Annotated in this window: 26 protein-coding genes and 2 pseudogenes; 18 read left to right on the top strand and 10 right to left on the bottom strand. The window is 36.0% G+C overall.

Annotation, left to right across the window (positions count from 1 at the left end):
* The 3 genes and pseudogenes from TY19_RS27355 to TY19_RS10335 form a co-directional block, all read right to left on the bottom strand.
* A pseudogene (locus TY19_RS27355) lies at positions 1–116 on the bottom strand (transposase); the annotation flags it as partial.
* Positions 117–853: 737 nt separating this feature from the next.
* On the bottom strand, positions 854–2,824 hold the full coding sequence (locus TY19_RS10340) for a hypothetical protein (protein WP_148300669.1): 1,971 nt from the start codon (positions 2,822–2,824) through the stop codon (positions 854–856).
* Between the two features lie 7 nt (positions 2,825–2,831).
* Positions 2,832–3,590 carry an amino acid kinase family protein gene (locus TY19_RS10335; protein ID WP_052354908.1) on the bottom strand — a complete coding sequence of 253 codons (759 nt, stop codon included), beginning with the start codon at positions 3,588–3,590 and terminating at the stop codon, positions 2,832–2,834.
* Positions 3,591–4,332: 742 nt separating this feature from the next.
* Between TY19_RS10335 and rpsA the strand changes: the two genes are divergently transcribed.
* The 8 genes from rpsA to TY19_RS10295 all read left to right on the top strand — a co-directional run bounded on the left by rpsA (position 4,333) and on the right by TY19_RS10295 (position 13,668).
* Entirely contained in the window at positions 4,333–6,096 is a 1,764-nt protein-coding gene (gene rpsA / locus TY19_RS10330) for a 30S ribosomal protein S1 (RefSeq protein ID WP_042282315.1), read from the top strand.
* Between the two features lie 363 nt (positions 6,097–6,459).
* Positions 6,460–7,734 carry a transcription termination factor NusA gene (nusA, locus tag TY19_RS10325; protein WP_011175312.1) on the top strand — a complete coding sequence of 425 codons (1,275 nt, stop codon included), beginning with the start codon at positions 6,460–6,462 and terminating at the stop codon, positions 7,732–7,734.
* 22 nt (positions 7,735–7,756) lie between these two features.
* On the top strand, positions 7,757–10,501 hold the full coding sequence (gene infB, locus TY19_RS10320; protein ID WP_226988512.1) for a translation initiation factor IF-2: 2,745 nt from the start codon (positions 7,757–7,759) through the stop codon (positions 10,499–10,501).
* A gap of 5 nt (positions 10,502–10,506) precedes the next feature.
* On the top strand, positions 10,507–10,902 hold the full coding sequence (gene rbfA / locus TY19_RS10315) for a 30S ribosome-binding factor RbfA (RefSeq protein WP_042282312.1): 396 nt from the start codon (positions 10,507–10,509) through the stop codon (positions 10,900–10,902).
* The gene (gene truB / locus TY19_RS10310; protein WP_102035415.1) at positions 10,802–11,590 is read left to right on the top strand and encodes a tRNA pseudouridine(55) synthase TruB; all 789 of its coding nucleotides are present in this window, start codon (positions 10,802–10,804) and stop codon (positions 11,588–11,590) included. The genes rbfA and truB overlap by 101 nt, the downstream gene beginning before the upstream one ends.
* 13 nt (positions 11,591–11,603) lie before the next feature.
* The gene (locus TY19_RS10305) at positions 11,604–12,545 is read left to right on the top strand and encodes a bifunctional riboflavin kinase/FAD synthetase (RefSeq protein ID WP_042282309.1); all 942 of its coding nucleotides are present in this window, start codon (positions 11,604–11,606) and stop codon (positions 12,543–12,545) included.
* Between the two features lie 419 nt (positions 12,546–12,964).
* Positions 12,965–13,348, top strand: coding sequence for a hypothetical protein (locus TY19_RS10300; RefSeq protein WP_042282308.1), 384 nt, complete (start codon positions 12,965–12,967; stop codon positions 13,346–13,348).
* Positions 13,312–13,668 carry a helix-turn-helix domain-containing protein gene (locus TY19_RS10295; protein ID WP_052354906.1) on the top strand — a complete coding sequence of 119 codons (357 nt, stop codon included), beginning with the start codon at positions 13,312–13,314 and terminating at the stop codon, positions 13,666–13,668. The genes TY19_RS10300 and TY19_RS10295 overlap by 37 nt, the downstream gene beginning before the upstream one ends.
* 114 nt (positions 13,669–13,782) lie before the next feature.
* Here the strand turns inward: TY19_RS10295 and TY19_RS27350 are convergent, their stop codons facing one another.
* From TY19_RS27350 to TY19_RS10275, 5 genes are all read right to left on the bottom strand, one after another.
* On the bottom strand, positions 13,783–13,896 hold the full coding sequence (locus TY19_RS27350; RefSeq protein ID WP_102035416.1) for an IS630 transposase-related protein: 114 nt from the start codon (positions 13,894–13,896) through the stop codon (positions 13,783–13,785).
* 261 nt (positions 13,897–14,157) lie between these two features.
* Entirely contained in the window at positions 14,158–15,663 is a 1,506-nt protein-coding gene (locus TY19_RS10290; protein WP_042282307.1) for a BTB/POZ domain-containing protein, read from the bottom strand.
* A 95-nt stretch (positions 15,664–15,758) separates the two neighbouring features.
* Positions 15,759–16,901, bottom strand: coding sequence for a THUMP domain-containing class I SAM-dependent RNA methyltransferase (locus TY19_RS10285; RefSeq protein ID WP_042282306.1), 1,143 nt, complete (start codon positions 16,899–16,901; stop codon positions 15,759–15,761).
* A 27-nt stretch (positions 16,902–16,928) separates the two neighbouring features.
* A complete protein-coding gene (ychF, locus tag TY19_RS10280) occupies positions 16,929–18,026 on the bottom strand; it encodes a redox-regulated ATPase YchF (protein WP_042282305.1) in 1,098 nt (365 codons plus the stop codon).
* A 37-nt stretch (positions 18,027–18,063) separates the two neighbouring features.
* Entirely contained in the window at positions 18,064–19,878 is a 1,815-nt protein-coding gene (locus TY19_RS10275) for a hypothetical protein (protein ID WP_042282304.1), read from the bottom strand.
* Positions 19,879–21,230: 1,352 nt separating this feature from the next.
* On the opposite strand from TY19_RS10275, the gene sctU reads away from it, so the two are divergent.
* The 6 genes from sctU to TY19_RS10245 all read left to right on the top strand — a co-directional run bounded on the left by sctU (position 21,231) and on the right by TY19_RS10245 (position 28,188).
* Positions 21,231–22,304, top strand: a complete 1,074-nt coding sequence (gene sctU / locus TY19_RS10270; RefSeq protein ID WP_042282303.1) for a type III secretion system export apparatus subunit SctU — start codon at positions 21,231–21,233, stop codon at positions 22,302–22,304.
* Between the two features lie 40 nt (positions 22,305–22,344).
* Positions 22,345–24,516 (top strand): type III secretion system export apparatus subunit SctV, encoded by a 2,172-nt coding sequence (gene sctV / locus TY19_RS10265; RefSeq protein WP_039357725.1) that lies wholly within the window; start codon positions 22,345–22,347, stop codon positions 24,514–24,516.
* 32 nt (positions 24,517–24,548) lie between these two features.
* Positions 24,549–25,634: a hypothetical protein gene (locus TY19_RS10260; RefSeq protein WP_042282302.1), complete on the top strand. Its 1,086-nt coding sequence runs from the start codon at positions 24,549–24,551 to the stop codon at positions 25,632–25,634.
* 150 nt (positions 25,635–25,784) lie between these two features.
* Positions 25,785–26,135, top strand: coding sequence for a hypothetical protein (locus TY19_RS10255; RefSeq protein WP_011175297.1), 351 nt, complete (start codon positions 25,785–25,787; stop codon positions 26,133–26,135).
* Between the two features lie 14 nt (positions 26,136–26,149).
* Entirely contained in the window at positions 26,150–26,608 is a 459-nt protein-coding gene (locus TY19_RS10250) for a CesT family type III secretion system chaperone (RefSeq protein WP_042282301.1), read from the top strand.
* Positions 26,605–28,188 carry a 4-alpha-glucanotransferase gene (locus tag TY19_RS10245; protein ID WP_042282299.1) on the top strand — a complete coding sequence of 528 codons (1,584 nt, stop codon included), beginning with the start codon at positions 26,605–26,607 and terminating at the stop codon, positions 28,186–28,188. The genes TY19_RS10250 and TY19_RS10245 overlap by 4 nt, the downstream gene beginning before the upstream one ends.
* A gap of 1,102 nt (positions 28,189–29,290) precedes the next feature.
* Here TY19_RS10245 and TY19_RS10240 read toward each other — a convergent pair.
* On the bottom strand, positions 29,291–31,438 hold the full coding sequence (locus TY19_RS10240) for a BTB/POZ domain-containing protein (RefSeq protein WP_042282297.1): 2,148 nt from the start codon (positions 31,436–31,438) through the stop codon (positions 29,291–29,293).
* A 705-nt stretch (positions 31,439–32,143) separates the two neighbouring features.
* Between TY19_RS10240 and TY19_RS19690 the strand changes: the two are divergent.
* The 3 genes and pseudogenes from TY19_RS19690 to TY19_RS10230 all read left to right on the top strand — a co-directional run.
* Positions 32,144–32,279 (top strand): annotated as a pseudogene (locus TY19_RS19690) (IS1 family transposase); the annotation flags it as partial.
* 176 nt (positions 32,280–32,455) lie between these two features.
* Entirely contained in the window at positions 32,456–33,991 is a 1,536-nt protein-coding gene (locus TY19_RS10235) for a transglutaminase family protein (protein ID WP_079979303.1), read from the top strand.
* A gap of 41 nt (positions 33,992–34,032) precedes the next feature.
* Entirely contained in the window at positions 34,033–34,617 is a 585-nt protein-coding gene (locus TY19_RS10230) for a cob(I)yrinic acid a,c-diamide adenosyltransferase (protein ID WP_042282295.1), read from the top strand.
* Positions 34,618–34,632: 15 nt separating this feature from the next.
* On the opposite strand, the gene ispG is transcribed toward TY19_RS10230, so the two are convergent.
* Positions 34,633–36,597, bottom strand: a complete 1,965-nt coding sequence (gene ispG, locus TY19_RS10225; RefSeq protein WP_042282293.1) for a (E)-4-hydroxy-3-methylbut-2-enyl-diphosphate synthase — start codon at positions 36,595–36,597, stop codon at positions 34,633–34,635.
* A 366-nt stretch (positions 36,598–36,963) separates the two neighbouring features.
* Between ispG and TY19_RS10220 the strand changes: the two genes are divergently transcribed.
* Positions 36,964–42,251: RHS repeat-associated core domain-containing protein (locus TY19_RS10220; protein ID WP_042282288.1), on the top strand; the 5,288-nt coding region annotated here is incomplete at its 3' end.

The following is a 42,251-nucleotide window of genomic DNA, read 5'->3' as shown; positions in this document are numbered from 1 at the left end:
GCTTTTCCTTTCATCCCTTCTACCATTTCTGGAACGGGTTTGCGATCATCAAGTTTGCCAGTTGTCAACTTAAATGCTACAATTTCTGCGTGGTGATTAATCACAAGATGGAGCTTAAACCCAAAGAACTAGCCAACGGTTGTTTTTCCCCCTTTAACGTGGCTCTTTAAAGACACGATGGGAAGAGGCATGCTTGACGTAGGCAAATTGTTAATACTGTAGAGTCTCCCTTCACAGATCCCTTGATGTTCTTGAATCAAGCAAAACATAGGAAAAAATGCTTCAGAGTTGAGTTGAACAAATCTTGAGTACCCAACAAGATGAGAGAATAAATATTTTAAAGTTGTTTTTACATGGTTTAAGTAAAAGTGCTTAAATGTTCTGTCATTGGAGCGATGAAAGAGAAGCAAAATCGTTAGCACTTCACTTAAAGGCCTTCTAAAAGTTTTTTTGCGGATTTTTCTTTTCGTCTATTCTATTGATTGTTGGAAACACATTTGGTGAAATTGATTAGAAAAATCATCCACAAGACAAAACAGTTTGATCATCTCTATCTCGTTCATTTTGGCCTTTTCCTTAATTTTTGTTCTGGAAAACAAAATCTTCTAACAGAAAAGAGGCCTTTTTTCAACGAAGATCCTTTAGAAGATAGCCAGAAGATAACTTATGTTAAACTGGCGTTAAATTAAGTTAATCTATAGAGGGTTTAAATGTGTCAACCATCCATTTTTAGAAGATATGTAATCGGGTAAATTAATTAGCCGATATTAAAAAAAACTATTGCGGAACAACCGCCTCTATTTAAAGGATAGGAATTTAACATTATTGCTTACTAATAAGAAAGAATCATAAGCTAATGCATAAGAAATTTCGGTTGGTTCGTTTCCCAGTGTTGTAATTCCTGTTTAATTGCCTGAAAAAAACATTCTCTTACGTTAGAATCTTGCGAACAACAAATATACCCAATACAATTATTTCCGCTTGTTTTTGTATAAGCGTATGCAAGCTCTGTATGAGGAACATGTAGATCGTGAACAGCTCTATAAATCCTTTCTTTTACGAGGGGGTCTTCTAAAATAATCATTGCAAAAGCATTAGAAGGTTCATGGTAAAATTTCAGATAATAGCTTTCATGTTTATAGCTTTTTAAACCTTCTAGTAACATCAAAAACAAAATTTTGAAAGCTTTCGGATCGATTAAAGTACGAATAATATCGGGGGCTAATGAATAGAAAAAGTTTTCTAATAATAACTCGTCATAATCTTTTGTATCTTTAAGTAATTTATGAATCAATACAAGTTGCTCATGTTGCTTGGAAATCATCCCTCCATTATAGTCTCTAACTTCTCCAACAACCTTTGATAGCTCTCCTACAACAGCCTGCCTCGCTTTGTACAAATCGATTGAGTGATCAGCCCGCAAAAATGCATCTTTCAAAATTTTTAAACGAAATACTGACGCTTCTTTGGGATGTTTTTTACGTATGTGCCCTGTAATTTTTGTTCTATCAGGGATGTATTCAACTGATATTTCATAAGATTGAAATAACTTTGTCAAACTTTCTGAATCTGGTTTTAATACGCGTGCTAAAATGACAGTAAAATAAAGGTGCGAATAAGCTTGTTCATCAAACGTAATAAACACTTGAGGAATGTCTCGTAAATATTTGATTTGATTTGTCAAAATCAACATATTCCGAATTACTTCTTCTTCATTTCGTGGCATAAAAATCGGATGTTGTTTATGTTCAATGCGATTTTTTAAATTATGCGGAAGCTCTTTTCGCAGTTTACGAATTTCTAAAATTGTAAAATCACTGCCGTCTTTTTTTTCTATTTCTAAATAGGAAATTCCAATATTTTCTGATCCAAGTTTATTGATAAAAAATGATTGCTCAACTGATTGAGAAGATGGTAAATAATGCTGAATAGCTTTTAGTAAATGTTTTTCACCAAATGTTTCTTGTTCTCTCAAAAAATTAATGCCAACAAGTAATCCTAACACCCTTTTACGACCTTTCGGCGTTACGAGAAAAGTGCGAAATATTTTTAAACTTAAATGACGGCGATGAGATCTTTTCTTAATTGCTTCCCTTAAAGATTTTCTAAACAAATATTGAATACTTATGATCCGACTTAAATGACGAGGTTGCCTGATTGCTTTAAAATCATCTCGACATGTAACTAATAAATGTTGCATTTCTGTAAACACATCCGCCCCATAAATGTGAGGAAAACGTTTAACTAAATGAGCAATCATACGACGAATTGAGGTTGTTTTATCGTCAGCCGATAATCCTTTAATTTCTAATATTTTTTGCGCATAAAATTCTGATTGCATTCCCAAGGCTATTTCTGTGCTGATGATGGGAAAATGTTTGCATATCTCTTCAAATTCAGATACCGATTTTACACTGACTACAATTTCGCAAATCGTGTAAATTTCGCCACTTAACTCTGCTAATTGAAAATCTGAGGCATGAACTAATACGACATTAAGACTTTCATCTGGAAGTAACCAATGACTAATCATTTTGAAAAAGAACTTAAAGGAATTAGAACGGAATTTTGATAGAGCAAAAAAAGATAAGGAGCCCGGAATTTTTTTATTATCAGAGCAGGTTACCAAAGGATTTAATTGGCGAAAAAAATTCTTTTGATACTCTCTTGTTTCTTCCTCCGTTTCTTTGTATTCAAAAAAATCTTCGGGCAGCACTTTTGTTAATCCATGTAAAATAATTTCCCGATAATTATTTTTCATCATTTCATCATTTTCGGAAAATTCAAAAAGAGGAGTAATAGTAAGTTTAGAGCGTTTTTTCATGTTATTGTTAAGAGATTTCATAAACTGGATTTATCGATTTTTTACAATCAACACTCGTAATCCAAGTTCCTTGATCATGCCTCGAAATAAATGAACGTACATGCAAAGGCATGCCATTTTTCTCTGCAAGTTTAATAGCTCTCGCATGTAAAACTTTGGCCCCTTGGTTGACAATTGTCAAAGCTTCTTGATAATTAAGAGTTGGATAGCAGATGGCATCGCTATACATTTTAGGATCTTTGTTATATATTCCTAACACATCTTTATAAAACTCTATTTTTTCAGCTTTCAAAGCCACTCCAATTGCTACTGCTGATGTATCAGACCCCCCTCTTCCAAGAGTTGTTACCTCTTTATCTTGACTAACCCCTTGAAAGCCTGCCACTATAACAATTTTGCCTTGTTCTAAAGTCTGAATCAGCCTTTGAGGACGTACATCAATAATATGAGCACTAGTATGTTGAGAACAAGTTAAAATTCCTGATTGACTTCCAGTAAAACTTACTGCGTCTTTACCTTTACGGCAAAGGATCATAGCAAGTAGAGTCATACTAATTCGCTCTCCCGCACTAATTAACATATCATATTCACGCTGAGGAGGATTTGGGTGCACCTGATGAGCTAATTTAATCAATTCGTTCGTCGTTTGTCCCATAGCACTGACAACAATCACTAAACGTGAGAAAACACATTGACGTTCAATAATTAGATCAGCAATGCGAGCAAAATGCTCCGGAGAAGCTACAGAGGCCCCACCAAATTTCATAACTAATGTTTTCATAAATTTTGGGTGATATGAATCGAACAATGAGGAATCTTACGCGTATTCTATTTTTTGATAAAAAACACTTGAACCTAATTTCTGATCTTTAATTAGTTTAGCTTATCAGAGTCAAAAAGCAAATTCCGATGATTAATTATAAACAATTTGAATTTATTTTTCTATTAAAGAAAATAAAATAAAGTTGATAGAAATTTCTTTAACTAGCCATCAACGAAACTTCACTGAGTTGATATTAACTAATATTAACCGGTCTACATTCATCCTTTTTTTAAGAAACAGTTTAATTATCATTAATTTTTTTATCTTTCCAAATTAATAATATGATTTAACATTCCAAAAAAAGCAAAAAATTGGTTGAATTTAGATCTCAAAATAAATTGTTTTTATTAAAAATAGTTTTAACTTCTCCATTCCATTGAAAATTTGTCTATTTTTGATTTAATTGAACCTGTTGAGTAAAGATCTTTTGATTTTCAATTTTTGAGTATGTTCTTTGACTATTGAAAATAATTTTAAAATTTGTTAATTATTTTATTACTTTCGTTATTTCATTCAAAACGAAAAATTATTCATGGATTAGTTCGACTTCTTCTATTTGATATTTTTTGATTTTCCCATCTTTTACATTATTTTTGCTCTCTAAAAAATTATTCCCTTTTCGTTGCTTTTTTTCTTTATCGCTGGTAATCTATCTCTTTTATATGAAAATAGGAGAAACCTTTAAATGTTTAAACACCCTCAACATACTTGGAATGAAAGCAACATCGTTGATGATGTCCAGTTTCAAGAAACAGATGCAGAATTATTTAAAAACCTTTTAACTCAAAAAGAAGCACTTCCAGCTGACGAAAACTCTTTAATGAGCCCTGGTAGCATACTGAAAGGTCGCATTGTAGAGATTACGAAAGATCATGTTGTTGTCGATGTTGGGTTAAAATCTGAAGGGCTTGTACCTATTGAAGAATTTTCCGATCCCTCTCAAGTTTATTTGGATGCCGAAGTAGAAGTTTTACTTGATCAAGCAGAAGATGATAACGGACAGATTGTTTTATCAAGAGAAAAAGCTGAGCGCCTCCGTCAATGGGAATACATTCTAGAGCATTGTGAAGAAGGGTCAATTGTTAAAGGTCGTGTTATCCGAAAAGTTAAAGGCGGCTTAATGGTTGATATTGGAATGGAAGCATTCCTCCCAGGGTCGCAAATAGACAATAAACGCATTAAAAATCTTGATGATTACCTCGGCAAAACATATGAATTCAAGATTTTAAAAATCAATATTGAGCGTAAAAACGTTGTTGTTTCACGCCGTGAATTATTAGAAGCTGAACGCATTTCTAAGAAAGCAGAAGTATTAGAACACATTCAACCTAGTGATATCCGTGAAGGCGTTGTTAAAAATATTACAGATTTCGGTGTTTTCTTAGATTTAGATGGTATTGACGGTCTTCTTCATATCACAGATATGACATGGAAGCGTATTAAACACCCATCTGAAATGGTTCAATTAGGTCAAAAACTTGAAGTCATGATCTTAAGTGTAGACAAAGACAAAGGTCGTGTTGCTTTAGGTCTCAAACAAAAAGGACCGAATCCATGGGATCAGATCGAGCAAAAATACCCACCAGGAACACGCGTTCATGGTAAGATTGTTAATCTTCTTCCTTACGGTGCTTTTATTGAAATCGAGCCAGGGATCGAAGGACTCATTCACGTTTCTGAAATGTCATGGGTAAAAAATATTACAGATCCAAGTGAAGTTGTCAAAAAAGGTGATGACGTTGAAGCGATTGTTTTATCGGTTCAAAAAGAAGAAGGAAAAATTTCTCTTGGAATTAAACAAACAGAGCATAATCCTTGGGATGATGTTGAGAAAAAATACCCTGTTTCAAACGTTGTTAAGGCAGAAATTCGCACTCTAACAAATTATGGTGCTTTTGTTGAATTAGAACCTGGTGTCGAGGGTCTCATTCATATTTCTGATCTAAGCTGGATCAAAAAAGTTTCTCATCCATCAGAAGTATTACGTAAAGGCGATGTTGTTGACGCTATTATTTTATCAGTAGATAAAGAAAGCAAAAAAATTACGCTTGGCGTGAAACAACTTAGTACAAATCCATGGGAATCTATTGAAAAAACAATGCCTGTTGGAAGTTTAGTTAAAGGAAAAGTAACTAAAATCACAGCATTTGGTGCTTTCGTTGAGTTAGATAGTGGAATTGAAGGTTTAATTCATGTTACAGAACTGTCTGATCAAGCATTTGGAAAAGTAGAAGATGTCGTAGCTAAAGGTGACGAAGTCACTGCTAAAGTGATTAAGTTAGATCCTGAACACAAAAAAATTGCTTTATCGATTAAAGAATATTTAATTGATCAAAATCAATATAATCGCGACGATATTGTTGTGACTCCTGCTAAGCGCAAGAAAAAAGATGAACAGAAAAATAATGAAGACGACGAGTCTGACTCAGAACAAGAGTCTGAAAAGTAATTCTTCCGTTTCCTAAACTAGTTTGATCTGGTTTAGGAACAAACTGTTATTTGATAAGACCTCCCTAACTGGAGGTCTTATCTCATTAAGAAAAGTTAAATTAAATGATTCTTTACTCGTTGTTAAAGTTTTAACAACAAGCAGAGAACCCTTTAAGAAAAGAATAAATTCGAAAGGTTTGCTGAAGAGTTACTCCTCTCATTGAGTCGATTACTTTTAGAATGAATGATTTATGATAGACTAAGTAATGACTGAGGTTGTTTCTAAATTCGAGATTTTAGCAAATGAATGAAATTTCGAAGTCTAATAATAAGAATTTAGATACAAAGTATTTTATCTATTTACAGAATTGAGGCATTAAGTATGAACAAAGATCTGATTGCAATCTTTGAATATTTAGAACGAGAAAAAGGCATTAAGCGAGAGCTTGTTATCAGTGCGATTGAAGAATCTTTACAAGCAGCAGCTCGTAAAAGCGTGAGCGGAGCCTCCAATGTAACAGTCACTATCCATCCAAAAACTGGGAATATTGATGTTTATTGTGAAAAGGAAATTGTGGATGATGTAGAAGTCCCCTCTCAAGAAATTTCTTTACTAGCGGCGCGTGAAATTGACCCAGATGCTGAAATTGGACAGTTTATTGACATCGTTGTGACTCCCAAAGATTTTGGTCGAATTGCTGCGCAAAAAGCCCGCCAAATTATTACACAAAAACTTCGCGGGGCTGAAAGAGATGTAATTTATGAAGAATATCGCCACCGAATTAACGAACTGATTTCAGGAACAATTAAGCGATTTGTTAGAGGTTCTAATTTAATTATTGATCTTGGAAAAGTTGAAGCGATTTTACCAACCCGGGAATATCCTAAAACTGAAAAATATCAAGTGGGTGAAAAAGTTCTAGCTCTTGTTCTCGAAGTTAAAGATACTGAAAATGGTGGCGCTGAAGTGATTTTATCACGTAGCCACCCAGAGTTTGTAAAACAACTTTTAGTACAAGAAGTTCCCGAGGTAAGTGATGGAACAATTATTATTGACAAGATTGTTCGTGATGCAGGTTATCGCACGAAACTCACCGTTCGCTCGACTGATTTGAAAGTTGATCCTGTCGGAGCTTGCGTTGGAATGAGAGGCAATCGCGTAAAGAACATTGTACGTGAACTTCATAACGAAAAAATTGATATTATTCCTTTTTCAAATGATCCTATTGAACTTTTGCAAAATGCCCTATCTCCCATAGAAATTCGAAAGATCAATTTAAATGAAGAAGATGGTATCATTTCTATTGTTGTAGAAGACGATGATTTTGCAGCAGTCATTGGTAAAAAAGGAATGAATGCACGCCTTAATAGTCGACTTATTGGATATGACTTAGAGGTACAGCGTATGACAGATTATAATCGTGCCATGGCAATTGAAAGAAACGAATTGGCTGCAACAGATGACCCAACTCTTGATCAACCCTTGGTAGGTATTGAAGGAATCAACAGTTTAATCTTTGACCATCTGGTTGATGCTGGTTATCATACATTAAAATCTCTGCTAACGGCAACTCCTAAAGAATTAGCCGCAATACCAGGCATTAGCCTTGAAATGGCAGATAAAATTTTAGAACAAATAAGAAAACAAAGGACATAGAGCGTTGGCCAAGAATCTAAAATTGAATATTAAAAACGCCCAAATTGCAGAAGCGATTAATTTAAGCGGTTTAAAAAGCAAGTTGGCGAAGAAAAAGGAAGAGGAGTCTACCCAGAAATCCTCTGCCGCTAAATCTACGTCCAAAACAACAAAAACAGAAGTGGAAGAATTACCAAAAGAAGAAGCTCCAAGAATTCGAGCTCGTTCTAAATCCGCTTTTGCAGAAGCACCTGCAGACCAATCATCTAAGGAAATAACAGAAGAGATTAAAACCTCCCAAGATGAGGAATCTATTTCTAGAGAAGCTGCAAAAGTCATTGAAGAAAAATCTCGCATGAAAACAAGTGCAGAAATTCGTCAAGAAATTTTTGGGGAAGAGCTTTCTCAAGCGCCTTCAAAAGACAGTTCGCAAGAATTAGAATTTGCAGAAAAAATTAAAACTAACGAAACCAAGCCTACAACTTTTATCGAACCGACTATTGCAACCCCTGCTCCAGCCGAGCCTAAATCACTTGTCGAGGACAAAACTTCTATTACACACGTTTATCAAAACCAGAAAAGAGATATTCCTATTCGAGAAACATTACCACCTCAAGAGAAACTTGGTCCGACTGGAAAGCACATGAGAGATTTCATAAAACCTAAACCTCAGCCAGAGCGTGTTTCTCGCCCATTGGAAGCCAATAGCTCAAATCAAAAAGAAGTTTCTGAAGCAAACAAAGAAAAACTTGATAAAAATAAAATCAAACCGAAAATTAAAGGTTTTGAAGAGCCTAAAGTACTTACTGCAGATGATGATGCTCGTAAAGGGCTTAAATCTCCTAAATTTAAAGAATTTAAAGATATTAAACCTGCACGTAAGCCAGAAACTCGTCAATTTGATGCACGCGATAGACAAGGGCTTCGAACTTCGGACGAAGATCAACATTGGCGTAAAAAGAAAAATAAACAACGCCAAAATATACAAGAAGATACAACAATACGTCCTACTTCTTTAAAGGTACGTCTTCCTATTTCTATTAAAGACTTAGCTTCTGAAATGAAATTAAAAGCATCACAATTGGTAGGGAAATTATTTCTACAAGGTGTTGTTGTTACACTAAATGACTTGTTAGAAGATGAAACAACAGCACAATTGCTTGGGCAAGAATTCGGATGTGAAATTACAATTGACACAGCAGAAGAAAAGCGTATTCAGATTACTGATAAGAGTATTCGAGAAGAGCTACAACAATCTCCAAGTGATCAACTACAGTTACGACCTCCTGTCGTTGCCTTCATGGGTCATGTTGACCATGGAAAAACGAGCTTAATCGATGCGATTCGAAAAAGTAATCGTGCGGCTGGTGAAGCTGGTGCTATTACTCAGCATATTGGTGCATTCCGTTGTCATACGCCTGTAGGTGATATCGCTATCCTTGACACCCCTGGTCACGAAGCTTTTTCGGCTATGCGTGCTCGAGGTGCAGACGTTACAGATATTGTTGTCCTCGTTGTTGCTGGTGATGAAGGCCTTAGACAACAATCTATTGAAGCCATTCAACACGCAAGAGCTGCTAATGTTATCATCGTTGTGGCTATTAATAAATGTGACAAGCCAAACTTTAATCCCGATAACGTTTACAGGCAATTAGCTGAACAGAATCTTCTTCCAGAACCTTGGGGTGGACAAACGATTACAGTCAATTGCTCGGCAGTTACAGGAGAAGGAATTCCAGAATTATTAGAAATGCTTGCTTTACAAGCAGAAGTTTTGGAATTGAGAGCTAACCCAAGCATGCGTGCTCGCGGAACAGTTCTTGAATCTGAAATGCATAAAGGTCTAGGATCTGTAGCTACAATTTTAGTTCAGAATGGAACACTAAAGCGTGGAGATGCTTTAGTATTTGGATTGCTATGGGGTCGTGTAAAAACCATGCACGATGAATATGGAAAAGAATTGCAAGAAGCAGGACCTTCCACTCCAGTTGAAATTACAGGACTTTCAGGTTTACCCGAAGCTGGCCAGGAATTTATCGTAGTGAAAAACGAAAAAGAAGCTCGTGAAATTGCAAACGTCCGTTCTGAAGGAGCTCGTCAAAATACTTTTATGTTGCAGCAGAAGAAAAAAGTTTCGATGGAAAACATGCTTCAGCAAGCTTCAGCAACAGGTAAAAAGATGTTGAATATCGTTTTAAGAGCTGACGTGCAAGGATCACTTGAAGCTTTAAAAGTTGCCTTATTAAAAATTGAATCGGATAAAGCTGATCTTAATATTATTTTTAATGGTGTAGGAGAAGTATCTGAATCTGATGTTCAATTGGCAGCTGCTTCTAAAGCGATTGTCCTTGGATTCCACACTCAAATTGAAAGTCATGCGGAAGCTCTAGTTAAACAATTAGGTGTTCAGGTTCGTTTGCACAATATCATTTACCATGCCATCGATGATATTAAAGTCTTAATGGCTGGTCTACTCGAAAAAATTGCGCAAGAAACAGAAAAAGGTAAAGCTATTGTTAAAGCAACCTTCAAATCTTCGCAAGCCGGCATCATTGCTGGTTGCCAAGTTATTGAAGGCAGCATTCACCGCAATAACTATGTACGCCTTAAAAGAGGTCAGGAAGTGATTTGGAAAGGAACAATTTCATCTCTTAAACGTGTCAAAGAAGATGTACGCGAAGTTCAAAAAGGAATCGAGTGTGGTATTCTTCTTAATAACTTCACAGATATCCTTGAAGGAGATATTATTGAAGCTTATGACATCACTTATATATCTCAAGAGTTATAAAAAAAATGGCTATTCAGCGAACAGACAGACTCAACTCACTATTAAAAGAAGTTATTTCAGAGGTCATTAGACGTGACGTGCGGAATCCGTACGTCACTGAACTTGTCACAGTGACTCGTGTTCAAATTTCAAGAGATTTACGACATGCGAAAGTATTTATCAGTATTATTGGATCTGAGCAAGCGAAAGTGGAAACGATTGAAGCTTTAAAATCTGCTGCTGGATTTATTGCAGTTAATGCTTCACAAAAAGTTGTTATGCGCTATTTTCCAGAGCTTAATTTTAAATTAGATGATAGCGTTGATAAACACATGCGCATTGAAGAATTACTTGGAAAAATCACAAAAGAAAGAGAGTCCCGCCAAGGAGACAATAGTGACCAGCTTGAACAGGAGTCTTAGCACTCCTCCTTCTCATTTAGAAGGAATTCTACTTATCAATAAACCTAAGGGTAAATCATCCTTTAGCCTTGTTAGAGATCTTCGCAAAAGACTCGGAGTAAAAAAAATTGGGCATGCCGGCACTTTAGACCCTTTTGCAACAGGCGTCATGGTGATGTTAGTCGGTCGTAGTTACACGAGACTTTCCGATCAATTTCTTTTGAGTGATAAAGAATACATTGCTGAAGCTTATTTAGGAGTTGTTACAGATTCTTACGATTGTGAAGGCCAGGTATTATCTCAATCAAATATTATTCCGACTCTAGAACAGATCAAAGAAGCCTTTTCTTTGTTTCAAGGAAAAATAGAACAAGTCCCGCCTATGTTTTCTGCCAAAAAGCAACAAGGGAAAAAGTTGTATGAATTAGCAAGACAGGGAATAGTGGTAGAGAGACAGCCCGTAAAAATTTCTATTCATACGGAGTTACTTTCGTACAATTATCCCTATTTAAATTTTCGCATCGAATGTAGCAAAGGAACCTATATACGTAGCATCGCGTATGACTTGGGTACAAAACTCGGTTGTGGAGCCCATTTATCCAATTTAACCCGCACGCGAAGCGGAGCTTTTTGTTTAGAAAATTGCCTTAATGGGGCAGAGATTCATACCATCACCAATTTAGAACAAAATTTGATTCGTAACGACTAAAAATAATTCCTCAATGAAATTGTATAGTAAACTTGAAGAATTTTTTGATAAAAAAATCCCTCAAATTCTCACGATAGGGAATTTTGATGGGGTTCACTTAGGTCATTTGTTTGTCTTACAGCGCGTTCAAGCTATTGCTAAACAGTCTGATGCAGAAATAACAGTTCTTACTTTCAGCAATCATCCGTCTGAAGTTTTACGCCCGCAAGATCCTGCCAAACTTCTTTGCACTCTTCCTCATAAAATAAAATTATTAGAGTCTAATCATGTAAACCATTTATTTCTCATTCCCTTTACCAACTACCTTGCTAAACATAGCGCTGCTTCTTTTGTTGAGCGTATTCGGCAATTTATCCCCTTTTCTCATCTCATTTTGGGACACGACGCAACACTTGGCAGAGATAGACAAGGTAATCGTTTAGTGATGCAATCTTTAGCGGAAATGTGGGGTTTTGAAGTTCACTATTTAAATGAATATCGCTATGAAGGGTTAGCAGTTTCTAGCACCTCTATAAGAAAGCTTGTGCAAGAAGGAGATTTAAAAAAAGTCCAAGCTCTTTTAGGGCGTCCTTATTCTATTTATTCAACTATTTCAAGCGGACTTGGGAAAGGAAGACAAATGGGCTACCCTACAGCCAATATAGAAGTGCAAAATCTTTGCTTACCCCCGTTTGGTGTTTATGCGGTTGAGATTAAAAAAGGGCAAGAAATTTTACCAGGAATTGCCAACTTAGGCTTTGCCCCCACGATTAGACAAGATAACATTCCTCTTCTAGAAGTGCATATTTTGACTGGTCAAACAGAGTTTTCGGAAGATCCCATTGAGGTGATTTTTCAACACTATATACGCCCCGAAAAAAAATTTGAAAATATAGAACAATTACGTTCACAGATTCGACAAGATATTGAGCTTGTAAAAGCTGATCAAAATAAAATTCAAACTTTAGACTTTTAATACTTCAAGGCTGAAATAGGTATGTTGTTGAACCAGTAAAACAATTCAAGAATAAGAGTTTATTATGTGGATTTATTTAATGGAGTTGCCCCTATAAAACCGGACCGCTAGCCTGCCATTTTTAATTTCCTTAAAGACGATCATTACAACCGTTTTAGATTCGAGAAAGAATTCAAAAGGGCTTTCTTATAGCGCCAATGACATCTGAGATAAGTTAAATTCAAATTAACAAGCGCGGTATCAACAATTAATGACAAAGACTACTATTCAATTTCTGTCTCGCAACCAAGCTTTTGTACACTTTTACCCGATAACTGCCCGATTCTGCGTCTTAACGTACACCTATTTTATCTAGATAAATTTTAGTTTTTGCATTTAGTTAATTGTTTTAATATACCACTAAGTGGTATATTAAAAGTATGGAACGAACAATTATTCAGTTATCGCCTTTTTCTCGCTATTTAGATGAATTAATCAAACAAGGCAGATTGTCAATATCCGATTTTGACGATTTCGAATGGAAACTAATTAAAAATCCTCAAGAAGGTGATGTTATCCCTGGCTTGTCGGGCCTAAGGAAAACTCGATTAAAAAGTATGAATAAAGGTAAAAGAGGGGGCTCCAGAGTAGACTATTTAGATATTCCGGAAAAGGGCAAGCTCTATCTCATTGTCTTATATCCTAAAAATGTGAAAGAAGATTTATCAGCTGAAGAAAAAAAAACTGATTGTTCATTTGGTGAAACAATTAAAAGAGGAAGTAAATCATGGGTAAAATGTTTGACCTTCTTAAAGAAGGATTAGAAGAGGCTATTTCCTATGAAAAAGGGAGTTTTAAAAATGTTAGAGTCAAAAAAGTTAGAATTGATGCTGGAGAAATTCCACAGCAGCCAAAAGAGTATCAAGCAAAAGATATAAAACACCTGAGAAATAAACTTAATTGTTCTCAAAGCTTATTGGCTGCTTATCTTAATGTTAGCTTGAATACAATTCAAGCATGGGAACAAGGCTCTCGCAGACCAAGTCATGCGGCTCTTCGGCTACTTGAAATTATGGATAGAGGCCCTCAATTTTTAGCCTCTTTGATAAAGGCACAAAGCAGTAAGAAACATCTTAATGGTTAACACTTGACTATAATATTTTTTTGTAAAATAAGGCTTTTTTTAAAGGTGCTTTTAAGCCTTTTACAAGCATAGAATTAAAGGAAGGATCTATATTAAATTCTTTCACTATCTCTTTCAAATACTATCAGGGCATTTTTTGATATAGCTCTTTAGTTGGTCATTATCAATTTTAATTGGATGCCTTTTTCTTGGTTTATGTTTTAAACATCCATTTCTTTGACGTTTCAGTCAGTTAAACACTGTATGCTACACCGAAAACTTATCTTACTTCTTCTGCAGAATGTCCAGTTTATAAATAATTGAATGCTTTTTACCTTAATTCTTTAGAGTATCCCACAATTTTTTAACTCAGACTGTATCTATTACTCACGATTAAATTCAATTAACTATAGAACAATTACTCGATCAAATTAGATCAGTTTATTGAAATAGCCTTACCTATTTAGCACTACCTGATATCCTTTAATAGTACTCACTTTCCATTAACAATTAATCGAGCAGTTTTAAAAAAGGATATTCACGTCGGATCTCTTCAAGACAGGTAAGAGAAAACTCACAACCTTTAATCGATAACTCTTTTAAATTGGGTTTTAAACCAAGAAAATAAAGAAGTCCTTGATCTGTTAATTTTGAACATCTTTCTATGCTGAGTTGAGATAACAAATGCGCCCTAACTCCTATTTCCAAAAGACCTTTATCAGTTATTAAGTCACAACGGTTACAATTAAATTTAGAAAGGTGGGAGCAGCTAGAAAAAATTTCCAATATTCCCTGATCTGTTAGAAGACGACATTCTTCAACATCAAATTCTTCTAAACGAGAGCAATTCCGACAAATCAATTTTAAATCGTCGTTCGTCAATTGATGACATTGCCTTATACTTAAACTAATTAACGTTTGTAAACGATGCAATTCTCCCCAAGATTGATAATTGAGATGCACATTTCCATCTAAAGTCAGTTTTTTCAAGTTTAAAAATTGGTGGCCAATCTCTCGAATATGATGAGGGCGTAGCCAACCACAAACAGAAAGATTTAGTTCACCCAAAGAGCCTGGTAAATCATCAAACTGGTTGTCATAAATGGTAGAGCTTGTCAAATCTGCTCCCATGAGTCTTCGACAAGCATTCACACATTTTCCATAGTAAGGGCTTGTACTTAAATCCTCACTAAACGTGAGATGGGTGATAAAGGAGGCAAGTTGATGAAAAAGATCTAACGTTTCTTGTTTAAAATCTAAAAATTCAACGCGTAGTTCAGTCTCACTTTGGCAAGGTAATAATTTTAATCCATACCCATAACTATTAAAAACTTCGCTGATAACCACTTTCCAATCTAAAAAATATTGACGGTGCGCTTTAATGAGGTTTTCAACGACATTTTCTTGATTAATGTACTTCTTTAGTAATTTCGCACAATCACGCACTAAACCTTGAATTCTCCAAGCTTGCGCTTGCTGCATAATTGCCATTAATTCATGAGATTCACATCGCCACAATTCTTCTGCATTTTCTTTTAACGCATAGCTCTCGATCCAATTAAAGGTATCTAGAGAAATTTTTGGGATTTCCCATCGATCTTTCAGTTGCTGATAATAATTGATAAAAAGGTCTTTAAAAAAAGGACTAATGGTACCCAGTAAAAGGCTATTGACAATACGAATTTGACCTTGAATGATTAATTTAAATGTTAAAAATAAAGCAGGTTGAAATAACAAATAAGGTTTAAGTTGATGTTGGTGAGATCGAATAATGTGAGCTAGTTTTTCTGCGTAGTAGATAGGGAGTTGATTCAAATAGAATGACTTTGCAGTCCATCTAATAATTAATTGAATAAAACCAACGTGTTTTGTAAACCAAGCTTCGTCCTCACAACCGGCCTCAAAAAAAGCAATTAAATCTAGGGGCTGTTTCGTTAACGCTTGAAAAAGCTCTCGGTCAGACTCTAAATTGAGATAAGCATTAAGGTTCGGAGGCAAAAAATCAGGACCTTGCATGCAAATCCTCTCAAAAACAGATAAATCTTAATAAATTAAATCTTAAGTCCCCTAATATGCGAACTATTCAGATTAATAAGCCGCTGAATTCACGATCAATACAGTTCATAGGCAAGTAAACGCGAATCAATGCCCCCATTGTTGAGAACATGTCGTTTAGATGCAGCAAGTCCTACTTCTTTAGCAAGTTCCAAATTACCTGTAAATACAAAACCTTGTGCAGGCCTAGCAGTTTTTTTCTTCATAAAATCGCCCAATGAACGGTAAAAAGGACGAAGTTGGTCTTCTTCTTCTAATCTTTTACCATGGGGTGGATTGGTCACAATCAAATCGGGTGGAACAGTTGGTGAAAACTCTCTAAAATCTGCTTGCAAGACTTCAACAGCTTGCCCAAAACCTGCAGCTTTTAGATTCGTTTTAGTGGCCCAAACGGCACTTTTATTGATGTCAATCCCAAAAAGGTGGCCTGGCTGAATTGTTTTGCGATGCTCATCTAATCGATTACGCACTTTTAACCATTCATTCGCTTGATAATCAGGATGGTTCATGAATCCCCACTTTTGCCTTAGATAACCAGGAGGGGTTTGGCTTGCCATTAATGCCGCTTCAATTAAAAGAGTTCCTGATCCGCAGCAAGGATCTAAAAAAACTTTATCAGCTGAATATTTTGCTAAACGAAGTATCGCGGCAGCTAATGTTTCTTGAAGAGGAGCTTCGACTGTTTCTTGTCGATAACCTCTTTTATGTAGAGGAGTCCCAGATGTGTCAAAACTAATGATAGCGAGTGAATGTTGAATATAAAGATTCAGTTGAACATGAGGATGTTGTACATCCACAGAAGGGCGTCTGCCCACTTTATGTCTTAGCTGATCGCAAATCGCATCTTTAACAACTTGCGCAGCAAAAAGACTGTTACGGAGTTCGCGATGATGAACGTTAGCATCAATAGCAAATGTATTTCCTTCTTTTAAATAAAGAGACCAATCAATGTCATAAATATGTCGATATAAAGATTTTCGGTCAAAACACCTAAAGCGAGAAAGAGGCAACAAAACACGGGTAGCCAAACGTGATGCATAATTAATTTTATAGATGTCTGCCCAATTCCATTGATTGATAAAAACACCTCGATAGCCCGTTTGTAAATCAGTCAATCCAAGCTCTTGAAGCTCTTCTAACAAAAGAGGTTCCAGCGCAGAGGCACAGCTGACAAATAATAATTTTTTTTCTCCGTTCACTTAATAGTTCCTTTAGAATGATTAAGATTAATGATGCATAAAAAGGATGACATCCCCATCTTTGACAAGGTAGTCTCTTCCTTCAGCCCGAACCTTTCCTTGCTCCCTTGCTCCAGCTCGGCCTTTGTAAGTCATCATATCATCAAAGGCAACCACTTCTGCACGAATAAATCCTTTTTGAATGTCCGAATGAATTTTGCCTGCTGCTTCAGCCGCATGAGTTCCCTCGGTGATAGTCCAAGCTCGCGTTTCAATTTCACCTGTTGTTAAATAGGTCAACAGTCCAAGCATACTAAAAGAAGCTTTGATCAAACGCTCAAGGCCTGATTGCTGAAGGCCCAAACTTTCTAAGAAACTTTTCCTTTCAGCCAAAGGGAGCTGAGCAATTTCCTCTTCTAATTTAGCACAAATCGGAATAACAGCATTTCCCTCTGCTTCTGCATAATCTTTAACTCGGCGAACAAATTCATTATCCATTTCTGGTAATTCTTCTTCAGAAACATTGGCCACATATAAAACTTTTTTAGAAGAAAGAAAACGATAAGCCTCAATACTTTCTTTTTCCTCATCTGTTAATTCAAGAGTTCTAACGGGTTTATTCTCATTTAAATGTTCGGAAACTTTTTTTAATGTTTCCAAACTGAGCACGAGTTCTTTTTTTGTTTTGGCTTGTTTTTCTAAACGGGCCAGTACATTTTCAATCATTTGTAAATCTGCTAAACGCAGTTCCATATTAATAATTTCAATGTCATGAATTGGATCAACTTTACCCGCGACATGGATAATATCACTTGATTCAAAGCAACGTACGACATGAACAATTGCATCTGTTTCCCGAATGTTTGATAAAAATTTATTTCCTAATCCTTCTCCCTTAGATGCCCCTTCAACAATTCCCGCAATATCGACAAATTGCATGTTCGCGTAGACAATTTTCTTACTATTGGACAAAGCAGACAAACGATCTAAGCGATCATCCACCACATCAACAATTCCAATATTTGGATCAATCGTACAGAAAGGATAGTTAGAAGCAGCTGCTTGATTAGATGTGAGGGCATTGAAAAGCGTTGATTTACCGACATTGGGTAAACCAACAATTCCTACGGAGAGGTTTGTTGACATAATTAAATCCTTTTAAACAAAAATGAGATTTAAAATATCAAAATATTGAAATTGGAGCAACAGCGCTGTCTAAAAGAATTCCCATTTCTTGCAACATGGCAATTAAAAATTTATTTTGAATTTTTCCATTCATTTCTAAATTTTCACCTAGGAGTTTTCCTTCCATGGTAAGCTCCTCTTTTAGAGATTGTTTTCTCTCTACTTCCACTTCTTGTCGATCAATCCATTCCGACCACCATTGGTAAATATCTGCTTTGGGAATTTGCGGTGTACCAATAGTTGTTTGAATATGGTTTATGATTGTTATTTGATCATAAGGTTTTAAATACACCCATTTTTTAACCCAACGCTCATTTGATTGAGAATCAAAATAAGAATTTACTAATCCACCTTCTCGTAGGAGTTTTCGGACAGCTGTGTCAAATAGAGGAAAAATTTTAAAAATGGGGGCAATATAAGCATTTTCATCATTTAAAGCAGCTTGATGAGCAACACCAAATTGCGTTCCAATCTTTGTCATATTTATACAAATGTTATATTTATGCACATCATTTATCTTGGCGATTTTACTTAACAAATAGCTAAACAGATTGGATGTCAAAACTGTTTGATAAACTGCTTGAAACATTCTAGTTCTTTCTAAAAAGAGAGTTGCAAATATTCTTTGTTGCAGTGGAAGCGCTTCACTTTGAGAAATTAAACTATGAAATACCTCTTCTACGACTCTAAATTTACCAATTCCACAATATTGCCCCCCTTCAACTCCTAATTTTAAAAGAATATCTGCTCGGCTCATTTCATCCTGGTGACGCAATTCTTGAGCAATAAATTTACAATAGAAGTCTAGCATTTGATAATTTTGAGGAGGTCCAACCATATCTCGATTTTTGATGCTTTTAATAAAAGCTTTAAGGTTTTCTTTAAAATAATCTTGCTCAGATATTGTTCCTCGCGCTATTTCGCTCCAACGTTCATCATCGCGTAATTTAAGACTTAGAGCAATCTGATGATTGTCCCAATTAATATCTGCTAAATAGTCTAAGATTTGATCTAATTTGGCATCTTCCTGGATAGAAGGAAGGACAGTTTGCTTTAAATGAACGGGATTTACAGCATAGCGCGATTGGTTTGTCAAATTTTCAAGATCTTGAAGGGAAACATTAAGATAACTTTGTTCAGGGTTGCTAGATGCAGGCAGGCTTAAAGTTTGTCTATTTTCTTGGTTTAATTGTCTATTTTCCTGGTTTAATTGATCTCGGTAACTTTTAAAGAAATAATCAACTATAGGAGAGACTAAATTGATCACACAGAATAAGCGATTTAAAGTATTTCCCCAAATCATTCCTGCAATATTACTAATAGAATACATCATATAATTTAATGGGGAATGCATTTGCGCAGGTAAAAAGCAATGACGATCTAAAAAACCGATCGTGGTGAGAATCAAAAATGCAGTCGCTTGAATTCTTTGATGGAATATCCATAAAGCTACTGTAGAAATGACTGAAATAGCGACACTCAAAGTGGGTAAATGTGATTGCGCAAAATTAACAACTGTTCTCAAACGTAAATCATTAAATTCTTGACTTGCAAGCCAAGAGACTAACATAGGAGCACCAATGACAACTACTGTCATTCCCCTTAAAGGATTAGTGTTTCCGGCTGCAATTAAGGCATATTTAACTTGTCTTAAAGCTTGATTTAAAAGCTCCATTTGTTGGATTGCCACCGCAATATGATTGCGCCCTTGTCGATGAGCTTGCTCATCGTTAAGTTCTAGCCTAATCGCAGAAGCTGTATCTAAACCTCGTATCGTCGGAATAGCAAAATTGATAAATGTCGAAAGTTGCATTTAAACCTAAAATAAAAAAATAAATAAAACATAACTACAAGTTTAGATTTTATCCACTTGAAAATCTAAATTTTAATAAATTTTCCCTCTAATTTTGAGAAGGAAACCCAAAACTTATTATTATTTATAAACTAAAATAATGGTTTAAATTTATTAAAATCAAATGATAACAAAATCTCAGAAAAATTTATATTAAAAAATAAGTTAATTTAAATAAAGTTAAATTACCTAGGATTTTTGTAGCTCGAAAAATGGTTGTTTTTTTTGATATTATTTGGCTAAAAAACACATCTCTAATTTTTGAATTCTGTAGATAAGTTTGTACACTCGGATAGATTAAAAGGTTATTCATTCTTTAAAAAAGGCTCATTAATTAAACATAATAAGAAAAATTTCTTAAAAGTTTTACTTTTATGAGGTAGAAAATTTCGTTATTTGCTTAATTTCATTCACTCACACTTGCCTTTTCAAAATTGGTTTGAAAGCTATTTAAGTTTTAATAAATTAATCATCCTGTAATAAGTTTAATTATTTGTATACTTGCTTTTCATTTGAATGAAGCTAAGAGATCAGCTCAACTAAAGAATTCTCAGAATGAAACAATTAAAAAACAGGCAACCATTGAGAAGCACTTAAATTATCCAATTCATTTTTTTTCACTTAATTGAGAATCTATATGAAAAAGATTGGTATTATTGAATATTTTAGGTCGCCCTTAAAAATAGAGTTAAAATTTGCTAAGACATTCTAAATATGCAAAGTTTTTGTGTGCAATGCTTCTCTTCGTTTATCTTCAAATTGCTGCATCAAATTTTCAAATTTCGGGACTGTCTATTTTAAAAATAAATCATTTATTTTTCCCTTAATCATCTAAAAACTTTGAACTTGGAACAAAGGGCATTTTCTCGCCAGATTTAAATTATCTTCTTTAATTTTAGACATTTCTGCTGTATAATTATTTAAAAATTTCCACTTAAGTTTATCCATGAAATTTTCTTGAAATACAGGTTGATTTGCTGTTTTGCTTAATTTCTGAACTTCCGATTGTGTGGCTTGTGAACGAAAGCGATTTTAAAATAGACGTCATAACTTGATCTAATTTGTAAAAATCATTGTATAAATTATTCGCATAATGGCTTTATCTATTTAAAATATAAATGAATATGTTTTAAACGATTTTTATAATAAATTTATAATTAATGGAATGATGAACTTAAACAAAATAAATCTATTTTTTTAAACTTAGTTTTTTACAACATTGACAATGGTTAAAAATAGGGATATAATACTATAAGAAGGAATATATGTTTATTTTTATTGTCATTGCCATTTCTCTCGGAGGATAAAATCATATGGGCGACAAAACCGAGAAGGCGACCCCAAAAAAGCTAAAAGATGCAAAAAAAAAGGGGCAAATCGCGAAATCACAAGATTTGCCTACTGCCTTTACATTTATAGCTTCAGTCGCCATCATTCTTGCTCTGGCTTCTAGCCTCTATCATCAATTAGCTAATTTTTTGGTTGGAACTTTCCGTTCCGTAAATACGCCGGAACTAAGCGCCGTCATTGTTAATTTATTTTATAAAGCCAACGAAGTGATTTTTTTAGCGAGCATCCCCACTATGGCCTTAGTTGCATTAGTTGGAGTAACCATTACATTTTTAACAGTTGGCCCAGTTTTTGCACCTGAAGTGTTTAAGTTCGATATTAAAAAATTCAACCCCGTCGATAACTTAAAGGCAAAATTTAAATTAAAAACACTGGTTGAGCTCCTGAAGTCCGTGATTAAAATTTCTATCGCGTCTTATTTGATTTATAAAGTGATGTATAATAGTATCCCGGTTTTGATTCAAACAGTGTCGATGCCCATTTCTGGCGCTTTAATTGTTTTTCATGCTTTTTTAGTCGAGGTTGTATTAAAGGTTGGATTATTTTTTATTGTTGTTGCAGTTGCGGACTTTATCTACCAAAAGAAAACATTCGCTAAAGAGATGATGATGGAAAAATTTGAAGTCAAACAAGAATATAAAAACAGCGAAGGTGACCCGCATATTAAAGGGAAACGACGACAAATTGCGCAAGAAATTGCTTATCAAGAGGGACCAACAGGTGGTGTTAAACGTGCCCAAGCAGTTGTCACTAACCCAACTCACTTAGCAATCGCAATTGGCTATGAAAGACACATGGATGCAGCTCCTTATATCTTAGCAATGGGTAAAGATGTTTTAGCTGAACGTATTGTAAAAATTGCTGAAAAAAATGACATCCCTGTTTTAAGGAATATTACTTTAGCGCATATTCTCTGGGAACAAGGAGAAATTTATGAATATGTACCTGAAGACACTTATGAAGCCTTAGCAGAAATTATGCGTTGGATTGCCTCTTTAAAAGATGGAACTGAAATCCCCGAGCCTCTAAACTTATAAGCTTTGAAAAATTATCGGAGAAAAACCTGACATGAATGCCATTCGTAAAATCCTAGATGGAATTACAGCTCGATTAGGCGGAGATCGCTCGCTCGAAGCAATTTCGAAATCCAGCGACATTGCACTAGCCGTTTTAATCATCGGTATTCTTGTTATGATTATTTTTCCTGTCAATCCCCACGTGATTGACTATTTAATCGCTATTAATCTTTCTTCTTCAATTGCCCTTTTAATGGTTGCTCTTTACATTCCAAGCGCTGTTCATTTATCTATTTTTCCTTCTCTGCTTTTGATTACCACGTTATACCGCTTAGGATTAAACATTGCCTCTACTAGACAAATTCTTTTACACGCTAATGCTGGAGAAATCATTTTCCAGTTCGGTAACTTCGTCGTTGGAGGAAATTTCGTCGTTGGAGGCGTTATCTTCTTAATTATTACTTTAGTTCAGTTCTTAGTGATCACAAAAGGGGCGGAAAGAGTTGCCGAAGTTGCTGCTCGTTTTACATTGGATGCGATGCCAGGTAAACAAATGAGCATCGACGCAGACATGCGTGCAGGAATTTTGGATTCCAATCAAGCTCGCGAAAAAAGATTAGCCATCCAAAGAGAGAGTCAATTATATGGAGCAATGGACGGGGCAATGAAGTTCGTTAAAGGAGATGCGATTGCAGGTATCGTCATTACTTTAATTAATGTTATTGGTGGAATGATCATCGGAATGACCATGAATGAAATGGAAGCAAGTGATGCAGCCAAAACGTATGCGTTATTATCTATTGGAGATGGATTGATCTCTCAAATTCCCGCTCTTTTAATTTCAATTACTGCCGGTATTGTGACAACTCGTGTTTCTGGAAGCGAAAAAGTTGAAAATTTAGGGACTGAAATCTCTGGTCAGATTTTAAAACAACCTAAAGCTCTCATGATTACCGCCGCATTTTTGATGGGTATGAGTTTAGTTCCCGGTTTTCCGATGCCTCCTTTTCTAATTGCTGCTGCTGCACTTGGTTTGATTGGTTATGCTTTATGGAGCAATGAACAAAAAGCCTTGTTAGGTGGAGGAAGCGTTGGTTCCATGGGTGGAGGGACAATTCAGTCTGCCGCTGGTAGCGATTCTTCAGTAGAAACCTCTGTAAGAGGTCATAAAGTTATCTCTGGGGGTGGAGTTGACAGCTATGCATTAACACTCCCAGTCGTATTAGAGGTTGGTAGAGGGTTGTCTATAGAAATTCAAAAAGCAAATAAAGGGACAAGCTTTATCGATCAAATGATTCCTAAAATGAGACAAGCACTTTACGCCGACTTGGGAGTTCGTTTTCCTGGTGTACATGTGCGAACTGACTCACCCATTTTAGATAAAGATGAATACTCAATTCACTTAAATGAAGTTCCCATTGTGCGAGGAAAAGTTTTAGAAAATCATCTACTTACCAACGAATCGGAAGAAAATCTTAAACGTTATAATCTTCCTTTCGTTTCTTATAAAAACTCGTTAGGTCTTCCTTCTCTTTGGGTAGATGCAAAAAACAAAGAGTTATTAGATAAAGCTGGAATCCGTTACTGGAGCTCTTTGGAAGTGATGATCTTACATTTATCTTACTTCTTCCGTCATTATGCGAATGAATTTGTTGGAATTCAAGAAGTTAAATCGATGTTAGAGTTTGTTGAAAAATCTTTTCCCGATCTCGTCAAAGAAGTCACACGTTTGATACCGCTTCAAAAAATGACAGATATTTTCAAACGTTTGATCCAAGAGCAAATTTCGATCAAAGATTTAAGAACAATTTTAGAAGCTCTTGGTGAGTGGGCCCAAACTGAAAAAGATACCGTTCTTTTGACAGAATACGTTCGTTCATCGCTCAAAAGGTTTATTAGCTATAAATATTCTCAGGGTCAGTCCGTTCTATCGGTCTATATTTTAGACCCTGAAATTGAAGATATGGTAAGAGGTGCCATTAAACAGACATCAGCCGGGTCTTATTTAGCCCTAGATCCTGATTCTGTTCAACTTATTTTACAAGGTGTACGCAATACGGTATCTCCTCCTCCTCCCGGTGGACAACCGCCCGTTATTTTGACTGCAATCGACGTGAGACGATTCGTTCGAAAACTCATTGAAATGGAATTTACTGATATTTCTGTGGTTTCTTACCAAGAGATTGTTCCTGAAATCCGCATACAGCCTTTAGGGCGTATCCAGATTTCTTAAATTCTTAAAACTCTCTGATGGGAGGTGGGATCATGAGTATTCCTTCATCTTTTAATGCAGCTGCTGCAAATGCTGCCTTTGCTGCAAAAGATGCCGCTTTTGACGAAAGTCTTGAGGCAACTCAGCAAGTCTCTGCAAAAAATAGTTTGGCTCTGCAAGAAAATTCGGCAGAAGCTTCTCAAGAAAAACTCGCTCGTGAAGCAGAAGAAAATGCGAGCACAGGGATGACAGCACAAACCAAAAAACTTGCTGCTCCCCCTCGCTCAGAAAAAATTGAGAAAGCGAAAGAAGTCCAAGAATCTGTTTTAGTTCGTAAAGAAGAAGCTGATCAATTTGCTGGGGACTTTTTAGGAAAAGGAAATAATAAAAATTATCACCTAGAAATGGCGATTTTGAGTTCTCTTGCTCAAGATTTAGGTGCTGGTATTACTCCTAAAATGTCTTCTAAAGAAATTATTGACCATATCACTGAGCGCCTTCGCACTTTCGATCCAAAAAGTGGAAAAATCAAAGATCCTGACAGTTCACAGATCGATAAAACCTTTGAATTTCTGTTGTTTGTGACTGAAAAAAAATTAGAAAAACTTCCTAAAGATAGCGAAGATAGCAAACGCTTGACAGAAGTTGCGGCTCATATTAAAGTCGCTAAAAAAGACTACTATGATATGCCAGGTGCAGATGGCAAACCAAATAGTAAAGCCATTGAGCAGGCAAAAAAAATTATTGGACTGGCTAGTGGTGTTGTTGATGCTTCCGATCGTTCTACAAAAGAAGCTTTAGATGAACTTCGAGATATTTTAGATAATCCGCAAGATGTCCAAAATATCCGTAAAGAGTATGAAAAAAATGGGGGTGCTACCCGTTTATTTAACGATCTTAAAACATTTTATCACCATTTAGGCAATCAATTAAAACGTGTCAATGTGCAAACGGTGGATGGAGGAAATCTCAACCCAACTAATATGCCAACCCTAGAGCCAAGCCAACTACAACAATATACTGACGCTACACAAAGTAGAAGAGCCGTTGCCTTTGTCTATATAAGTGCCAAAACAGAAAGCAAGATTGCTGAAAAAACAATGAATCAAGCAGGCTTTATCAATCGAGCAGCAGCCTAAGACTATATCGAAAACCTGAGTTTTAATTTTGTTAGATTCTATGTTTCTTTCCAAAAAAAGGAAAAAAATAAAAAAAATATAACAAATTAATTGATTTTCAAATTAAGTAAACTTAAAACTCAGGTTAATTGAAACGCATACGGATAACGAATGAAAAGAGATTCCTTTCGAGCTCACTTCAACTTTGAATCTATCGGAAAGCTCTTTTTTGATGCTGCAGAAGAGCGTTATCCCACAGCTGAAAAAATGAATCAATTGGTTTCTCGTTTAACAGATCCGGTCATTTTGGATCCCGTCGAAAATGTTTTTGCCAAAATCACGCTTTTAAATTCTATCCGCAATATGATCAAAGCCGTGTCGCCTAGGCTTTATCGTTCTATGCAGCATCGCGATGATTTATATCTAGCCGTTATTGAAGCCTTAGAAGACCTTGAAGATGAATTAGAAGAATTAGAAGAGCAAGCATTAGAAGCTGAAGAAAGCGTTGATAAAGAAAGTTGAGGAGCTTTATCCCTATGGTTAGTAGTCAGTTTGAATCCATTTTGAAAGAATTCGAACTTTTTTTCAATTGTTCATTAAAAGCAGATGAAAATGAATCTTGTCTGATTCAAATGGGAATTGGAGTGAATATCCAAATTGAACTTAATCGAGAAGGAAAGTTATTAATTGGCTGCCGTATAGCCACACTCCCGTTAGGGCGATTCCTTCATGAAGTGGTCAAAGAAGCTTTAAAAGCGAATGATTTTTATCCCCCTTCGAGCGGAATTTTTGGCTTAAGCCATAAATCCAGTAATTTAATTTTATATACTTTAATTGATCCTTATCAGTTAGACCAAAACAAAATTGAAAGCATTCTTTCACCTTTTGTTGCCAAAGCGAAAATTTGGTCCGATGCTCTCAATCAAGGAAATGTTCCCTATATTACAGAAATTACCAATACTCCTCCTGCACCTCCATTTGGTTATCAAAGATGATAGATCCTACTTTCTTACTTCATTCTCTTGCGGCTAAACAGTGGGAGAGAATCGGTATCAAGCACCATCATGGAATCAATGTTCCCTTATTTAGTGTTCATTCCTCTCAATCATGCGGAATTGGGGAATTTACAGACCTTTTTCTTTTAATCGATTGGTGTAAGTCGATCAATTTTGATTTAATTCAGCTCCTCCCTTTGAATGATAGCGGTCTTGGAACCAGTCCCTACAGTGCCCTATCAGCCTTTGCTTTAAGTCCCCTCTATTTAGGGTTACATGCTTTACCACATTTAGAAGAATTTCCCTCTTTGCATGATGAATTAAAAGCTGTTCCTAAATTATCCAACCATCAACGCGTTGACTATAAGCTTGTGCGTGAAAATAAAGAACGTTTTTTACGCCATTATTATGAACAAGCCGGTTCTTTGATTTTAAATAGCCAAGCTTACCAAGCATTTGTTCAAAACAATGCCTGGTTAAAGGGATATGCTGTTTTTAAAACTTTAAAGTCTCAATATCAATGGTCGAATTGGGAAAGTTGGCCCATTGTTGATCAATCTCCCACGCCAGAATTGTTAGAAAAAGTATATGCCGAGCATCAATCCGAAGTCGATTTTCACTGCCTCATTCAATATCTTTGTGATCAACAGCTTAAATCTGTGAAGGCATATGCCGATCGACATAGCGTTTATCTCATGGGTGATATTCCTATTTTGATTGATCGAGATAGCGCTGATGTTTGGTTATATAGATCTCTATTTGATTTAGAATTTTCGGCCGGAGCTCCTCCTGATATGTACAGTAGTGAAGGGCAAAATTGGGGCTTCCCAATTTACAATTGGGAAGCCCTCGCTCAGGAAAATTACCGTTGGTGGATAGATCGTTTAAATTGGTCTTGTCGCTATTATCATATTTATCGTATCGACCATATTATTGGTTTTTTCCGCATTTGGTCTATTCGCCGCAGTTTAACGAGTCGACAAGGAGAGTTTATTCCTTCTGATGAAGCAACTTGGGTCGATCATGGACAACGCATTATGTGTGTTATGCTCAAAGAATGTGAAATGCTTCCTATTGGAGAAGACCTTGGTGCAGTCCCTGATCGGGTCAGAGAATGTTTAAGCGCACTTGGCATTTGTGGAACCCGTGTCATGCGTTGGGAACGACTTTGGAAAGATAATGGCCGTTTTCTTCTCCCTCAAGAATATCCAGAACATAGCATGACAACTGTTTCAACTCATGACAGCGAAACCTTACAACAGTGGTGGCAATCTTTTCCTTTAGAAGCTCAAGTCTTCGCTCAACTTAAGGGCTGGTCTTACCACCCTTATTTAAATCGTGAATACCAAAAAGAAATTTTATGGGACAGCCATCACACAAGCAGTTTATTTCATATTAATCTTTTACAAGAATATTTGGCTCTTATTCCTGGTCTGACTTGGCCTCACCTAGAAGATGAGCGGATTAATATCCCAGGAATTATCTCTGAAAGAAATTGGAGCTATCGATTCAAACCAAGTTTAGAAGAACTCACCTCTCACCCGGCATTAACACATCTTATGCAACAACTTATTATTTAATAAGTTGTTAAGTTGATTTCTCTAACCTTAAACCCATGTATTTATAAATATATTAGAATATTAATAATGATCAATAAAGGTGCTTTTTTTTAGCTTTAGGTAGTCCTAAACGTGTAATGCTCGATGCCGACTGTAGTTGCAAATGAAATAGTTGATCATATCAATAGGGTTAGTTAATTTCTTCAAGAAGGAGAGGGTTTTTCTCACAAGGCAAGAGTATCTTTGTCTAAATTGTTTTGAAATTTTTTAATAGAACTTGTTTCTCCCAATTTCTTTCCAACTAAGTCGGTGTTGCATCGAAGGAATGGCTTCATCATACGCTGAGAATTTATTTATATAAAAGACGGTTATTTTAAGTTTTCTGGCAATTTTCCCATCAGACATTCAGCCCTTTTTCGCGTTCGCTTTCGGGCGTACATGGCTAAAACTTGCCGCGTAGCAGAGTGCAAAACAAGCCATAATCATTGTTGATTATCCTCATTTTTCCCATAGCTCTATTGCTCATTTAACTCGATAACAGCGACTTGAATCTTCTCTGCACTCGTTACAGTTACATTCAAGCTTACTGGGAATTCCCCAATGATTTCATGAATGAATTGTAGAAGCCATGGCATGCTAACATTAAAATGCGGCAGACAACTTTTAGTGAAAATTGTTCGAAAAGAGATTGACGAATTCAGGAGTGCCTCTCTTCATTAATCCTTTTATTTTGAGTATTTATGACAAGCTGACGTCCACAGTTAAGACATGGGTGTTTCTGCTTTCCGTTATAAAAATGACCATTTTTTTATAGTTGTCGAGCTACAACTTGGGCATGTTAATGTCATTTTAGGTCTCCGTATGAGGAAGTTCCTATAAGAAAGCCATTTGCATTAGAAAAGTCAAATGAAAATTTTTAGTTAGCATGACATGTTTAGAATTACCAAATTTTATGAGCATAAATATTTTAAAAAAAATTTTCTAGCTTTTTTGCTAATTTCACATTTGACTTTCTTTGTTATTACACTTCAAGCAAGATCAGTTCGCATTCATCCCGAACTAAATGCGTTAAAGCCGCTAAGAGTGTCAAATTCATTAATCCAACATCAGTGAGTTTATCGCATCAACTTAGGTCTAAATGTTGCAAATCCACTAAGGACGTTAAATACGCCAATCCAGCGTCATCGGTGAGATTATTGTATTTACTCAGATCTAAATGCTGTAAAGCTATTAAAGGTGTCAAATGCGCTAATCCATCGTCAGTAAGCTTTCCACAATGGTTTAGATTTAAATGCTGTAAAGCCGCTAAGGGTGTCAAATTCACTAATCCATCGTCCGTGAGCTTTCCACAATAGCTCAAGTTTAAATGCTGTAAAGCCACTAAGAGTTTCAAATGCGCTAATCCATCGTCCGTGAGATTTCCACAATGGCTCAGATTTAAATGCTGTAAAGCCACTAAGAGTTTCAAATGCGCTAATCCATCGTCAGTAAGCTTTCCACAATGGCTCAGATTTAAATGTTGTAAAGCCACTAAGAGTTTCAAATGCGCTAATCCATCGTCAGTAAGCTTTCCACAATGGCTCAGATTTAAATGCTGTAAAGCCACTAAGAGTTTCAAATGCGCTAATCCATCGTCAGCAAGCTTTCCACAATGACTCAGATTTAAATGCTGTAAAGCCACTAAGAGTTTCAAATGCGCTAATCCAGCACCAGTGAGCTTTCCACAATGACTCAGATCTAAATGCTGTAAAGCCACTAAGGGTTTCAAATGTGCTAATCCATCGTCAGTAAGCTTTCCACAATGGCTCAGATTTAAATGCTGTAAAACCATTAAAAATTTCAAATGCGCTAATCCAGCACCAGTGAGCTTATCGCACCCAGCCAGATCTAAATGCTTTAAAGCGGCTAAGGGAGTTAAATGCGCTAATCCAGCATCGGTGAAATTTCCACAATAGCTCAAGTTTAAATGCTGTAAAGCCATTAAGGGCGTTAAATGCGCTAATCCAGCGTCGGTGAAGTTATAGTTCCCACTCAGATTTAAATACTGTAAAACCACTAAAAATTTCAAATGCGCTAATCCAGCACCAGTGAGCTCGCATTCACTCAGATCTAAATGCTGTAAAGCTATTAAAGTTGCCAAATGCGCTAATCCATCGTCAGTAAGGTTGCACCCACTCAGATCTAAATGCTGTAAAGCTATTAAAGGCGTCAAATGCGCTAATCCATTGTCAGTGAGCTTTCTGCAATAGCGCAGATTCAACTGCTGCAAAGCCACTAAAGGCGTTAAATGCGCTAATCCAGCATCGGTGAAATTTCCACAATAGCTCAAGTTTAAATGCCGTAAAGCCATTAAGGGCGTTAAATGCGCTAATCCAACATCCGTGAGATTGCGGCACGCTTGGAGATTAAGTACTTTCAAATTTTCACAATTTTTTAACGCTAAGAGATGTGCATCGGTCAAATCGGCATTCTTTGAAAAATTAAGCTCTTCTATCTCATTTAAGAAGTAATTTAAAATTTTTTCAAATTCCGTTAAATCAGGCGCCTGATTTAATAAATTACTCACGACTGTGAATTCTAGATAATTCTTTAAAGCGTCTAAGTGATATTGATGTGCAAAATTTAAAACTTCTTTTAATTTTACTAGGCTGTCTTCAGTGGAATTAAATAGTTCACCTTCTTCTGATTTATATGCGTCAAGCAACTGCTCTTCTAAAATTTTTACAACTTCTGCCAGTTGATAATAATCGGCTAATTGAATGAAAGAAGGAAGATCTTCCAAAGGAACTTTAAAGCTAGCATCCACCAGGCAATTGAGTAGATAAGTAAACTCTTTTTGTGTCAAATCGAGAGGATCTTGAAGAGTTTCTTGGAAATTTCCCGACCAAAGACTCTTAAAGTAGGGCGATTTTTCTATTAACAAAGATATGTGAGAACTAGAGATATTTAGAGAAGTTTTATCCTGAAAGCTCAGTTTGTAAGAAGAAGGGACAAAACATAAAGTTTGACTCGAACTTAGTAAAGGTAAACCAGATTCTGGACGATTCGTGGCAATCTCCTTTCGCCCCCAAAAAATCTCTCTCCATTGAGATTGAAATTGATCTCTATTGATATAGCTGAAGAATGGGTTCAGAGAAGACTGAAAAATTTTTTTGCATAATAAATTTATTCGTTCAGAAAAATTTAAACGATTGTTCGATCGATAGTAGGTATGAGAATCTGTATTGACAATGAAATGACTAGGATTAAATCTTGAATTATGAATATACATAATTATCCTCTAATTTAATTAAATAATCTTCAGTTATATTATATAAATAAAACAATATCAATATTAATAAAGCAAAATATGCAATTAAATTTAAAGCAAGAATTGGTTTTATCGATCGATAATTGAGGAGATTTTATTGCATTTTTAGATCAATATAAAATTTATTGCTTCTTAAAAAATGAAAATAGATTAAATGTGGTATTTCAAGCATTTAAAACACGCAAATAGCTGTTTCTAATCTAGCAAAATAGGAATACACTTTGTTCACTCCGATTGCGCGTTTTTACTTATCGCTCAATACTAGAATTTTTAAAATTTTATTAGTTTTTTCAGAGTGAATAATATTTCTTGATCTAGCATCATTGAGATTTTTTGTATCAACGCAGATCCAAATGTGGTTTAGCTAATAAGAATTTAAAATTTGCTAATCCAACGTCAATGAGTGATCACATCCATTCAGATCTAAATGCTGTAAAGCGACTAAGGATATTAAATGCGCTATCCAGCCTTAGTGAGCTTACTGCACCCAAACAGACCTAAATGCTCTAAAGCCACTAAAGTTGTTAAATGCGTTAACCCAGCACCAGTGAAACTAGTTCATCTAGACAAACAAATCTGGAAAAACTCAAAACATTAGCTGAAGCTATTAAATTTCTTTTTTAACTATTTTGTGAAAACGATGAAAATTTAATTTTAAAACACTATAATAATACCCTTAGACAAAGATGCTCTCGACTTGTGAGAAAAACCCTCTTTTTTTTCGAAGAAGTTAACTAACCCTATGGGTATGATCAACTATTTCATTTGCGACTACAAGCGGCGTCGAGTATTACATGTTTAGGATTAACTAGCTTTTGAAAAAAAAGAGTTTTAGTTAGGTCTTAAAATGCATTACTTATTCAAGACTCTTTTTTATAGAAACTGAATGATTCAAAAAGTTATCTTTGAGCACTGTTATGAACTTGAACAAATCTCTTTACTCCAGATATTCTGAATGCAGATTTAATAGAGAGTATCATGATCAATTTCTATGTGCAATGCCTACTGATAATCATTTTTTTTCATTTAGAAGGTGTTTCTTCTACCTCAGATCAAAAACTTAAAACTCTTTATACAAGCCTAAACCCCACCTCTGTTTCGCAACATTTGGCTTTTTATGAATTGTATCCCTCCCACCCTTTAGGGCAGAAAGCACTCCAAGATGCTTGGAACCTTTTAACGGGGAAACAAGAAAAAAATGTATGCTTGAATGGTATTCCTCTTTCTGGCCCCGTTATCCAGGCCCTAATTAATATCGTCAATAAACAACCAAATACTGAGCTAGTTCCTCTCACTTCTCAAGAGCTTGATGAAATAGAAAAGCTATCCAAACGTTTAAGTCACTATAACCTTCAAGGGCATTCTGTTTGGAATGAAAAAGACATCTGGCCTTTACCAACTGAAGAGGTTGATTTGGCACGCGGATTATTTTTGAGTCAATTTGGAAATGATTCCCTGCGTATTCGCACCTATGAAGCGATGATTGATTTAATTGCGCTTCAAATCCTTGCGCGATTACCTCCTAAAGCCTCACCTGAATTAGTGATTAAGGCAACCAACCAAATGATCTTTGACGAGATGAGATTTCGATTTCCTCCGCAATCCTTGTATGCCAATCACATTGATGTCTATACATTTTTACCTTCTGTTTTAGATTCTCATCGAGGAGTCTGTTTGGGTGTCTCTATCTTGTATCTTTGCCTCGCTCAGCGATTAAATCTCCAACTTGAAATGGTCACTCCTCCTGGTCATATCTATATTCGTCATCGCTCTAAAGATAAAATGATCAATATTGAAACAACGGCAAGAGGAATTCATCTAGATTGCGAGGAATATTTAAGCATCAATAACCGTTCTTTAAAACACCGGCCTCATAAAGAAGTGATTGGAATGGCTCATTTTAACCAAGCTTCTGTCTATTGGCAGCAAGAACAATTTGAACAGGCTTTTTTAGCTTATCAAAAAGCAGAACCTTATCTCAAAGATGATCCTTTATTGAAAGAGTTAATGGGATATACATGCTTATTGACAAACCGCGAAACATTAGGTTTAGAACTGATTAAGAGTATTAAAGATCATATTCCTGATTATGCTGTTGTCAAGTCTACCGTGGCAGAAGATTATTTAAATGGAATGACAGACGCCAAAAGCATTGCTATTTTGTTTTCAAGAACGGATGAAAATCGAACCGCTTTATTAGCAAAAAAAGACTCTTTAGAAAAAATCATCCATAAATTTCCTCGCTTCCGAGCAGGTTTATTACAATTAGCTATGACATGGACGCAGCTACATCGAGCAGAAAAAGCTTTAGAGAAGCTTAAAGAGCTTGATGCTTTTTATCCTCACGATCCAGAAGTCAATTATTATTTAGCCATTCTTCAGGCACAACGTTTAGATTATCCGCAAGCATGGATTCATTTAAAGCAAGCAGAGACACTCACTTTAGCACGAGCTTATGACTGCAAACAATTAAAAGAACTAAGACAAGCTCTTGTCAAAGAATGTCCAGAATAATAATCTACGTCAACGAGCATTTATTATAAGAGGTAGCAGCAGTGAAAATTTATACACGTACAGGTGACAAAGGAACGACGTCATTATTTACAGGTAAACGCGTTAGTAAAAATGATGTCTTCATAGAGACCCTCGGTACCGTTGATGAGGGAAACTCTTCGATTGGTATGGCCATTTCTCTTCTTCCTAAAGAGCCTTTTTATCAACAAATCAAAGAACAACTCGAAGTGATCCAACATGCGTTGTTTGACGTAGGAGCCGCTCTTGCAACTCCAAGAACAAGCCAACATGCAAAAAAATTAGAAAAAACACGGTTTGACCAAGAAGAAATTCGGTTAGTAGAAAAATGGATCGATCAAATGGAAACTGAGCTACCTCCTCTTAAAAATTTTATCTTACCTGGAGGTCATTCAGCAGGAGCCGCTTTACATCTTTCAAGAAGTATCATTCGACGCGCGGAACGCTTAGTCGTGCCTCTATATGAACAGGCCGATGTTGTAGAAGATATTTTAATTTATTTGAATCGTTTATCAGATTATTTATTTGTTGTGTCAAGATTTGTTAATTTTCACTTAAATGTGCCTGAAACTGCCTGGGAATCCCATAAAGGGTCATCGTTAAATTAACATCGATGACGAATGTTATGCATGGACCGTTTGAGGTTCTATCCAACGACCATGTGCTCTGATTAAATTGACAAGACGGTCATCTGCATCTGCAAAATCGATATCTTTTTCCACGCATTCTTTCCCAACGTAAAGGTCGATTTTACCAGGCTTAGATCCAACGTACCCAAAATCTGCATCTGCCATTTCCCCCGGCCCGTTAACAATGCATCCCATAATCGCAATTTTAACGCCCGGTAAATGAGAGGTACGAGATTGAATCCGTTTAGTGACATCTTGAAGATTAAATAATGTTCGTCCACAGCTTGGGCAAGAAATAAAATCAGTTTTAGACATGCGAAGGCGAGCCGCCTGTAAAATGGAAAAACTCAATTGGCGAAGAAAGAGGATATCATAAGGGCCTTCTAACCAAATTCCTTCTCCAAGTCCGTCACATAAAAGGGATCCACATTCCATACTAGCTAAAAGAATGGTATCTTCATTTTCTCCTTGATAAGTGAAGTTTAAAATGACTGGATAATTTAATTGATTTTGCTGTAGCCACTCAAAAAAGTGTCTTGAATAGTGTAAGCGATTAGTTGAAGGAGATAAAATAATTAATTGTGGTTTTAAAGAAATCACTTCTTTCCACTCTTTTTCAGTTTCATCAGTTATTTGAATGATCAAGGGCTGCTCAGCGGATTTAGCCCATGAGGAAGAAAAACGGGAAGCAAAAGAATCCACTGCACGGGACTGGAGCCATCCTTTTAACGGGTGAATAACCAAACTCATTTCAAAAGGATCTTTTGAAAAAAGGCCTATTCCTAAATCTTTTAAAATTTGAAGCTGCCGTTTTTCTTCAGAGCCAGAACTTGGATTTTTTAAAACTAAATTATCTGCTGTGGAAGTCTTTAATTTAGGTTTCCCAAAAGGGCCTTCACAACCAATTTGTTGATAGAGAGAAGCCTCTTTAAGCATGTTAATCGGTAACGAAATAAAAACTGTTCCGTCACGATGCATGGGAACGGTTGAAGATAAATGCACTTGACGTCGTTCGATTGCTTCTATCTGACGATAATTTTCTATAAAAGGAGCCACACCTTGACGTTGATAAGCAGAAGCCAGTTTAATCAATCGTTGGCAAGGATTTATCTCGTGCCAAGGATCTTCTGTTAACGAAACACGAATGGTATCCCCAATTCCATCAATCAAAAGAGATCCAATTCCCATCGCAGATTTGATTCGCCCATCTTCCCCTTCCCCCGCTTCTGTCACACCTAAGTGTAAGGGATAATCCCACTCTAATGTATACATGGCTTGCGTCAATAAACGATAAGCTTGAATCATGACTTGTGGATTCGAAGCTTTCATAGAAAAAAGAAAGTTATGATAATCATTTTTTCGACAAATGCGAGCAAATTCCAGAGCTGACTCGACCATTCCAAAAGGAGTATCTCCATAGCGGTTCATAATTCGATCGGATAACGAGCCATGATTGGTTCCAATTCTCATAGCACGGTTTAACCGTTTACACTTTTCCACTAAGGGAGTAAATTTTTCTTCAATCCTCTCAATTTCTCTGGCATAAGACTCATCATCATAAACAATTTGCTTAAAGCTCGCACGTTTATCGACAAAATTTCCCGGATTAATGCGTACTTTGTCTACAAAATCCACAACACGCATGGCTGCAGGAGGATAAAAATGGATATCCGCCACAAGAGGAATTTGATAACCACGTTTAATCAACCCCTTTTTGATATGTTCACACGCATCCGCTTCTTTAATTCCCTGGACTGTCACGCGAACAATTTCGCATCCCTGATCAGCCAAACGGATGACTTGTTCAATTGTCGCTTCCACATCTCTTGTACTAGATGTTGTCATGGATTGGATACGAATAGGATGGTTGCCTCCAATGCCAACATTTCCCACATTAACAACGCGCGTCGGGCGCCTCTCTGTTTGATGAATCGCCTCACAATATTTTTTTTGGACCATGACGAACAACCTTTCAAGATTAAAACTTTTGGTTCTCTAAGAAAAAAAATATAACAGAAGTTGGCCAAAATGCCAATGACTTTATCCCAAGAGAAACTTTCAGCATAAGGTAAGCAAGCTTAATGAAATTTTAAAAAAAATACCTTAGATCTTTTTGCCACTTTAACTATCCAAAAAACTTTCAAAATTTTGTTGCTGCTAGTGAAAAAATTTTATGAAAGCTGCTAATTCATTTTGAAATAGCAGAGCTTAATGCATCATCTAAAATGAGTTTAATAAAAAAATAATTTGACAAACCTCCACTAATCTCATTAATGTAGGTGCCTATTTTTAAATTCAAATCAGAACTTTTTTTAAGGCAACTTTATGCGTTGGATAATATATATACTGTTGAACTTTATTCTTTGCCTGCAACCGCTGACAGCAAACAACAATGATTCTATTCCAGCCATTGAATCAGTTGCAACGACAGAAGGGCTCCCTTCAAGTCTTGTAGGGGGAATGGTTTGCGCCATTAGCGGACAGTTGGTCGACCAAAGTGTGGACGTTGTAGTTCCAGGACCTGAACCCTTAATTTTTAGTCGTTCTTACTGTAGTTTAAGTACCCAAGAAAGATTTGGGATAAGTTGGTGGTCCAATCATCGCGATATGCTCTATTTTTCGCATGGAGTATACGAGCAAAGAGAGGTAAGTTATTGCCAACTTTTTCCAACGAGTGGGTCCACTTTAACTTATATTCATTCTCCTATCCTAGAAGGTGACAAAAAGAAATGCCTATTTAAAATGATTCGTCCTAAAGGGCTGACTAACGGAGCAGGAAATGAAATTAGTGGACGAACAAATGTCAATAATTACCAAGTGACAACGTATCCTGGTGATGAACAATTTTCAATCAAAACAGGAGCGGGAGTTGTTAAACATATTCAGCGCTATAAGGCCCCGCTAGGAGACATTAATTACCTTCAGTCGAGTGAAACCAAACCAAATGGCATTCGTTTAGAATATGTCCATTCCAAAGATGTATTCGGAAGACTCCATATTATTAAGTGTTTAAACGCTAAAACACAACGAATATTTAGTACGATTCGATTTGATCAAGTTGGTAAGCGTCTTCATCTTCAAACCAGCGACAACCAAGTGGTCAAATATAGTTTTACTCGACAAACAGTTAAAAATTATTCTAATGACACTATTTTATATGTAAAAGATGTTGAAAAACCTAGATTTCCTCACGAAAGCTATGAATATGTCAAAAGAGATTCATCTGATTTCCTCCTGATGTCAAAAAAGAAAATTGCTGATAAGCAATTTTTAGATATTAGCTACTACAAAAACAAGCATCTTTATCAATTTAATAACGCTCTTCCTGCCATTTGTATTGAAGATAAAAATGATTATCGCATCGATCGTGTACGACAATTAAAAGCACCCGTTGGACCAGATGATAAAGCTATTACAACTCATCGCTTTGTATACGATATCAAAGAGGATAATAACGAGCTTCAAGAAGGGAAAACAGATGTTTATGATGCCTACTCTCATAAAACAACTTATTGCTTCACAAAAGAACACCGCCTAGAACAAATTCGAAAATATCAAGGCACTTCCGATTATCACTTATTTAGTAAAGAAGGTTTTGTATGGGGGAAAGAGGGTTCCTCGAATGAAGGAAATCTCACTTGTAAATATCTAAAAGATGGTCAAGGAAATACGCATCAAGCGAGATATTTTAAATACGATGAACGTGGAAACATTAAAAAAAAGGAATTGTGGGGATGTTTGACAGGAATGCCAACCCCTCAACTTCAGCTTGATAAACATCATATTCCTATTAATAATGGTTGTGAAAAAGAAAAAAAAGTTTGTACGTATTCAGAAGACGGATTAAATCATCTTTTGACAGAAACAGATAGTAATGGCGTTGTTACCGTCTATCATTATTATCCAAGAAGCGATCTTTTAGCCGCTAAGCTCATTGTTGTTGATCAAATCGTACAAAAAAGAGAGTTTTATACTTATGACCAAAATCATGTCATCATTAAAAAAGTGATTGATGATGGGAAAGGATTATTAGAATACGATTTAACAGGTTTAACAAAACGCTTTATTACTCACTTTTACCCAAGGCAGCATACACTTGTACATTTGCCAGAACGAGTAGATCATATGTATTTGGATTTGCAATCCAAACAAGAAGTATTGCTTAACAGAGTTGTTTATTATTACACCCTGGAAGGTTATCTTGCAAAAGAAGACACTTATGATAACCAAGGCGATTTTTGTTATTCAAAAAGTTGGGAATATGACGGCCATGGAAACTGCACCAAAGAGATTAATCCTTTGGGGGAAGTCACTTCTAAAAAATATGATGAATATAATAATCTCATCTTCCAAGAAGAGCCGGGTTCTCAATTTTCTTTACATAATACTTACGACTATTCCAATCGTCTCGTTTTGCAAGAAGAAAAGCATACGGATGGTAGCTATTTTGCGACCAAGCACCGCTATAATTATTTAAATCAATGTATCGCCACAACCGATCCTTATGGACAAGAAACTACCTTTGAATTTGACGATCTTGGTCGCCAAATTGCCATACATTTACCCGAGATAGAAAATGAAGCTGGAGAAATTGTTTCTCCCGTTATTCATAGAGAATATAATCTTATCGGTCTTCCAACTTGTGTAACAGATGCTAAAGGGTTGCAAACCAAAATTCAATATAACATTCGCGGTCAGCCTATTCTTGCCCACTATCCCGATGGATCATCCGAACAATATCTTTATTTACTAGATGGAACTCTCATTCAAAAAACTGAACGCTCTGGCATACGCACGCACTATGAAAAAGATTATCAAGGAAGAATTCTAACCGAATCCACTTATGCTGCAGAAGGAAACCTTCTTTGTGCACAGCATTGGTCGTATAATGCTTTCCACCCCTTGACCTATATAGATAAAGAAGGAATCGTCACCCATTATCATTATGATTTTGCGGGTCGCCTAGTCTCTCAAATTAAAGAAGAGCAAATGACAGAGTATTTTTACGATAGTTTGGGACGAGAAATTGAAACTAAAGAATGGATTGATGAATCAAATTATCGACGTACCATTAAAGTCTATGATTGGCTCAATCGTATTATTGAAGATAGGCTAGAAGATGCTCAAAATCAACTCTATCAATGCAACCAATATACTTACAATGCGAAAGGAAATAAAATTGTTGTTAAGGCGGGTGAACAAGTCACAAAAACAACTTATGATGCCCATCAAAATGTGATAAAAATTACCAATGCACTTGGTCAGACGACGCACACAGCTTATAATCCTTACTACTTAAACCATTATAATCAACGCGTCTTGCAAGCTACCACAACAGATGCCCGAGGTTATCAGACAATTCTTACCTATGACAACGCGAATCGATTAGTTAGCGAAAAGCGAAAAACTCCTTTTGGAATAGAAATTTCTCACCAACAATTTTATTACGATTTGAATGGCAATCAAGCAAAACGCATTGACCATGTGATGGTGGATGGAAAAACAACGCATTCCATCGAAACCCTTTTCAGCTATAACGAAAATAATCAATTAATCATGCTTGCAGAAGCAGCTTATACACCCGAACAAAAAATCACTCATTACCTCTATAATCAACGAGGTCAAAAAATTTCTACCACAAAACCTGATGGAGCCATTTTATCTCACACCTACGATTCATTTGGCTATTTAAAAACATTAAAATCTTCTGATGGATCTATTGATTACGATTATGAATATACATTAAATGGACTGGTAAAAAAAGTCGTCGACCATGTTACAGAAAGCTCTACTGAGCGTTTGTATGATCAAATGGGACGCATGATTCAAGAAAAACTCGGAAATGGATTAATTCTTGCTTATCAATACGATCGCCTTGGCAGAGCTATTCTTATCACCCTACCTGATCAAACAGCGATTGAATATCAGTTCAGCGCAGTCGATTTAAAAGCTGTTCATCGTTTAGTGAACGAAAAGTACTCTTATACGCATAAAGATTTAGAACACAATCTACAAGGTGCACCAATTAAATCCCAACCCCCAGGAGAAAATGGTCTTGTTCATTATCAATATGATTCTTTAGATCGATGTATCGGTGTCGCCTCCCCTTTTTTTAAACAAACAATTTCAAGTGAAGGGTATGATGAAGTCGGCAATCTGCTCAGCTATGAAACCGATGGCAAAATTTCTTCTTATACTTATGATGATTTCTATCAATTACAAAGTGAAAAAGGACATGCTAATCATAAATACCAATGTGATTCCCTCTCGAATCGCTTACTTAAAGATGATCAAGAACACACATACAATTCCCTCAATCAACTTTTAAAAAGAGGAGAGGAAACCTATCTCTATGATCCCAATGGAAATTTAATTGAGAAACAAACGGGCTCAGAAAAAACCATTTACACCTACGATGCCCTTGACCGTCTCCGATCAGTGACATCCAAACAAAAAACAATTTCTTACTCTTACGATCCTTTTAATCGACGCTTGAGTAAAAAAGGTGTCAAAGAAGAGATGTACTTTCATCAAGGACAGGAAGAAATTGGGGCTATCGTTAAAGGAAAAATCACTGAATTAAAAATTCTTGGGAAAGGTGAAAAGTATCCCCCTGTTGCCATTGAACTAAATGATCAAGTCTATGTCCCCATTCGCGATCTGTTCGGTCAAATTAGCGGGTTACAGTCTTTACAAGGGCAACTGATTGAAACTTATCGCTATTCTGCTTTTGGAGAAATTCAAATCCTTAATGCGAAAGGAAAAGAGATTAAAGAATCTCAGGTTAGAAATCCTTGGCGTTATGCTAACAAACGATTTGATCCCGAGACAGGATTTGTCGCATTTGGTCTTCGATATTATGATCCCAACCTCGGTCGCTGGGTCACAGCTGATCCTTCCGGCTTTGAAGACGGTCCTAACCTCTACGCCTATGTGCATCATAGCCCTCTGATCTACTTTGATCAATTTGGGCTATTCTCCTTTTCAGGTTTATTAGATACCACGTTTGATTATACAATGGCTTTGTGCGACTATGGTGCATTTGGAATTCCTGGCTTTGTTGCAAGTAATGTGTATCAGTACCTAAATAACGACCCACTAAACAGTGTTGTGAATCATAAATTTTGTGAATCTGAAGGAGATTATGAATTTTTCCATTCAGATTCTGAAATTCCTGATGCTATTTATTATAATCGATCTGCAGTATATAATTTAAATGACTTTAAAAATCCTTTAACCAATATGCCCTATAACTTAAAGATGACTCAAGGGAAACTCTTAATGTTTATGAATGGTGTGAATAATAGCCGTCAAGATCATCTTAGTAGCCTTGGCCATCTTGGTTTACTTGCTAACCATAATGTACTTGGGGTATACTCTGCTTCCCAAGGGATGTTTAGTGATTTTTACCACTATAAACAAGCTTTAATAAACAACGTTGCTTATGAATCTGTGCGAATACTACATAGATCTTGGAATGAATTTTTCAAAGATACTCCTGAAGGAAAAATTTTAATGGTTTGCCATAGCCGAGCTGCTGTTTATGTTCGAAATGCTTTAATGGACTATCCGCCAGAATTAAGACAAAAAATTCATGTCCTGGCCGTTGCTCC

The sequence above is a fragment of the Candidatus Protochlamydia sp. R18 genome (assembly GCF_000648255.1).
Lineage (GTDB): Bacteria > Chlamydiota > Chlamydiia > Chlamydiales > Parachlamydiaceae > Protochlamydia > Protochlamydia amoebophila.
The sequence above is the reverse complement of the archived record's forward strand: the minus strand, read 5'-3'. Positions and strand labels throughout refer to the sequence as shown.

Coding starts and splice junctions, on each gene's coding strand:
- ispG (WP_042282293.1), bottom strand. CDS start 36,597: ATGGTCCAAAAAAAATATTGTGAGGCGATTCATCAAACAGAGAGGCGC.
- TY19_RS10255 (WP_011175297.1), top strand. CDS start 25,785: ATGAAAAGAGATTCCTTTCGAGCTCACTTCAACTTTGAATCTATCGGA.
- TY19_RS10340 (WP_148300669.1), bottom strand. CDS start 2,824: ATGAAAAAACGCTCTAAACTTACTATTACTCCTCTTTTTGAATTTTCC.
- rpsA (WP_042282315.1), top strand. CDS start 4,333: ATGTTTAAACACCCTCAACATACTTGGAATGAAAGCAACATCGTTGAT.
- ychF (WP_042282305.1), bottom strand. CDS start 18,026: ATGTCAACAAACCTCTCCGTAGGAATTGTTGGTTTACCCAATGTCGGT.
- TY19_RS10260 (WP_042282302.1), top strand. CDS start 24,549: ATGAGTATTCCTTCATCTTTTAATGCAGCTGCTGCAAATGCTGCCTTT.
- TY19_RS10300 (WP_042282308.1), top strand. CDS start 12,965: ATGGAACGAACAATTATTCAGTTATCGCCTTTTTCTCGCTATTTAGAT.
- TY19_RS10295 (WP_052354906.1), top strand. CDS start 13,312: ATGGGTAAAATGTTTGACCTTCTTAAAGAAGGATTAGAAGAGGCTATT.
- sctU (WP_042282303.1), top strand. CDS start 21,231: ATGGGCGACAAAACCGAGAAGGCGACCCCAAAAAAGCTAAAAGATGCA.
- TY19_RS10245 (WP_042282299.1), top strand. CDS start 26,605: ATGATAGATCCTACTTTCTTACTTCATTCTCTTGCGGCTAAACAGTGG.
- TY19_RS10275 (WP_042282304.1), bottom strand. CDS start 19,878: ATGCAACTTTCGACATTTATCAATTTTGCTATTCCGACGATACGAGGT.
- TY19_RS10250 (WP_042282301.1), top strand. CDS start 26,150: ATGGTTAGTAGTCAGTTTGAATCCATTTTGAAAGAATTCGAACTTTTT.
- nusA (WP_011175312.1), top strand. CDS start 6,460: ATGAACAAAGATCTGATTGCAATCTTTGAATATTTAGAACGAGAAAAA.
- TY19_RS10240 (WP_042282297.1), bottom strand. CDS start 31,438: ATGTATATTCATAATTCAAGATTTAATCCTAGTCATTTCATTGTCAAT.
- TY19_RS10335 (WP_052354908.1), bottom strand. CDS start 3,590: ATGAAATTTGGTGGGGCCTCTGTAGCTTCTCCGGAGCATTTTGCTCGC.
- rbfA (WP_042282312.1), top strand. CDS start 10,507: ATGGCTATTCAGCGAACAGACAGACTCAACTCACTATTAAAAGAAGTT.
- TY19_RS10290 (WP_042282307.1), bottom strand. CDS start 15,663: ATGCAAGGTCCTGATTTTTTGCCTCCGAACCTTAATGCTTATCTCAAT.
- TY19_RS10305 (WP_042282309.1), top strand. CDS start 11,604: ATGAAATTGTATAGTAAACTTGAAGAATTTTTTGATAAAAAAATCCCT.
- TY19_RS10235 (WP_079979303.1), top strand. CDS start 32,456: ATGATCAATTTCTATGTGCAATGCCTACTGATAATCATTTTTTTTCAT.